48 protein-coding genes, 3 tRNA genes, 1 pseudogene and 1 CRISPR repeat array (1 of these 53 only partly in view) are annotated in these 57,671 nt (G+C 43.1%); of the genes and pseudogenes, 2 read left to right on the forward strand and 50 right to left on the reverse strand.

The annotated features are described in order from the left end of the window. Positions 1-130: 130 nt before the first annotated feature. From LC20001_RS12855 to LC20001_RS13020, 34 genes are all read right to left on the reverse strand, one after another. Positions 131-529, reverse strand: a complete 399-nt coding sequence (locus LC20001_RS12855) for a DUF956 family protein (RefSeq protein WP_003678513.1) — start codon at positions 527-529, stop codon at positions 131-133. A 101-nt stretch (positions 530-630) separates the two neighbouring features. Further along, positions 631-1,563: a PTS system mannose/fructose/sorbose family transporter subunit IID gene (locus LC20001_RS12860; protein WP_003678514.1), complete on the reverse strand. Its 933-nt coding sequence runs from the start codon at positions 1,561-1,563 to the stop codon at positions 631-633. 18 nt (positions 1,564-1,581) lie between these two features. After that, entirely contained in the window at positions 1,582-2,388 is an 807-nt protein-coding gene (locus LC20001_RS12865) for a PTS mannose/fructose/sorbose transporter subunit IIC (protein ID WP_003678515.1), read from the reverse strand. Positions 2,389-2,418: 30 nt separating this feature from the next. After that, positions 2,419-3,390 (reverse strand): mannose/fructose/sorbose PTS transporter subunit IIA, encoded by a 972-nt coding sequence (locus LC20001_RS12870; protein WP_003678516.1) that lies wholly within the window; start codon positions 3,388-3,390, stop codon positions 2,419-2,421. Positions 3,391-3,516: 126 nt separating this feature from the next. Continuing rightward, positions 3,517-4,020 (reverse strand): PTS sugar transporter subunit IIB, encoded by a 504-nt coding sequence (locus tag LC20001_RS12875; RefSeq protein WP_010009216.1) that lies wholly within the window; start codon positions 4,018-4,020, stop codon positions 3,517-3,519. Between the two features lie 14 nt (positions 4,021-4,034). Further along, complete coding sequence (locus LC20001_RS12880) at positions 4,035-4,433, reverse strand: PTS sugar transporter subunit IIA (RefSeq protein WP_010009217.1); 399 nt, start codon at positions 4,431-4,433, stop codon at positions 4,035-4,037. 154 nt (positions 4,434-4,587) lie between these two features. Continuing rightward, complete coding sequence (locus tag LC20001_RS12885) at positions 4,588-7,419, reverse strand: sigma-54-dependent transcriptional regulator (protein ID WP_010009218.1); 2,832 nt, start codon at positions 7,417-7,419, stop codon at positions 4,588-4,590. Between the two features lie 198 nt (positions 7,420-7,617). Next, the gene (locus LC20001_RS12890) at positions 7,618-7,848 is read right to left on the reverse strand and encodes a DUF454 family protein (protein WP_010009219.1); all 231 of its coding nucleotides are present in this window, start codon (positions 7,846-7,848) and stop codon (positions 7,618-7,620) included. A 340-nt stretch (positions 7,849-8,188) separates the two neighbouring features. Beyond that, positions 8,189-8,941: an NADPH-dependent oxidoreductase gene (locus tag LC20001_RS12895; RefSeq protein ID WP_010009221.1), complete on the reverse strand. Its 753-nt coding sequence runs from the start codon at positions 8,939-8,941 to the stop codon at positions 8,189-8,191. A 590-nt stretch (positions 8,942-9,531) separates the two neighbouring features. Further along, a tRNA-Leu gene (locus LC20001_RS12900) sits at positions 9,532-9,616 on the reverse strand. Positions 9,617-9,724: 108 nt separating this feature from the next. Further along, a complete protein-coding gene (gene thrB, locus LC20001_RS12905; protein ID WP_010009225.1) occupies positions 9,725-10,594 on the reverse strand; it encodes a homoserine kinase in 870 nt (289 codons plus the stop codon). A 127-nt stretch (positions 10,595-10,721) separates the two neighbouring features. Continuing rightward, the gene (locus LC20001_RS12910; RefSeq protein WP_010009226.1) at positions 10,722-11,999 is read right to left on the reverse strand and encodes a homoserine dehydrogenase; all 1,278 of its coding nucleotides are present in this window, start codon (positions 11,997-11,999) and stop codon (positions 10,722-10,724) included. Positions 12,000-12,014: 15 nt separating this feature from the next. After that, entirely contained in the window at positions 12,015-12,449 is a 435-nt protein-coding gene (locus tag LC20001_RS12915; RefSeq protein ID WP_010009228.1) for a SprT family protein, read from the reverse strand. After that, a complete protein-coding gene (locus tag LC20001_RS12920; RefSeq protein WP_010009230.1) occupies positions 12,442-14,604 on the reverse strand; it encodes a Tex family protein in 2,163 nt (720 codons plus the stop codon). The genes LC20001_RS12915 and LC20001_RS12920 overlap by 8 nt, the downstream gene beginning before the upstream one ends. A gap of 148 nt (positions 14,605-14,752) precedes the next feature. Next, positions 14,753-15,523 carry an ABC transporter ATP-binding protein gene (locus LC20001_RS12925; protein WP_010009231.1) on the reverse strand — a complete coding sequence of 257 codons (771 nt, stop codon included), beginning with the start codon at positions 15,521-15,523 and terminating at the stop codon, positions 14,753-14,755. Beyond that, entirely contained in the window at positions 15,516-16,415 is a 900-nt protein-coding gene (locus LC20001_RS12930) for an ABC transporter permease (protein ID WP_003678529.1), read from the reverse strand. The genes LC20001_RS12925 and LC20001_RS12930 overlap by 8 nt, the downstream gene beginning before the upstream one ends. Continuing rightward, a complete protein-coding gene (trpX, locus tag LC20001_RS12935; RefSeq protein ID WP_003678530.1) occupies positions 16,412-17,416 on the reverse strand; it encodes a tryptophan ABC transporter substrate-binding protein in 1,005 nt (334 codons plus the stop codon). The genes LC20001_RS12930 and trpX overlap by 4 nt, the downstream gene beginning before the upstream one ends. Before the next feature lie 522 nt (positions 17,417-17,938). Continuing rightward, positions 17,939-18,379 (reverse strand): hypothetical protein, encoded by a 441-nt coding sequence (locus LC20001_RS12940; protein ID WP_010009232.1) that lies wholly within the window; start codon positions 18,377-18,379, stop codon positions 17,939-17,941. Positions 18,380-18,403: 24 nt separating this feature from the next. After that, on the reverse strand, positions 18,404-21,073 hold the full coding sequence (locus LC20001_RS12945) for a cation-translocating P-type ATPase (protein WP_010009234.1): 2,670 nt from the start codon (positions 21,071-21,073) through the stop codon (positions 18,404-18,406). 221 nt (positions 21,074-21,294) lie between these two features. After that, positions 21,295-22,122, reverse strand: coding sequence for an NAD(+) synthase (gene nadE / locus LC20001_RS12950; RefSeq protein WP_010009236.1), 828 nt, complete (start codon positions 22,120-22,122; stop codon positions 21,295-21,297). Positions 22,123-22,262: 140 nt separating this feature from the next. Next, positions 22,263-23,729, reverse strand: a complete 1,467-nt coding sequence (locus LC20001_RS12955; protein ID WP_010009238.1) for a nicotinate phosphoribosyltransferase — start codon at positions 23,727-23,729, stop codon at positions 22,263-22,265. Positions 23,730-23,787: 58 nt separating this feature from the next. Next, the gene (locus LC20001_RS12960; RefSeq protein WP_010009239.1) at positions 23,788-24,504 is read right to left on the reverse strand and encodes a glycosyltransferase family 2 protein; all 717 of its coding nucleotides are present in this window, start codon (positions 24,502-24,504) and stop codon (positions 23,788-23,790) included. 85 nt (positions 24,505-24,589) lie between these two features. Beyond that, positions 24,590-25,369, reverse strand: a complete 780-nt coding sequence (locus LC20001_RS12965) for a glycosyltransferase family 2 protein (RefSeq protein ID WP_003680410.1) — start codon at positions 25,367-25,369, stop codon at positions 24,590-24,592. 171 nt (positions 25,370-25,540) lie between these two features. Next, positions 25,541-26,668: a UDP-galactopyranose mutase gene (gene glf, locus LC20001_RS12970; protein WP_003680411.1), complete on the reverse strand. Its 1,128-nt coding sequence runs from the start codon at positions 26,666-26,668 to the stop codon at positions 25,541-25,543. A gap of 369 nt (positions 26,669-27,037) precedes the next feature. Then, positions 27,038-28,114: an EpsG family protein gene (locus LC20001_RS12975; RefSeq protein ID WP_010009240.1), complete on the reverse strand. Its 1,077-nt coding sequence runs from the start codon at positions 28,112-28,114 to the stop codon at positions 27,038-27,040. A gap of 12 nt (positions 28,115-28,126) precedes the next feature. Further along, positions 28,127-28,750 (reverse strand): YveK family protein, encoded by a 624-nt coding sequence (locus LC20001_RS12980; RefSeq protein ID WP_010009242.1) that lies wholly within the window; start codon positions 28,748-28,750, stop codon positions 28,127-28,129. 9 nt (positions 28,751-28,759) lie between these two features. Then, positions 28,760-29,962, reverse strand: coding sequence for a YveK family protein (locus LC20001_RS12985; protein WP_010009244.1), 1,203 nt, complete (start codon positions 29,960-29,962; stop codon positions 28,760-28,762). A 33-nt stretch (positions 29,963-29,995) separates the two neighbouring features. Next, positions 29,996-30,841: a dTDP-4-dehydrorhamnose reductase gene (rfbD, locus tag LC20001_RS12990; RefSeq protein WP_010009246.1), complete on the reverse strand. Its 846-nt coding sequence runs from the start codon at positions 30,839-30,841 to the stop codon at positions 29,996-29,998. Positions 30,842-31,048: 207 nt separating this feature from the next. Next, positions 31,049-32,032, reverse strand: coding sequence for a dTDP-glucose 4,6-dehydratase (gene rfbB, locus LC20001_RS12995; RefSeq protein WP_010009248.1), 984 nt, complete (start codon positions 32,030-32,032; stop codon positions 31,049-31,051). After that, positions 32,032-32,601 carry a dTDP-4-dehydrorhamnose 3,5-epimerase gene (gene rfbC, locus LC20001_RS13000; RefSeq protein ID WP_010009249.1) on the reverse strand — a complete coding sequence of 190 codons (570 nt, stop codon included), beginning with the start codon at positions 32,599-32,601 and terminating at the stop codon, positions 32,032-32,034. Before rfbC ends, rfbB begins: the two co-directional genes overlap by 1 nt. Positions 32,602-32,640: 39 nt before the next feature. Further along, on the reverse strand, positions 32,641-33,525 hold the full coding sequence (gene rfbA / locus LC20001_RS13005; RefSeq protein WP_056943238.1) for a glucose-1-phosphate thymidylyltransferase RfbA: 885 nt from the start codon (positions 33,523-33,525) through the stop codon (positions 32,641-32,643). Positions 33,526-33,711: 186 nt separating this feature from the next. Then, the gene (locus LC20001_RS13010) at positions 33,712-34,599 is read right to left on the reverse strand and encodes a glycosyltransferase family 2 protein (protein ID WP_010009256.1); all 888 of its coding nucleotides are present in this window, start codon (positions 34,597-34,599) and stop codon (positions 33,712-33,714) included. Positions 34,600-34,619: 20 nt separating this feature from the next. Next, a complete protein-coding gene (locus tag LC20001_RS13015) occupies positions 34,620-35,558 on the reverse strand; it encodes a GT-D fold domain-containing glycosyltransferase (protein WP_050781687.1) in 939 nt (312 codons plus the stop codon). 14 nt (positions 35,559-35,572) lie between these two features. Next, positions 35,573-36,421, reverse strand: a complete 849-nt coding sequence (locus LC20001_RS13020; protein ID WP_010009258.1) for a glycosyltransferase family 2 protein — start codon at positions 36,419-36,421, stop codon at positions 35,573-35,575. Positions 36,422-36,991: 570 nt separating this feature from the next. On the opposite strand from LC20001_RS13020, the gene LC20001_RS13025 reads away from it, so the two are divergent. Further along, positions 36,992-37,189: a hypothetical protein gene (locus LC20001_RS13025; RefSeq protein ID WP_145955959.1), complete on the forward strand. Its 198-nt coding sequence runs from the start codon at positions 36,992-36,994 to the stop codon at positions 37,187-37,189. Positions 37,190-37,324: 135 nt separating this feature from the next. Next, complete coding sequence (locus LC20001_RS14445; RefSeq protein ID WP_010009260.1) at positions 37,325-37,471, forward strand: hypothetical protein; 147 nt, start codon at positions 37,325-37,327, stop codon at positions 37,469-37,471. A 362-nt stretch (positions 37,472-37,833) separates the two neighbouring features. On the opposite strand, the gene LC20001_RS13030 is transcribed toward LC20001_RS14445, so the two are convergent. The 16 genes and pseudogenes from LC20001_RS13030 to LC20001_RS13105 form a co-directional block, all read right to left on the reverse strand. Beyond that, entirely contained in the window at positions 37,834-38,535 is a 702-nt protein-coding gene (locus tag LC20001_RS13030; protein WP_010009261.1) for a GntR family transcriptional regulator, read from the reverse strand. A gap of 139 nt (positions 38,536-38,674) precedes the next feature. After that, entirely contained in the window at positions 38,675-39,823 is a 1,149-nt protein-coding gene (gene nagA / locus LC20001_RS13035; protein ID WP_003679539.1) for an N-acetylglucosamine-6-phosphate deacetylase, read from the reverse strand. Positions 39,824-39,976: 153 nt separating this feature from the next. Further along, on the reverse strand, positions 39,977-40,777 hold the full coding sequence (gene proC / locus LC20001_RS13040) for a pyrroline-5-carboxylate reductase (RefSeq protein WP_010009262.1): 801 nt from the start codon (positions 40,775-40,777) through the stop codon (positions 39,977-39,979). 298 nt (positions 40,778-41,075) lie between these two features. Further along, the gene (ltrA, locus tag LC20001_RS13045; protein ID WP_069700543.1) at positions 41,076-42,458 is read right to left on the reverse strand and encodes a group II intron reverse transcriptase/maturase; all 1,383 of its coding nucleotides are present in this window, start codon (positions 42,456-42,458) and stop codon (positions 41,076-41,078) included. A gap of 487 nt (positions 42,459-42,945) precedes the next feature. Further along, positions 42,946-43,017 (reverse strand) — tRNA-Gln (locus LC20001_RS13050). A 5-nt stretch (positions 43,018-43,022) separates the two neighbouring features. Next, positions 43,023-43,103, reverse strand: a tRNA-Tyr gene (locus LC20001_RS13055). Positions 43,104-43,184: 81 nt separating this feature from the next. Then, positions 43,185-44,012 carry a metallophosphoesterase gene (locus LC20001_RS13060; protein ID WP_010009263.1) on the reverse strand — a complete coding sequence of 276 codons (828 nt, stop codon included), beginning with the start codon at positions 44,010-44,012 and terminating at the stop codon, positions 43,185-43,187. A gap of 110 nt (positions 44,013-44,122) precedes the next feature. Beyond that, complete coding sequence (locus tag LC20001_RS13065) at positions 44,123-45,583, reverse strand: peptide MFS transporter (RefSeq protein WP_010009264.1); 1,461 nt, start codon at positions 45,581-45,583, stop codon at positions 44,123-44,125. A gap of 541 nt (positions 45,584-46,124) precedes the next feature. Continuing rightward, positions 46,125-46,766, reverse strand: a complete 642-nt coding sequence (locus LC20001_RS13070) for an SDR family oxidoreductase (RefSeq protein WP_010009265.1) — start codon at positions 46,764-46,766, stop codon at positions 46,125-46,127. Between the two features lie 88 nt (positions 46,767-46,854). Beyond that, positions 46,855-47,691 carry a peptide-methionine (S)-S-oxide reductase MsrA gene (gene msrA, locus LC20001_RS13075; protein ID WP_010009266.1) on the reverse strand — a complete coding sequence of 279 codons (837 nt, stop codon included), beginning with the start codon at positions 47,689-47,691 and terminating at the stop codon, positions 46,855-46,857. A 167-nt stretch (positions 47,692-47,858) separates the two neighbouring features. Beyond that, positions 47,859-49,808: direct repeats of the CRISPR family, unit length 36 nt; unit sequence GGTTCTAAACTCATTGATTTAACACTCTTCTAAAAC. A gap of 27 nt (positions 49,809-49,835) precedes the next feature. Further along, entirely contained in the window at positions 49,836-50,510 is a 675-nt protein-coding gene (gene csn2, locus LC20001_RS13080) for a type II-A CRISPR-associated protein Csn2 (RefSeq protein ID WP_010009267.1), read from the reverse strand. After that, positions 50,507-50,812 carry a CRISPR-associated endonuclease Cas2 gene (gene cas2 / locus LC20001_RS13085; protein WP_010009268.1) on the reverse strand — a complete coding sequence of 102 codons (306 nt, stop codon included), beginning with the start codon at positions 50,810-50,812 and terminating at the stop codon, positions 50,507-50,509. The genes csn2 and cas2 overlap by 4 nt, the downstream gene beginning before the upstream one ends. Beyond that, positions 50,790-51,695, reverse strand: coding sequence for a type II CRISPR-associated endonuclease Cas1 (cas1, locus tag LC20001_RS13090; RefSeq protein ID WP_010009269.1), 906 nt, complete (start codon positions 51,693-51,695; stop codon positions 50,790-50,792). Before cas1 ends, cas2 begins: the two co-directional genes overlap by 23 nt. 190 nt (positions 51,696-51,885) lie before the next feature. Next, on the reverse strand, positions 51,886-55,950 hold the full coding sequence (gene cas9 / locus LC20001_RS13095; protein WP_010009270.1) for a type II CRISPR RNA-guided endonuclease Cas9: 4,065 nt from the start codon (positions 55,948-55,950) through the stop codon (positions 51,886-51,888). A 104-nt stretch (positions 55,951-56,054) separates the two neighbouring features. Continuing rightward, positions 56,055-57,272 carry an ABC transporter permease gene (locus tag LC20001_RS13100; protein WP_010009271.1) on the reverse strand — a complete coding sequence of 406 codons (1,218 nt, stop codon included), beginning with the start codon at positions 57,270-57,272 and terminating at the stop codon, positions 56,055-56,057. Further along, positions 57,265-57,671, reverse strand: a pseudogene (locus LC20001_RS13105) (ABC transporter ATP-binding protein); its annotated part runs 337 nt beyond the window's last position; the annotation flags it as partial. The gene LC20001_RS13100 and the pseudogene LC20001_RS13105, both read right to left, overlap by 8 nt.

Raw genomic sequence — 57,671 nt, forward strand, 5'->3', positions numbered from 1 at the left:
TAAGCGCGCTTGAAATCGCGCTTAACTACAATTATTAATAAACCAGCAACTACTACGCCTCGGTTCACTTCACTAGCACCACAAAAATAGCATTACCTTCATCAATTGAAGGTAATGCTTATTTAACATCCTATAGTTCATTCCCGTGGCCAGTAATTCTCTTATACAGGCGGCCAAAGCTGCGTTTTATAACATCGAAGAAACTTAATGACCGAACCATATGACTAGGGTCAATATGTTCACGAATACCACGCAATAACGCCTTTGTTTTTTTAGCTGAAAAGGTGAAAGTCCCGTTATGCTTAGTACGCATCGCAAAACGTGGAATCCAGCGTCCCTTAAACATGACTGACGCCAACACATAATCTAGTTCTGACCATGGTATTTGAATAAAATCACGCTTATTACGGTCATTAAAAAATTCAAAACCTTTGTCACCGATCATAATTTTACCGTATTTAGCTGTCCCCATAAAAGAGGTCGCATCGACTACTAAATCGACTTTGGTGTTGATTGATTGTACTGCCATCAGCATAACTCCATTTCTTTTTCATATTCTAAAAAACGATCCACCTATAGTTTAACAAAAAAAGTCCGGGTACGAAGACCCAGACTTAATAAAGCAGTTAATTACATAACGTGTAAGAGATGTAAAACAACACCGACTACGAATAAACCAAGGATAACAATGATTGGTGATACTTTCTTCTTTAATAACCACATGCATAAGAAAGTCAATAGCAATCCTGCTAAACCAGGAATTAATTGATCTAAGTTATCTTGCAGTGTTGTTACTTTAACTTTGTCCAAGGATAAACCAGCAGCTTGTTGTGTTAAAGCTTCCTTGATCCCAGCTGAACCTTTTGGTAAGTTAGCCCAATCAATAAAAGCACCTTTAGCTTGTTTGATTGAAGAAACAACCGGCGTAAATTTAACAACAACCCAACGATTGATCAAAGAACCCAAGATGAACATACCTAAAATAGTTGCACCCTTAGTAACTTTTTGTAGTAAACCACCAGATAAATCATCAGAAATTGATGCACCGGCTTTGTAACCAAATTCCTGTGTATACCACATGAAAGCCATCCGGATTACATTCCATAAAACAAAATACAAGATTGGTCCCATAATATTGCCACTGATTGCCAATGAGGCAGCCAAGGCACCTAAGATTGGCTTAACGGTGAACCAGAATACTGGGTCACCAACGCCAGCCAAAGGACCCATCATACCAACTTTAACCCCTTGAATCGCAACGTCATCGATTGGAGCGCCATTAGCACGCTCTTCTTCAAGCGCCATAGTAACACCAATAATTGGTGAAGCCAAATATGGATGGGTATTAAAGAATTCCAAATGCCGTTTCAAAGCAGCGGCACGATCTTCTTTAGTTGTATATAGTTTCTTTAAAGCTGGAATCAAAGTATAAGCCCAGCCACCATTTTGCATACGTTCGTAGTTCCATGATCCTTGGATAAAGGTTGAACGCCACCAAACAGCAATACGGTCTTTTTTAGTTAATTCAACTTTTTTTGTTGGTTCAATTTTATTATCTGCCATTTTTATACGCTCCTTTCGCTAATAATTATCGATGATATCGCCAAGTGGGTCACCGGAGTTAGCGGGACCACCGTTACTTGAGCCACTCTTTTCAGAAAGGTTCAAGTAGATCAAGGCCATAGAAATACCGATAGCACCAAGGCCAATCAAAGTTAAGTCTTTAACAGTTGCTAAGACAAAACCAATAGCGAAGAATGGCCATACTTCAGCAGTAGCCATCATGTTGATAACCATTGCATAACCTACGGCAACGACCATGCCACCACCGATAGACAAACCATCAGTTAACCAAGTAGGCATAGCGTTCAATACTTCTCTTACAGGGCCAGCACCAACAGCTAAAATCAAAGCTGCTGGAAGGGCAATACGAACACCTTGCATGCAGATTGCGATAACATGCCAAGTTTCAATACCTCTGAAGCTACCTTGTTCAGCGTAACGGTCCATGATATGAACAATAGCGGTTGCAATTGTACGAGCAAGAATTGTTAATAACAATCCGGCTACGGCTAATGGTACGGCAATGGCAATGGCTGATGAAACGCCGCCTTTACCTTGACCACCTAATACTAAAATAATTGCGGATGCTACGGCTGCTAAAGCGGCATCAGGTGCAACTGCGGCACCGACGTTTGACCAGCCTAAGGCGATCATTTGTAAAGTACCACCTAAGATCATGCAAGGTACTAATTGTCCTGTTACTAAGCCGATTAACGTACATGCAATAACTGGCTGATGGAAATGGAATTCATCCAAAATACCTTCCATACCAGCAAAGAATGCTACGATAATGACTAATATCACTTGAATAAAGTTTAAATCCATGATGATTAATCCTCCGTTTCCTTCTTTTTATTAAGCTTGTTTATTTAATTCGTCTTGTGCCTTTTTAAGGATACTATCCATGTTTTCAGGAGAATCACCGGGCACTTTACGAACATCAAACTTGATGCCCTTTTCCTTCAAAGTAGCAAATGTATCAATATCTTTTTGGTCAAAAGCTAAGACTTTGTTAGGTTGAACTTTCCCAACTGAATGAGCCATTGAACCGATGTTTAGTGTATCGAATGGCACTCCACCTTCGACGGCACGCAATGCATCTTCTGGTGTTTCGAATAATAACAATGCACGTTGGCCACCAAAGTGTTGGTCATCCTTAGCTAATTTGATCATTTGATCAACCGGTACAACATGGGCTTTGACACCAGATGGTGCTGCCTGTTGGATCAAGTTCTTCCGTAAGTCATCTTTAGCAACTGAGTCAGAAACAACAATGATCCGTGTTGGATTCACTGATTTAGTCCAAGCAGTGGCAATTTGACCATGCAACAAACGAGAATCGACACGTACTAAGACGTACTTCATCTTACCTGGTGCACCAGCACTAGCACCTGATTTAGCAGCCGCTTTTGGCGCTTCTTTTGGTGCTAATTCTTCTGGCTTGACCTTGACCCCATCTTTAGCTGTTTCGATAATGTGTGCGGCAATTTCATGCGCGCTGTTCATTGAAAGCCGTGATGCATAAGCTTCAATCAACATTGGCAAGTTCAATCCGGCAACGATCGCCCACTTGTCTTTATGTTCTTCAAACAAGTTATTTGTTTGATTGAACGGTGTGCCGCCCCAGAGATCGACTAAGAATAAGACTTGGTCTTGGTCACTGAAAGACTTGATTGCTGCTTCTGCTTTTGCCTTAAAGTCATCTGGACCTTCGCTAGGCATCAATGTTACAGCTTTAACATCCTCTTGTTCTCCAAAAATCATGTTTCCGGATTGCAAGATACCTTCGGCGAATTGACCATGACTAGCAATAACAATTCCTACCATCTTTTTACCTCCTACTAAATTAAAATAATGAAATAAGTGCAAGAGCAGTAGTTTCACCCACTACCCTTGGCAGGAAAGCCCTGCCAATATTGTTTAAAATGAACCCAGATGCACATCTGAATTCAATTAGAAACCATTTCTTAGTAGCAGATCGCTTAAATTTTGCTTGCGATCTGCCGGCACCTTTTGCGCGTATACTTCTAGACCAACTTCATCATGCAGGTAATGAATTGCCTCTGCTTGTAGCGGCCCGATGGCAACTGAATTCGTTACCATTTTCATCCCCTCATGAAACGCTAAGCTACCAATATCAACGCCAACTTGCGATAAGTCGAGGCCACCTTTGACCAAACGCGCCATATCTTCCACAGTTTCTGTCAGCAACAATGGCTCAAAAACATCAAACCGTGGATCGTGATAAATTTGGATCATTTTATCTACTGTGATGACATTAGCGCGAATCCCAGGTGGTGCGGCCTGAGTGATCAAGGTTTTACGTAAAACATCGTGCGCCACTGTGTCCGAAACGACCAAGATTCGATTTGGCTTCACGCTTCTAGCCCATACTGTCGCAATTTGTCCATGGAGCAAGCGACTATCAACACGGGCTAAACAAATGGCCATCGTCATCCGCAGCTTACCTCCTAAAACGTGTTCAGTTCAAGATGTTTAACGCCTGCTCTAGCCGTCTCCTCGAGATGGGAAACGATTTCAGAAACAGACTTATCTCTAACTGTATACGATTCTAAAAGCATTGGCAAGTTTAACCCTGTAATCAGCGCGTACTTGTCTAAATTTTCAGCAACAATTCGACTTGCCACGTTAAAGGGAGACCCACCAAAGAGATCAATTAAAAACAAAACCTGATCATCTTCATCAAAAGTCGCCAACGCGTCCTTAAACTTTCTCGTCAAGTCATCGGGACCTTCATTAGGCATGAATGTTACTGCTTGAACTTTTTCCTGATCACCAAAAATCATTCGCGAAGATTGTAAAACACCTTCAGAGAATTTACCGTGGCTTGCAACAATGATTGCAATCACATTGTCACCTCCCACTTTGACCTACACTTATATATTAAGCAAATACCGTGCCAACTTTTGTGTATCGCTTGTAAACGTCTATACCACTTGCTTTTCGACAATAAAAAAAGCAGCGATACACTATTGATACAGTGTATCGCTGCTTAATTTTTCCTTAAGACACACTTTTTTGGGCTTGTGTATCGAAAAGCTGCTCGACATAGTAAATTTCATCGTCATTGAGGCTTAATTGTAGCTGTTCTTGTAAAATTGCATTACTAGCTTGAATGCCAGTGTAGTAAGGTGACTGTTTGATCGTTGCTCGCTCTACCGCCGTCGCTGTAACCGTTTGCCGTAATAAAGTTCGTTCCAGCGCGCCAGCAACGTGTAAAATTAAACCGATCCGAAAAGTTTCCGTAAAACTTAATTTTAGTGTATCACTTAGCGTGTCAGCATAACGCCATAAGATATCGATCAGCTTGTGCGGATTTAAATACAAGAAGTAATCCTTCATATAAGATTCGCATAATTCCTTAGTTAAATTAGGCGTCGTTGCCTGTAACTCTTCATGATCGATTACCGCCATCACTTGTTCAAAGAAATCACGGCCATCATCCTGAATCAGACGGTCCAGTGCCACAAACGGTACTTGTAGATCTGGCTTAACGATCCCAGTTGCGGCAATGATATGGTATTTTTGGCTCAGATCGTACAGCGTTTGCTTCATGTTGACCACCGAAATTGGGATCACCGTCACATCGTCGATCAACTGATCAACTAATTGCTGCTCGATCATTTTTTGAATCCGCACTGCTGTCCCTTCACCAGTTGAACAAATCGCTACCACTGCCCGTGGCAATTTTTGTTGCGCTGGTTCTGCAGTCAATGCTTTAACTGATGGTAGTGTATCGCCGTTAACCTTGGAGTAGCCGTGGAATTCTTTTAGCTCGCTGTAAATGATGTTCAGATCATTATCGATCAGTTCCGTTTTGCGAACCGCCTCCAACACCATTGCCGTGGTGACCATATCGATCGTCTGTACTTTGATGCCAGTTTCTTCGTAAATGCGCTCCGAAAAGGTTGACAGCGAGCCCATGTCGACGAGCAATATGACGCCATTGCCGTTATCGGCTTGGCGAACCTTTTCGACGATGCCCTGATAGGCGATCTGCGGGCTCATTTCGATCGGCATGTCGTAGGCCAATAAGTTATCAGCCGACAATAATTTATTGACGACTTGGACCATTGATGACGCAGTGCTACTACCATGGGCCGCCACAACGACACCAACTTTACCGGCGACTTGAACTGAGCGCAGCGACGCCAGCAAAATCGTTAAGTAATACACTTCCGACTTAGGAATCGGTACATTGTAATGGGTCTCCAACTCCTGTTTGATCAGGTAGGCCGCTTCCAATTCTTTCGGGTAATCAGCAACCATCCCTTTCAGATCTTCACTGATATTGCGGACTAATTTACCAGACTGGATTCGTTTGACGAAGGAACTAATGTGCAAACTGACCGCATAAACAAAGTTCCGTTTAAAGGTGTAACCCAGTAACTGCTGCACTTTGCCTTGGATCTCCTTGGTCAGATCGATGATATCGTGATCAACGATTTCGGCCAGCTTATTGTCCGCCTGCTCGTCGATCGCCGTTTCATGGTAAAAGGATTTCAAATGCAAATTAATATCGGTGGTGATGAAATTGTTGATATGCTCCTGATCTAAGCCTTCTGACTTGAGAATCGCCGCCTTATCGCCAATGATCTCATATAAATTATATGGTAGCTCATACGCATCCTGCTGCAGCGTCGCTGACGTCTGATCAGGACCGATCACCATCACCGGTTCCAACAATTTGGTCACTTCGCCTAACTCATCACGGTTAGAAGCCAAGGTGGCGATGCCTGCTTGGATCGTTGCCGGTAGGTCTTCAGCCGTGATCATGATTGAATCGTCGGACTGCATATGCCGCAAAAAGCCTTGGGCACAAACCAATTGAATATTCGATTTCAATTGGCCGACGTTCCCGTAAGTCACACTGCCGAGTAACGCCTTGACCACGTCTTCGCTGATCTGCACCTGCTTGTGGATCCGATTGGCTTCCAAAGAAAACAGTGACTGCAATAATTGCAACCGTTCCTTGGCTGGCCGCTGATTAAACGCTGGTAATTGGATCGTAATCGGGATCCGCCGCACAAACGTTTCTAATAAGCTACTTTCTGGATTTTCCGTGGTCGCACAAACCAAACGCACATTAGCATGATGGGTTTTAGCCGTTTCACCTAAGCGACTATAAGTACCGTGATCCATGAAGTAGAAAATCATTTCCTGACCTTCTGGCGGCAGCCGATGGACTTCATCTAAGAACAACATGCCGCCCTCAGCCTCCTGAATCAGCCCATCTTTGTCCTCATTAGCACCGGTAAAAGCGCCTTTGGTGTAGCCAAATAAATGCGACATCAGTAACTCCGGGTTGTGGGCGTAATCAGCACAGTTAAAGGTGATCAGTGGCTTTTCAGTATCAATGATTTTATGGACACTAGAAAATTGATACATTCCGTGGACGAAAAAAGTTTTCCCTGACCCAGTTGGCCCAATGATCAGCGTATTTAACCCTTTAGGCGGATAAAGCATTGCCGCCTTAGCCTGCTCGACTTGATTTTTCAAGCTACCTTGTGCGCCAATCATTTTATCGAAAAAGTCAGTCGTTACTTCCGCTGCTGGCGGTGTTTTGACCACTGTGGGCACGGGCGTCGCTGCACTTGCTGCCATTGGCTGCTGCACCAATTCAGGCGTGATATACCGCACTGGCCGACCAGCCAGCTTGATCAATTTACCGGTGCGCACCAAGTCATTTAACGCTTTGGAGACATTTGGCCGCACGATTCCTAGATCAGCCACTAACTGCTTCGTAGTCGCGCCAGCACCGTGATCGATCTTCTCTGGCGTCAGTTGTTGCGAAATTTTGACAACTTGGGAATAGATCCGCTCAATTCGTTTCAAAATAACTTACTCCTTAATTTTAGCGTATATTAATTCAGGTCGCGGTGACCATTTTTTAACACATTTCGGCTAACTGATTAGTGACGAGCAATTATATTTTTAGTGTATCACAAAGCGATACACAAGCAACCGAACAGTTGAAAAAAACTAGTTAAAAGGACTGGATACCTTCTAACTAGTTTCTAAGATCATAATATTCTATTTAATCAGCCAGCCAGCTAATTTCGGTTGCTTGTTCTGCAACCAAAGCATAGGCCGAGTTTGTAATAACCACTGCTTAAAGCGCGGTGATAACTTTTCAATACTGATCAAGGCTAAAATTAAAAATGGAATACCGGGAATGATCGGAAAAATCAACCCGGCTACCCCGAGCAACAAGGACGTTAAGGCACTAAAACTCCAAAAAACTTTTAACAGTAAGAATGTCATTCACATCAGCCTCCTTGGTCATTAATGATCGGTTACTCGTCAATCAAAGATTGAATTTCGCCACTTCAGCCACCAAATACAGCAGCGGTGATGTTAGCGTGCGTTTGAAAAAGCGCCTAGATTTTGAGCACTAGCATAGTAAGCCGATAAGCAACACGCAGTGATGTGTCCAGCTTGCGTAGTTAGGCGTAGAAATCTACTTTTTCAACCACGTTTACACTAAATCGTCGGTAAAAACTAACTTTTCCGTATTTTCTAAATCCAGCGCTGGTGATATTAAGTTAACATAAACCCATCTAAAAAAGTACTATTTAGCCTAGCATTAAGGAAAACATAATAACTATTCTAACAAAAATCCTTGCCGCTGTAGCACTTGCAACAACTCAGCCCGTTTTTCTGGTTGTAATGACAAACGTTGCTGCACCTGATTTGTAAAAGTATCAACGCGCCGATTTGCGTCGCGCAGATCATAGTATTCGTGCACCCGCGCGTCATAGTCGGCTAACTGCGGTTTTACCGGTGTTGGCAGCTGATAAGTATTTTCAAAATGGACAAAACGTTCCGGTAAGCGCGGCTTTAATTGCGGCGCCTGATCCGGCCAGCCGATCGCCAAACCCAACACTGGAAAAGTCAATTGTGGTAATTCTAAAATATCGATCAGCTGCTGGGCATCATTTAAAATACTACCCAAAATAACCGCGCCTAAACCAAGACTTTCAGCTGCCACCACGGTATTTTGTACTGCCAAGCTTGCATCCGACCACGCCTGTAAAAAACGATCGGCACCACCTAAATGATTCGCGGTCGTATCCATTTCCGCGCCAATCTGCTGGTTACGATGCTGATCAGCGATGAAAACGAACAAATGACCATTGTCTGCCACATAAGGTTGTTTTGAAATCGCCGCGATCTGTTGCTTCTTGGCCAGATCAGTCACACTGATCACACTGAATGCCTGCTGAAAATTAGAAGTCGCTGTATGTTGTGCCACCGCGATCAATTCGCTGATCATTTCCGGCGCCACTGGCTGATTCTTAAACGCCCGAATCGTGCGATGAGCCAATTGCCGTGCAACCGTTGAGTTCTCTATCATATTAAGACCTGCTTTCTGCTGAAGGATATAAGTTAATTATAACTCACACCAAATTCTGCAGACATGGTAACTTATTTTTCCCCGTCGCCATATCGCGGTGGGATTTTTTGTTTAATAGGCCAATTTTGTGATAATCGCCGTTGCTTGCAAGTATCTTAACTTCTGCTATTATGAGTATATAAAAAGCGGACACCATTGGCCGGTGCCCGCTAAGCGTGAGTATAGCACGTGCTAATAGGTTAGCTAATCCTTTTTGGGATTAGCTTTTTTTATCGCATAGGCTTTGGCAAAATTAATTGCCGCCCTTGAAATAATAACTGGCGCCACAGCGAAAGCCGTTTTGTATAGATTTGGTGGATAGTGTGACGTTCACGTGCCTGCTCACTAGGTTGGAAAGTCAGGGGATCAATCCTAACGTCAACCTAGAATCGATTATATCAAAGTCATTCACCCAAGAGCAGTATCCTTACACGATACTAATGACAATTTCATAATAAAGCTTTTTTGAAGCCAAATACAAAAAAACGTTGCAACTAAAAGACTAAGCAAAGCCTCTTGTAACAACGTTTTTACATACTGTAAGTATTTGATGCGGCTGACTGGACTTGAACCAGCATGGGAAAAATTTCCCACTAGATCCTTAATCTAGCGCGTCTGCCATTCCGCCACAGCCGCAAATAACCAACTGTTATATTCTAGCAAAAAATTCGTAGCGGCGCAACGGTTTTCATTAATTTCTAATTTTGTAAAAAACGCAGCTCACTTTCGTGGGCTGCGCCATCTTTACTTTTCAATCGCCAAACCGGCTGGCGCAATAGCTAAATTTAGCCAGCGCCCGTTCAACGGTAATTTTTCTAATTCTTCAAGGATCTCATCAGCTTCCACCGTTGGCACCATACTGATCACAGTTGGGCCGGCACCACTTAAATAAGTCCCACACGCACCGTGATCACGGGCGCAGTCACGGATCTGTTCTAGATGTGGCACTAATTTTTCCCGATAAGTTTCGTGGAATTGATCGCGCTCCATCATGCGGCCGGCTAATTCTAAATCACCGCGCAAGACTGCCGCCACCAACACATTAGCCGCCGAACTTGTTGCCACTGCCGCCCGCAGTGGCATTTGCTTCGGTAACACGGCGCGACTCGCACTGGTTAGCAATTCTGTGTCGGGAATAAAAGTTAATGCCCGCGCTGCTGGAAATGGTGCACTGATCGCATCAGCTTCAACATCATCATAGGTTGCCGTGACAAAGCCACCATAGATCGCTGGCGCCACATTATCAGGATGGCCTTCTAATTTGACCGCCATCTGCAGCATATCATACTGGGTCAGATCCAAGTCACCTAGCTGATCAGCCAGCGCAATACCGGCAATGATTGCCGACGAGCTGCTACCTAAACCACGAGCCAGCGGAATTTCTGAACGCATGATCAAATGATGTGGCTCCAAATCAGGGATCAGCGCCAACGCTGTTTTAATGATCAAATTATGCTCATCACTAGGCACTTCTGCCCCCATTTCATGTTCGATAAACCAATCTGACCGTGCCTCAGCGATTGTTACTGTCAAATACAGATCTAATGCTAAGCCGATCGAATCAAAACCAGGGCCAAGATTGGCGCTAGTGGCTGGTACTCGAATCGTTGTCATAACTGCTGCTCCCCCTATCTCACTTAAAAAAATCCGTAAATATGCGGCACTGATTATTATTTATTCAAATACAAACATAAGCTCTTGTAACTAATTTTCTGTGTCCTAGTAGCAACTGACGAAAGCGCTATAGAACTTTATATGTTGATAATAAACTAATATTGTCCAAATTGGCAACCGCCGTCGTGATTTTTTGTAGTTGGTCCAAATCGATTTCGTGAGTGATCATAACCACGTGTGCAAAATCACCATCACTGGAAGTTTGGATCAACTGTTTAAAGCTCGCTTGCGTTTCTGCCATCACTTTCGTCAAGGTTAGCATTTGGCCTGGAATATCACGCATTTTCAAAGCAAAGTAGTAAGCTGATTTAACCGCTATTGCTGGCGCTAACGCCGCACCTTGACGGTAATTATTGAACGTGTTACCGGTGATGCCGATACCGATATCTTTGGTCACGGAAATAATATCGCTTAAAACACTATTCGCCGTTGGTAATTCACCAGCACCAGGGCCATAAAACATGGTCTCGCCAACTGCCGCACCTTTGACGACCACCGCATTATTTTCATTTTGCACCGCAGCTAGTGGGTTAGCTGTTGGCACCAAAGCTGGCCCGACGGAAACATTGATTTTACCGTCGATCTGCTTGGCCGCCCCGATCAATTTGATCGTGTAACCTAAGTTTTGCGCCTGCTCAATATCTTCTAAGCTAATTTTATCGATTCCTTCAACTGCAATGTCATCTAAGGTCACATTCATCCCAAAGGCAAACTGTGTCAAAATGATCATTTTGTAAGCTGCATCGATTCCGGCAACGTCATTAGTCGGATCACTTTCCGCAAATCCCAGCTCTTGAGCCGACTTCAATGCCGCCGCATAGCTGACCTTTTTCTGATTCATCTGCGTTAAAATGTAGTTCGTTGTACCGTTGACGATTCCGCTGACTTCTAAGATCTGATCAGCCGCAAAGCTGTTAACGATTGTCCGTAAAATTGGAATCCCACCGGCAACACTTGCTTCATACATTAGATCACGCTGTTTTTGTTGGGCGATATCGACCAGCCGAGCCCCTTTTTGTGCGATCAAGTCCTTGTTCGCCGTTACCACGTGTTTGCCGGCCCGCAGCAATTGTTCAATATAGCTTTCTGCTGGGTCGATCGTGCCCATGACCTCGACTACGATCTGCACGGTAGAGTCTTGGACCATATCGGCGATATCAGCAGTCACCGGTACATCTGGTAACTCAACGTCCCGCTTTTTATCGGGATTATGGACGACCACACGTTTGATCACCAGCTCGCGCCCAGTGATCGCTGAGATCTTATCTTTATGATCCTGCAGCAAACGGACAACACCGCTGCCGACGGTTCCTAAACCAAGTAAACCAATACCTATTTGTCGCATTTTTGTATCCTCCTCTTACTGTAATAACTGCAGGCGGCCGCCGCATTTACCACAAACGTAGCGCTGTGTATTCAAATGGCGCTGCCGCGAATATTCTTGGCCACATTGCTGGCATTGATAGTGAATCGCGTGACTAACTGGTGCCGGTGCATAACGACTGCCACCGACTGCTGCTAACCACTGCTTAAAATCACGATCACGATGGCGGTAGCCCCCGCCGGCCAAGTGCAAGTGATAATGGCACAATTCATGCTTAACGATGCCGAGCAAAACTGACTTATCACTATCTTCCGCGAAACGCGGGTTAATGTCAATATGGTGATCATTTAAATGATAGCGTCCGCCAGTCGTTTTCAAACGGCGATTAAAATTAGCTTGATGTTGAAAAGGACGCTGGAAATATTTTAATGAAATCCGTTGAATATATTGGGTTAATTCTAGGTCAGTCATTTTCCCGCGGTGGCACCATCGTCAATTGTACGCGTTCACGCTGCTCATCTACAGACAAGACCCAAACGTGGACAATATCGCCAACCGCAACCACCTCGCTTGGATTCTTGACAAAACGATCAGCCAGCTGCGAAATATGGACCAAACCGTCATGTTTAACACCGATATCGACAAAGGCGCCAAAATCAATCACATTACGCACCGTGCCTTCAAGTGCCATTCCTGTTTTTAGATCGGCGATCGACAACACGTCCGTCCGCAATAACGGCTGGGCGTAATCATCCCGTAAATCGCGACCAGGCTTACGTAAGCCACTAATAATGTCCTGCAAAGTAACCAAACCAACGGATAATTCAGTCGCAAGCTCAGGTGTGGCCACGATTTTTTCCACTTTAGCAGTTCCAACTGCCGCCAAGGTCAAATCAAACTTTGCCAGCAGTTGTTTAGCAACCGCATAACTTTCTGGATGAATATCCGTGTTATCCAACACATTTTTACCATCGATGATCCGCAAAAAGCCAACCGATTGTTCAAAGGCTTTCGGACCTAAGCGTGGTACTTTTTTCAGTTCTTGGCGCTTCGTAAAGTTACCTTGTTCATTACGATAGGTCACAATATTGTGCGCTGTAGTCTTACTTAAACCAGAAATATGTTCCAACAATTCTGGACTAGCCGTATTCAAATTAACACCCACACTGTTGACCACATCTTCAATGACAATATCTAGTTGCGCACTTAACTTCTTTTGTGGCACATCATGCTGGTATTGACCAACGCCAACCGCTTTAGGATCGATCTTGATCAACTCAGCCAATGGATCTTGCAGGCGCCGAGCAATACTGACCGCACTCCGTTCTTCAACGTTGAACTCAGGAAATTCAGCTCGTGCCACATCACTGGCTGAATAGACACTAGCGCCAGCTTCATTAACGATCACGTAATAGACTTTGCGATCTAACGTTTTCAGTACGTCAGCCACAAATTGTTCCGACTCCCGACTGGCCGTCCCGTTGCCAATAGCGATCATTTCCACTTGATTCTTTTCAATAAATTGTTTAAACGTCCCAGCGGCAGCTTGCCGTTTTGCTTGCGGCGCTGGTTTATGTGGATAGATCACTAATTTATCAAGAAATTTACCAGTAGCATCAACAACCGCTAATTTACAACCTGTGCGGTAAGCAGGATCAAAGCCCATCACCACGCGCCCTTTTAGCGGTGCTTGTAACAATAAGTTACGCAAATTTTCGCCAAACACAGCAATCGCTTGGTCAGCTGCTTGATCGGTCAAATCAGTGCGGATCTCCCGTTCGATGGCTGGACCAATAAACCGTTTATAAGCATCTGCAATGGCGGCTTTAACATAATCAACCGCTGGGCCCTGGTGACCACGAATGATTGCCTGCTCTAAGTGCCACAAAATCGGACGTGTTTCAATTTCAAGGCCCGCCTTTAAAATACCTGCCTTTTCGCCGCGGTTAACTGCTAATACTCGATGAGAAACCATTTTAGCTAATGGTTCCGCAAAATCATAATAGATCGAGTAAACTTGCTTCTCATCTAAAGTTTTATCCTTGGCTTGAGCCGTGAACTTAGCGTGTTTCGTCGTATATTGCCGCACCCATTCGCGGAACGTCGCGTTATCGCTGAACTCCTCAGCTAAAATTTCGTGGGCACCAGCCAAAACATCATCTGCTGTGACTAACTTTTTGGCTGGATCAACAAAAGTCTGCGCCTTAGCTACGATGTCAACTTGCGGAAAAGCCAACAACCAGGCCGCAAACGGTGCTAAACCATTTTCCCGCGCAATCGTCGCTTTAGTCCGCCGTTTTTGTTTGTAAGGTAAATACAGATCCTCAACTTGCTGCAATTTAGTGGCTTTTTGAATCTTCTTTTGTAATTCCGGCGTTAACTTGCCTTGTTCTTGAATGTTTTTTAATACTTCATTTTGCCGCTCAACTAGTCCCATTTGGTAGTTATAAGTAGTTTCGATGGCCCGAATTTGGACTTCATCTAAGTTACCAGTAACTTCCTTACGGTAACGCGCCACAAACGGCACCGTGTTGCCATCGGTCAATAATTGAAGCGTACTTTTAATTTGTTTGCCATGATATTCAGGTAAGCGGTCAATTGTCCGCTGTAAAATTTCGTTATCCATGTCGACCTCATTCTATTAATTTACTTACCTACTATTATACGTAGCCGGTTCGGGAAATACCAGTATACAAAAAGAGTCAGCCTGAATGAACGGCTAACTCCATTTTATTTTCTACTAGCTCAATCTCAATATTTTTCAACACACGCGACTAGCTTAATGTTTCGTCAAAGAACTCATACAACTGCTCGCGACTTAATTTTTGTTTCTCGGTTGCGTTAAAATCAGCTTCGATCCGTCCATCATCAATGACGATCAGCCGATTACCGTATGCCAAGGCATCTTCCAAATGATGGGTGATCATCAGGCAAGTTTGGTTGCTTTGGGTGATGCGCTTTTGTGTGTAGTGCATCAATTGTTCACTGGTTTTTGGGTCCAGCGCTGCCGTGTGTTCATCTAACAGCAAAATATCTGGCGTTGTCATGGTGGCCATGAGCAAACTTAGTGCCTGCCGTTGACCACCGGATAAGTTGCCGGTTGGCGTATCTAGATGATTCTCTAGCCCATTACCAATCTCAGCAGCCATTTCACGAAATTTATCACGATTTTGGCGCAATTTACGTAGCTTCAAAGTCCGTCGTTGACCGCGCTGTTGGGCTAACAACAAGTTTTCCGCAACCGTCATCCGCGGTGCGGTCCCCATTTTCGGGTCCTGAAACACACGACTCAGATATTGTGCGCGCTTTTCTTCGTTGTCGCGACTAATATCGCGCTGACGCAAAATCACTTGACCAGCGGTAGGCTGTAAATTACCAGCGATCGTATTGAATAATGTGGTTTTGCCGGCCCCATTTGTCCCTAGCACCGTGACAAAATCACCGCGATTGATGGTTAAATTCAGTTGTTTTAAAATTTGCCGCTCCTCATTACCACTATTAACCGTAACGACAATATTCTTTAATTGTAAAATTGGCTCACTCATGCCGACTCACCCCATTCCGGATTAACTTTTGAACGTGAAAACGTTGTTGCAATGTTGGTAACATTAATGCCAGCGCCAAAACGATCGCTGAGATCAACTTTAGATCGTCTGTATTGAAACCTAATTGGAGAACGATCAACAAAACGAAACGATACAAAATACTGCCTAAGATCACAGCAACTAGGCGTTGATTCATGGTTAACTCGCCAAAAGCAACTTCACCGATAATGATCGAAGCCAGTCCGATAACGATAACGCCGATCCCCATACTGACGTCAGCGTAACCGTTACTCTGCGCCATCAATGCACCAGCAATACCGATAAAGCCGTTAGAAACCATCAAGCCCATGATCGTCATGCCATCCGTTTTGATGCCTAATGACCGCGCCATTGTGACGTTATCACCGGTAGCGATAAAGGCTTGGCCTAACTCAGTTTGCAAGAAATAGATCAGAATAAGCAAGGTGACCAATACGAACAAGAAGCCAACCACAACGCCATCAAAATATTGCGGTAAGCGGGTCAAAAATTTTGCCTTGAATAGTGTATTTTCATTTAACAAAGAAACATTCGCCTTACCCATCACCCGTAAGTTGATTGAATATAGCGCCGTCATCACTAAAATACCGGCTAATAAAATCGGAATTTTACCTTTGGTATAAAGCAACCCCGTAGCTAAACCGGCTAACATCCCGGCAACAAACGCCAACAACGTTGCCAATAATGGCGACATACCATGCGTGATTGCCGTAACTGCTACTGCCGCACCAAACGGAAAAGTGCCTTCAACTGTCATATCAGGAAAATTCAGCACCCGGAAAGTCAGAAACAAGCCGACACCGAGAATCCCCCACATTAGTCCTTGACCGATCGCTGATGTAATTAGACTCATTTATAAACCTCTCCTTTCTGTTGTGCTTCTTTTTGTAACTTAGCCGGAATCTTGATTCCCAGCAAATCTGCTTCTTTTTGATTCAAAATTAAATCACCTTTAGCCACGATTTTCACTGGCGTGGTGGCTGGATCAGATTTACCTTCCAGTACATCCGCCGCCATGTTCCCAGTTGCTACACCTAACTGATATTGATTGATCCCGTAAGTCGCTAAACCGCCATCTTCGACCATCGTCCCAGCTGGTGGGAAAACGGGGATCTTGGCTGCGTTGGTATTTTTGACCAGGGTCTGCATTGCACTGGCGATCGTGTTATCAGTTGGTACGTAAACCGCCTTGACTTGGCGCGCCATGGTTTGGGCCACTTGATCAACATCGTTAGAATTAGAGACGGTGAATTCTTTGATCGTAAAGCCGTACTTCGGTGCTAACTTGCGCACCACTTTGACTTCTGCTTGCGCCGATGGATCACTGGACGTATACATCACCCCGAGTACTTTAACATCAGGCAAAAGCTCACGAATCAATTTCAATTGGTCAGCAGTTGGTGTGCGGTTAGACACGCCGGTGATGTTATGGCCTGGGTGCGCATTATTTTCAACTAAGCCGGCTGACTTCGGATTAGAAATAGCACCTAAAATTAACGGTGTCGTTTTATCAGTATTAGCGATCGCCTGTGCCGCCGGTGTGGCGATACCAATGTTTAAATCAGTATTTTCATTTTGAAAACGTTCGGCGATCGATTTTAGATTACTTTGATCACCCTCAGCATTTTTAAAATCGATTTTAGCAGTTTTGCCATTAACAAAACCACGCTTACGCAACTGATCAATGGTGCCGCGACGGATATCATCTAGCGCCGGATGCGACATCGTTTGTAAAATACCGATCGTTGGCTTTTTTACCGCCTGTGGCTTGTCTTGTTTCACACCGCCTTCTTGGAAAAACGCAAAACCGAGAAAAACTAGCAACAAACCAATGAATGATAACATACGTTTCATGTAAAACCCTCCCACAACTATTTTTTCAAGAAAAAAAGCAACCACCAATTTAAGGGTGATTGCTTAAAAGTAAACAAAAACCCGCATAGATTGTCTATGCGGGCACAAAGAACAGCAAAGCCAACATAGATACGTTCCTCTGACAGAGCGTATCTACATTAGATAACGATCTGTCTACAGTTGGCTTTGCCACCAGGCATTGTTCAATTGTAACCGACGTCGTTGCATTGCGGTTCCCCTTTTCTCGATTTAAATTAGTTAGAGTATAGCTTAGTTCCTACTAGCTTGTCAAATCTATTTTTAATCTATTTCACATTTTCAGAAGAATACTTTCTGAGATCATTCGTACAGAACCAGAGCAAATTCCATTCCAGTACGCACAAACGGACTATCGGACTAGCACCTAACTAACCCCGTTTTGGTGTATTACCTCATGTTTTTTCCACACAAATAGTAGCCCAGTATTGAGCCTATTTTAAAATAAAAAAGTGCCAAACCTCTCGGCCGACACTTTTCATCTGCTTATTGTAACAACTGTGCGATCCGCGCAATTTGCTTGTTTAATGCCAACGAACTATCGTCTTGTTGCTTTTCCGCTGCAGCAAATGCCGCAGTGTCGATCGTATGTGCGGTGGCATCAACACTAGCCGCCATTTGGACACAACCGGCAACATAATCCGTGTAGGCACTCAGCAATAAATGGTGAATGCCTAACGCTTTAGCTGGTGGGCGCACTGCTTTGACCGTAGCCAAATTAGCTTGGTAATCAGCAACGCCGCGATCGAAGTTGGCTTTAATGCTCGTCCATTGATCATTGCTGATATCGCCGATCGTATCGGTGGCAATAGCTGACTTCAGCAGCTCATAATCACCATTGAGATCAGTCGTCAGGCTCTCTGTCGTCTGAATCATTTGATCAATGACCTGCGCATAATGCGCCATAACTTGTTTTACTTTTACCATATTTACTCCGACCTCACTATAAAATTATTTATTCATACCCATGCGTCGTTGCACGAACTTCACGATTTCGACAATGATCACGATCGAGAAGGAACCGCCCAACACGGTCAACCATTGATGCCAATCAAGCGGTGTGACGTGGAATAATTGGTTAAACCCTGGAATCAGGATCGTTGCTGCCATTAAAACCGTGGAAGCTAAGATCGCCCAGTTAAATGAATGATTAGCGAAAATCCCTTTATGGAAAATCGTCCCGTAAATTGATTTCACGTTAAAGGCATGGAACAACTGAATCAAGCCTAAGGTTGCAAAGGCCATTGTCAACGCATCAGCGTGGGCTAAACTATCACTGGCGTGCATTGGGTAAGTGATCCCGATCCAATAAACGATCAGCGTGATCGCACCTTCCAGCAAACCTTGATAAATAATCGATTGACTTAAACCGCCGGATAAGAAATTTGATTTACGACCGCGCGGTTTGCGTTTCATAATATCGCGTTCCATTGGTTCGATCCCTAAAGCGATTGCTGGGAATGTATCGGTAACTAAATTGATCCACAAAATCTGAACCGGCGCAAGAATTTGCCAGCCGAGAATTGTCATCATGAACAAGGTCAAGACTTCACCTAAGTTAGCTGATAACAAGTACTGAATCGCTTTTTGAATATTAGCAAAGACTTTCCGGCCTTCTTCCACCGCAACTACGATCGTGGAGAAATTATCATCGGCTAAGACCATATCGGAAGCGTTTTTCGATACTTCCGTCCCGGTGATCCCCATACCGATCCCGATATCAGCGGCTTTTAGCGCAGGGGCATCGTTGACCCCGTCACCAGTCATAGCCACGACTTTACCTCGTTTCTGCCAAGCATTGACGATCCGCACCTTATGTTCAGGCGCAACGCGGGCATAAACCGAGTAATCGCCAACTCGCTTAGCAAATTCATCGTCACTCATTTCATCCAATTCGTTACCGCTGATGATTGCTTTTTCATCATGATCCCCAATGATGCCTAAACGTTTGGCAATCGCTTCAGCAGTCTCACGATGGTCACCAGTGATCATCATTGGCCGAATGCCGGCTTCTTTGGCTTCACGAACAGCTTCTTCAACCTCCGGCCGCTCAGGATCGATCATCCCGATCAAGCCAGTAAAGATCATCTCCTGCTCTACCGTGTTCGTATCAACCGTTTCTGGGAGTTCGGTGACAATTTTATACGCCATTCCCAAAACACGCAAGGCTTGCCGTGCTAGCTGCGTATTGGTGTTTAATATCAAATCACGTTCTTTATCGTCCATTGGTTCAACGGTACCATCGACTTCATATTGTGTTGCTCGTTGTAACAACTGATCTGGTGCACCTTTGGTAGCCACTAAATAGCGCCCATCAGCCAACTCGTGAATCGTTGTCATCAACTTACGTTCTGAATCAAACGGTACTTCATTGACCCGTGGTAAACGTTCTAACAACGCTGGCACGTCCAACTTATGAGTCAAGCCAAATTGGACTAGTGCGGTCTCGGTTGGATCACCGAGCAGCTTGCCGTCCTTATCGATTTTGGTATCATTAGCCAACGTCATGATTTGTACCGTCATGTCATCCAAAGTTGCCTTACTTTCACTGGCAACTTCTAAGCGATTGTTGGTAAATAACCGTTCAACGGTCATTTTGTTTTGGGTCAACGTCCCGGTTTTATCGGAAGCAATAATATCGGTGCTGCCTAAAGTTTCTACTGCCGGTAACTTACGCACGATCGCATTCCGTTTCGCCATTCGTCGTGTGCCTAACGCTAAGGTAACCGTCACGATTGCTGGTAAACCTTCAGGAATCGCTGCGACTGCCAAGGAGATCGCCGTTAATAACATATTTAATACGGTTTCTCGTTGGTTAAGTAAACCAAGGGCAAAAATTAAAACGGATAAGAATAAGATCAACCATGTTAACGTTTTCCCTAAAGAATTAAGATTTTCCTGTAATGGCGTCTTCGTTTCGTCAGCTTGATTCAACATTCCAGCGATCCGCCCGACTTCCGTTTGCATCCCGGTAGCCACCACGACCCCAGTTCCACGACCATTGGTGATGTTACTGTTCATAAATGCCATATTCGTTTGGTCGCCTAGACTGACTTTTTCATCAGCTTTAACGTCGAGTACGCCGGTTTGCTTTTCAACCGGTACTGATTCCCCAGTCAAAGCTGCTTCCTCAACACGCAAAGTCTGCGCAGCAATCAAGCGTAGATCGGCCGGCACCACATCGCCAGCTTCAAGTAAAACGATATCACCGGGCACCACATCTTCACTTTTGATCGTGAGTAATTCGCCATCGCGCCGGACATGAGCCATCGGCGCTGACATTTCTTTCAGTGCGTCGATAGCAGCCTCGGCTTGGACTTCTTGGAAAACACCGAAAATAGCGTTTAAAACCACAACCAGCAAAATAATGACCGCGTCGGCAATTTCACCACTAAAAGCGGCCACGATCGCAGCGACTAATAACACCGCGATCATGAAATCCTTAAACTGATCAATAAACCGTTCAATGATTGTTTTGCGCCGCTTAGCGACTAGACTATTGGCGCCGCCTTCACGCAGACGCTTGTCCGCTTCCGCCTTAGTTAAACCTTGTTCAGCGGTGTGGAGTGAAGCCTGTACTTCTGCTGTACTTGTGCTGTAAAACTTCTTCTCTTGGGCCAAAAATAATTCCCCCTTTGATGGATTCGCAGCATACAAAAAGTGAGACCCATGTATGTTGCAGAAACACACATAAGTCTCACTCTTTAAGATAACACCAGAAAAGTCGGGTAGACTTCCTTGTTGACGACGTTATCACGGCCATGTGTGGTCGCAAGTTACTCCCCTATGATTTAAGCTTAGTATAACTGATTGATTATCTATTTTACAAGTAAAAAAATCGGTTACCGCCAGAAATTATCAAAAATAGTAATTGGCAAATGACGTTTATGCGCTGTTTTCAGATACCAGCCTTCAATTTTTTCTGCGGCAGCTGGCGCAACGTCCTTACCTTCCAAATAATTGTCGATCTCATCATAACGCACACCCAGTGCAACCTCATCCGGCAACGCTGGCCGATCTTCTTCCAAGTCTGCCGTTGGCACCTTTAAATAAAGATGTTCTGGTGCGCCTAGCGCTTTAAGCATTTGCTTGCCTTGCCGTTTATCCAAACGATATAGCGGCACCAAATCAGCCCCACCGTCACCGAATTTTGTGTAGAAACCAGTGATCGATTCAGCGGAATGATCTGTGCCTAAAACAACACCCTGCCGCGCCCCAGCGATCCCGTACTGCGCGATCATCCGCTGCCGTGCTTTGATATTACCTTTGTTAAAATCATTGATCGATAATTGATTAGCTTCTAATGCTGTCAAAGTCGCATCGACCGCTGGCTTGATATTGACACGCATCGTTTCATCGGCCTGAATAAAATCGATTGCTGCCATCGCATCACTTTCATCAGCTTGTTCGCCATAAGGTAAGCGCACTGCGATAAATCGATAAGTGGCATCGCCAGTTTCAGCACGCATCTCTTCTGCGGCCATTTGACCAAGCCTTCCCGCTAACGTAGAATCTTGCCCACCGGAGATCCCCAGCACCAGCGTTTTAACAAATGAGTACTTTTTCAGATAAGCTTTCATAAAATCAACACTTTTACGGATCTCAGCTTGCGGATCGATCTCCGGTTGTGTTTTCATTGCTGCAATAATTTCTTTTTGTAATGGACGCAATGGATTCAACTCCTTAAATCACCAATTTAGTATACTTCATTATACCACGCTCCCCGCAGCAAACAGTCTTTTAACCTGACATGCCGCGTCAGACTGAGATACAAAAAAAGCGGCGCATTGGTTTGCGTCGCTTTAGACTTCTAAGCTTTTTTACCGTTGACTTGGTCACGTACTTGCTGAATGATTTTCATCTTGTGATCATATAAAGTAGGGGCCAAATCGACTGGGTAATCTTGTGGGTTCAAATCACGCTTGTATTCATCCCATAAAGACTCCAGCATTGCGGCAGAATAACGGCGAATCTCCGACAACTCTGGCAGCTCATAAACCAACTGACCGTCATGATAGATCGTCCGCAATAATGGCCGCGCATTAAAATTCGTAACGGTTTTATTGATGTAAGTGTAATTAGGGTGGAACATGTATAGTGATTCTTCTGCTAATGGATTTTCATCCCAGAAAGTCACGTAATCGCCTTCGGACTTACCATCAGCCTTTTTCGTGATCCGCCAAACTTGTTTTTTACCAGGCGTGGAGACTTTAATGGCATTGCTGGATAACTTGACTGTGTCCTGCATGGTGCCATTTTCGTCCTCGATCGCGACTAATTTATAAACCGCACCTAAAGCTGGCTGATCATAAGCTGTGATCAAATGCGTCCCCACACCCCAAACATCGATCTTGGCGTGCTGCATTTTCAAGTTCTGGATCGTTTTTTCATCGAGATCATTGGACGCGTAAATCTTAGCCTCTGGATAACCAGCTTCATCCAGTTGCTGGCGCACACGTTTAGAGATATACGCCATATCACCAGAATCGATGCGCACGCCTAAGAAATTGATCTTGTCGCCCATTTCGTTGGCAACTTTGATCGCATTGGGCACACCACTTTTTAGTGTGTCATAGGTGTCGACAAGAAAAACACAATCCTTGTGTGTCTTCGCGTAAGCCTTGAAGCCGCGGTAATCGCTACGATAAGCTTGGATCAAGGAATGCGCGTGAGTCCCGCTGACGGGAATGCCAAAAATCTTGCCAGCACGCACATTACTCGTGGCATCGAATCCACCAATATAAGCCGCTCGTGTGCCCCAAAGCGCGGCATCCATTTCCTGTGCCCGCCGCGTCCCAAATTCCATGACACTATCGGTACCAACGACTGAACGAATTCGCGCCGCCTTAGTGGCGATCAACGTTTGATAATTAACAATATTCAACAAAGCCGTTTCCACCAACTGACAGTCCGCCAATGGCCCTTCAACTTGTAAGATCGGCTCGTTATTAAACACGAGGTCGCCTTCGACCGCAGAGCGAATCGTCCCCGTAAATTTAAAGTTTTTCAAATAAGTTAAAAATTCTTCTGGATAATCCTCGACTTCCCGCAAATAAGCAATATCGGAATCCGTGAATGAAAGCTGCTGGATAAAACGAACGACATGTTCCAAACCGGCGAAAATCGCGTACCCGTTGCCAAATGGCATCTCCCGGAAATAACATTCAAAAACCGCCTGTCGATTGTAGATTCCTTCTTGCCAATAGGTCAACATCATATTGATTTGGTATAAATCGGTATGCAGTGTATAACTGTCATCCGGATATAATTTAGTCATCATCATTCTCCACTTTTAGTTTTAAAGATATTCTAGCATTTTTACCTATTAGATGCGACTATTTATCTGATAATTGCCGGTAAGCCCGCCACATACGCCAGCGACCGCGTAGCATCGTCGCCAGTCCCCGCCGTTGCATACCTGTAACGTTATCGCCATGCCGTACATACTTCATCAACGGTTGCGGTAGCACCACCGTTTTTAAATGATACCGTTGCGCCACTAAAAATAACCACTGATCGTGCATTTCGATTTGCTCAGGAAACGGTAACGCGTACTGTAATAAATGTTGACTAACGGCCATCATCGCACCCGTATAGCCATTTTTCAATAAATTATTCGCCACCGATTGCGGCAGTTGATTGTGATTGTATTGATTCCACGAAGCGGCGATCTGCTGCTGTTTAGCATCGACCACCACCCCATCGTGAACGATCAAATCAGCGTGCTGGCGCTGAAAAGCAGCCACCACCTGTGCTACCTTATCTTCAAACCAAATATCATCTTGATCGGATAGGAAAATCAAGTCACCTTGGGCTTGTTGCAGTGCCCGAGCAAAGCTTTTGATTGGCCCTTGATTGACTTGATTAACTGACAAACGCACATGGACGTCACTAGTGGCAACGGTTTGCTTGATCACCGCTACTGTATCATCAGTGGAACGATCATCGACGATCACCACTTCATCCTGCGCACCTAGTTGCGGCAAAATCGAATTCAACTGCCGGGCCACTGTTTGGGCGCCATTATAGGTTGCCATACAAACTGAAAGCATCACAAGACTCCTTTTCTCTTTCTCGACTGGGTAGCGAAGTAGTAAGTTACACGCCGTAATCTAGGCACTCCTTCAGCCACTCTATCTAAAACCAGCGCCAGCCCCATTTATTAAAATAGCGGTACATCGATGTCAAAAACAACTTAAAGCCACGAGTACTTTTATGTGAATCCCGGGCGTAGTAGTGGATAACTGGCGCGTCAGGCAGATAAAAAATTTGTCCACCAGCCTGATTGATACGCATGCACAGATCGTTGTCTTCAAAATACATGAAAAAGCGCTCGTCGAAACCACCAATTTGCCGCATTATGCTGGCGCGTAGAAACATAAAGGCGCCGGAGCCAAATTTGATTTGTTGCCGTTCGTCACTTAAATCACGACACTCGTAACGCGCAATTCGTTTGGCAAACAAACGTTTCACAAAATCATACCGAATGAAACGCAACAGATAATCAAAAACATCTAATTTTGCGCGAATCAAGTACTGTACTTTACCATCGGGATCGGTAATTTTCGGTGTGATCATACTGACTTCGGGATGGGCGTCAATAAAGTCATACATGGCCACAAAACTAACGCGATTGATCAATATATCGGGATTGCAACAGACAAAATACGGATCGGTACTTTGAACCAGATTAACGTTATGGCCAAAACCAAAACCGTGGTTATCCTCAGCTGCCGTAATAATGATACGCTCATCTGCTAGTGCCTGTAACTTTTTGACATACGCAGGCACCGAATGATTATCAAAAATGCGTAGAGTCACCGGATAATGAGCCATAATCTCTGTTTTAAAGCGCGCGACCGCCTCAAAAACATGTTCACTATTATAGGTCACAATACTAACCGTTATTGGTGCCATTTGCTCCACCTCTACTTCACTATTAAAGAAGGGTATCCCGCCCTCTTACTACATTTTTTAACAATCTGGCTAAAACGTACTCCATAAAGCAACTTTTCATTTAGCCAGATTATATGTTAACTTCAAAATAAGGGTCAAAAAGCGATCAGCCGCTCTTCAACCCTTTATTAACTACTCTGCGTCGGCACCAAATTCTCGTGTGACGACTTTTTGCGCCGCTTCGATGACTTGGTCCATATTGTAATATTTGTATTGGCCTAAGCGTCCGCCAAAAATCACGTTTGGCTGGGTTGCGGCTAACTCGCGATATTGTTTGAATAAACTATTGTTACGCTTATCATTAACTGGATAGTAAGGTTCATCACCCTTTTGCCAAGTCTCTGGATATTCACGCGTAATGATCGTCTTATTTTTATCACCTTTACCGAACTCGAAGTGTTTGTGTTCGATGATCCGGGTATATGGTGTCTCAGCATCGGTATAATTAATAACCGCATTACCTTGATAATTGTCAATATCTAGCTCTTCTTCTTCAAAACGCAAGCCACGGTATTCGAGTTCACCTAATTGATAGTTAAAGAATTGATCGATCATCCCCGTAAAGACGACCCGTGGATAATCCGCCAAGTAACTGTCTTTGTTAGCGAAAAAGTCCTGATTTAATTCAACATCGATCAATGGATCAGCCAACATTTTTTCAACGATTTGCGTGTAACCGCCAATTGGAATACCTTGGTAAGTGTCGTTAAAATAGTTGTTATCGTAAATATAACGTACTGGTAAACGACGAATAATGAAAGCTGGTAATTCAGTAGCTTTCCGGCCCCATTGCTTTTCAGTATAGCCCTTGATCAACTTTTCGTAAATATCCGTTCCAATCAAAGAAATTGCCTGTTCTTCTAGATTTTCTGGACGTTTATCGCCAAGAACTTTGCGTTGTTCCTCGATTTTAGCCTTGGCTTCTGCTGGTGTGATCACGCCCCACATTTTATTGAACGTGTTCATATTAAATGGCAGATTGTATAATTCACCTTTGTAATTAGCTACTGGCTCGTTAGTGTACCGATTAAATTCAGCAAATTGTTGCACAAAATCCCAAGTTTTTTTGATACTAGTATGGAAAATATGCGCTCCAAATTTATGGACCTGGATACCTGATTTTTCTTCAGTATAAATATGGCCGGAAATATGATCGTCTTTTTCAATCACTTTGACCCGCTTACCCCGCTTAGCCGCCTCATAGGCAAAAGTTGCGCCGAACAAGCCAGCACCAACGACTAAATAATCATAATCTTTCATGTTTAAATTCCTTTCCACTACACAATAAATTTCTGATGGTTCAGACTTGCGACTTGGTCTTGCCGTTCTTCGGCTTAGTCCAATCGACATCGACAAGCACGTTCTGCTTGGCAGATGAGTTCAATGTCCGATACTTGCTAACCTGTGTTGCTTAGAACGAGCGACAGTGCGACTTGGTCTTGCCGCACTTCGGCTTAGTCCAATCGACAACGGCAAGCACGTTCTAATTGGCAGATGAGTTCAATGTCCGATACTTGTTAACCAGTGTTACTTAGAACGAGCGACAGTCACCGTTCTTGTGGCAAAAAGTGTGCCACACCTTACGTATATTCCGCAGACAACAAGTATTTTAGCATAAGCAGTATTACTTTAGCTACCTACGAGCCAGTTGTTGCTGAATGCCGGGATGATTGTGTCGTGGAGTAAGGGCACCATTTCAAAATAAACCACCGCCAACACATAAGCCAGAAAAATTCCGATGTACAACCAGCGCAAGTATTGTTTGCGTGGCAGTGCGTCTAATGTGATCAAAAAGGCAATGATCATAAATGGAATCACATCACGTAACGCACGAGCAAATGAAAATTCGTAAGTGTACATTGGCATTGTTAGCACACCGACCACCGTAAAAGTAAACATCAACCAAATGATTTGCCGTTGCCGCGGCGTCAATAACTGACGCTCAGTTAAATAATGATAACTGAAATAGGTAAAGACTAAATCAAAAATACTGAATAACCAAAACGGTAAGTAGCCTAAACGTACCTTCTGCACAAAGTACAGTGATAAGTGGCTCAGGTGTAATTGGCCTAATAATTCAAGTAATAATTGGCTAAAGGCCGGCACCATCACTATGACTGATGCCAAAAAGACGATACTGAGCAAGCCAATTTTCCATAGGTTCCGTGAATCAAAATAGTATAACGGAATCACTAATAAGTAGAGTACACCGAGAACTTGCAAACTAGCGCCGAGCAAAACAAAAAAAGTAAACAACGCTAAATTACGATACGTTTTTTCCAACAAGAAATGGCTGGCGTAGACTAACAACGCCATCATCATGAAGTTACGCAGTTGGATCAAGTCTAAGAAAAACGGATAACAAAAATAAAAAGCCAGAAACACTGCCGAATGGGTCGTTAATTTTTTTATACCTATATATAAAACAACTAAGAAAATTGCCGCTAAAACTAGCCGAAATTGACGATAATCCAAGCCTAGCATCGGGCCAATACGGGTCAATACGCGATACCCTGGCTCCCCATAGGGAATATGCGCTTGGTATAGCCATTGATAAGTGAAAAAGTCGGCATTCTGCGTATTACCGCCAAGTAGGATGATCAAGCATATTAAAAACAACCACTCAGCCCAGCGGTACTTGGGACGGCGTAATCCCGCCACTAAATTCGTCACATAAGTGATCGTTGTTGCTGCTAATAAATACACACTATCCCAACCTTACCTTGAAGTAACGTGGCGCTGCCACAGTTCACGGACAAACATCCAGAGAAAACCAAGCAAGATACCTGCAAACATAAATTTCATTATCAATTCACTCCTTGAGATCGTCGTTGCCCGGCGGTCTGCGCTGGTTGCACGCGCGAGTACCCGGCTATTTTTTAGTCGATACTGCTTTTCAAATTGCTTAACTGCTACGGTAGCGGCAAGGTTAGCGGCTTTGATTGCCGTCTTGCGTTTGTCATCCGTAACATTGATCTGGATCAAACCTGAATTATATGATGTGTGCACGGTGATTTTGCCTGGTTGCGCTAGTTCGGCCGCCAAGCCAGCTTTTTTCAGTTCACGGCGCAACGCTTTACTAGTCGTGGGTGCTTTGAACGTGTCACTAAACAATTGCGTCAATTCACTACCATTAGAATAACGAACATAGTTAACTTGGCCGACTTTTTGTCGGCGCACTTTAGTTAGACTGATCAGCGCCTGACCATGATATTCAGTTGTCACACGTGGATGCCAAACGATGCTGAACACAAGGCCCACGATGCCAAAGACCACCGCACTCACAATAACTACTTTCACTAAATTAAATAATCGCTTTAATGTTGCACTCGGCTCGGTCATTTACACACCTCAATTGCCTAAATATAACACAATATTAACCGGCGTCGTTTGTTGCGATTGTTGCTGTAAAGTATAAGCGGCCTTTTTAGTCGTTACACCCTGCTGCAATAAGGTTAACCGTGCATCCGCTACATGCAAAGCCAATTGTTGATTGCCTGCAGTCTGTGCGCCAGTCGCAACAAAAATAACCCGCTGGAAATCTTTTTTGAAACGCGCCAAACTCAATTCCAGTTCCTGCAACGTAAGCAAAGTATTAGTCGTTGTCGTTTGTGGTAAACGCGCCACATTGTTGCCCTGATAATCAGCTGGTGTCGCTGGCAAAGCTAATTGTTGTACTGCTGCCGCATCAGTTGCCAAATCGATCAATAAAACACGCTCGCCTGTAGCAGCATATTGCTGTGCTAAAGCCTGGACTGCCGCCTGCTGTTCCGAGCTAGTCACTGGTAATTGCGCCACTAAAGTTGTTGCTGGTGGTGTTGCCATATCCAAAGTATTGCGCACAGCAGCTAATTGTACCGCCGTTGGTTGCACGTCCAAAACAAGTGGTTGACTGCCTAACGTTGTTTCAGCAAAATACCGGCTACGAATCCGTCGATCTAGGATTTCCAGTCCACAGCCACTAGCTAAACCTAAAACCAAAGCTGCCACAATCAAAACGATGATCTGTTTGACCGGTAATTTTTGGATTGCTAGAACTTGGTTGACTCGTGGTTGAGCTAACACTTTCCCTCGACCAATGCCCATTAAAGAGCGCACGTTCTCACTAGCAACTTGTGCGTACACCTGTGCGGTTTGTTTCGCGGTTGTTCTTTGATCGGTTGTAACATTGATCTCGATCAACGAATTATTATTATTCGTATGCACATTAACCTGTTTTTCCAATTTGCGTAACGAAACTTTAATGCCCTTGGCTGCTAATTTTCTCTGCACTGGTCGGGCAATCGTATCTGTTTGAATCGCTGCCGCAAAAGTGTTGACATATTGTGGGTTAACCGTTTGATCCAACACCACTTGCTGCTTACTTTCCGGTAAAGTTAATAAAACTTGGCTATTAGCATCGTATTTAGCCGGTGCCGCTGGCGTCGCGCGTCGTAAATGTAACGCGAAAAAACCAGCCACCAAAATGATCAGTACCACGATAATTTCGATCAACGCACGCCGTTTCAAAACATTGCTGATTTCACGCCAATTAATTTTTTTGTTTTCTAACATGGACTCACCTTTTCCGAAGTGTCGATTATAATGTTAGGCATTAATTTCTTGCATAAATGCGGCTAACGCTTCTTGCCAAGTTGGGATTTTGAAACCAGTGGCTTTGGTCTTACTGAGATTCAAAATTGAGTGCCGTGGCCGCCAAGCTTTTTGTGGATATTCTGCCGAAGTTACTGGGCTGACGGTGACGTCCTTATCTTTCAGGATCGCTTGGGCAAACTCATACCAGTTACAACTATTGTCATTGGATAAATGATAGATGCCATAGTCCAATTGATGATCTAAAGCGTAGGTCATAAATTCAGCCAGCGTCCGCGTCCATGATGGCCGGCCAAATTGATCATTGACCACCGTTAAATGATCATGCGTCTGGGCTAATTTCAACATCGTGTAAACAAAGTTCTTACCATATTCGCCGTAGACCCACGAAGTTCGAATAATATAGTATTTATCAGCTAAACGTTGGACCGCTTGTTCACCTTCATATTTGGCACGCCCATATTCATTTCGTGGTGCTGGTTGCGCGTCAACGGTGTACTCCGCAGCTTGGTCGCCGTCAAATACATAATCGGTACTGATGTAAACCACGATCGCCCCAACTTTATTAGCTGCCGCGGCAATATTTGCCGTTCCGTCAACGTTAACTTTTTGATTGATTGCCTTGCCTGGTGCTTCTTCGGCAGCATCAACTGCCGTGTAAGCAGCACAGTGATAAACCACTTGGGGCTGAAAATCTTTGAAGTAAGCGTCAACTGCTGTTTTGTCGGTAATATCTAATTCATGGCTATCGGTTGCCCGATAGTCGGTTTCGCGCGCGTCTAATAAATGACGTAATTCAGTGCCTAATTGGCCATTAGCACCAGTAATTAAAATTCGCATAATTGAAAATCCCCTATTCCATATTTAAGGTAATTTATTAGCACAACACGCTAATAAAGCCTAATGTTCCAGTCAGTGACCATTCTTGTGGCAAAGTTCGTACCGCAAGAAACATGGCCCTTGTTATTATATTGATTCGTATGTATGAAAAAGCAGGGCAAACGTCTTCACATTTAGCTGTGCATTTGCCCTACCCCATTTATTCTGTTACTTCAAGCCAGCGCGGGCCTTCAACGGCTGCCACCAAGCTTCATTATCTTGATACCATTTGATGGTCTTGACGATCCCAGTATCAAACGTATATTCTGGTTCCCAACCCAGTTCAGTTTCGATCTTCTTGGGATCGATAGCGTAACGACGATCATGACCTAAGCGATCAGCCACATACTTGATCCGGGAATCTGGTAAGTCCAAGGCTTCAATAATCCGATGGACAATTTGGTTGTTGGTTCGTTCGTTATGACCACCCACATTGTAGACTTCACCTTTTTTGCCTTCGCGGAAAACTAAATCGATGGCACGGCAATGATCGGTAACGTATAACCAATCGCGGATGTTTTTACCATCACCATAAATCGGCAAGTCCTTGCCTTCCATGCCGTTGGAGACCATTAATGGAATCAACTTTTCGGGGAATTGGTAAGGACCGTAGTTGTTGGAACAACGCGTGATGTTCACGTTCAAACCGTACGTTTCGTAGTAAGCCCGCACGATCATATCAGCAGAAGCTTTACTAGCGGAGTACGGCGAGTTCGGCTGTAGGGGTGAGGTTTCTGCAAAGTAACCTTCTGCACCTAATGTCCCGTAAACTTCATCGGTGGAAACTTGAAGATACTTACCCACGTTTTCTTTTTTCGCCACATCTAATAGTGCCAATGTCCCTTGAACATTGGTTTCGATGAAGACTTCCGGATGCAAGATCGAACGATCCACATGGGATTCAGCCGCAAAGTTGATGATGCCGTCGATATTGAATTCATGGACCAAATGCGTGACTAATTCACGATTCGTGATATTGCCGTGAACAAAATGATGACGCGGTTCGTCTTTCAGATCGTCCAAATTATGGCTATTGCCGGCATAGGTCAATAAGTCCAAGTTAACGATCGTATCTTCTGGATGGGCGTCCAACATGTAGTGGACGAAATTAGCGCCGATAAAGCCGGCCCCACCGGTAACTAAAAGGTTCATTATGCTTTGGCCTCCCAAGTAAAGTTCAATTCAGCGTCTTTCAAACGAGGATGATGTTGATCCTTTTCCGACAAGACCAAATGATCCAATGGCATTGGCCAAACAATACCAATATCAGGATCATCATAGGCGATGCCACGATCAGCTTTGGGTTCGTAGTAGCCATCCACTTTATAGGCTACATTCACGTTCGGCGTCAAGGTCACAAAGCCGTGGGCAAAGCCTTTAGGGACCAATAATTGGCGATGGTTGTATTCGCTTAAAATATAACCTTCCCACTGGCCGTATGTCGGTGAACCTTTACGGACATCAACTAAAACGTCATAGATCACCCCTGTAATAGCGCGCAATAACTTAGTTTGCGCATAAGGCGCTAATTGATAATGCATCCCGCGCAACACCCCGGGTTCAACCGATAAGGATTGATTGTCTTGAGTGAAGTCGTTGTCGATACCAGCTGCAACGAATTTGTTCTTAGTGTAAGTTTCCGTGAAAAAGCCACGGTGATCGCCGAACACATCAGTTTCCACGATACGGACATCTTGTAAGTTTGTTTTTAAAACGTTCATGAGTCTCTCCTTATATGTTTCTGAGTTTGCCTAAACGTGCTAGCCTAAATACTCCAACTGATCAGTCGCTAAGCGGATCATGTACTGCCCGTATTCAGTTTTCTTCAGTGGCTGCGCTAACTCTAATAACTTATCTTTGCCAATGTAGCCCATCCGGTAAGCAATTTCTTCTAAGCAAGCGACTTCCAAATTTTGCCGCGTTTGGATAGTTTCGATGAAGCTGGATGCCTGTTGCAATGAAGCGTGGGTACCGGTATCTAACCAAGCAAAGCCACGACCCATTAATTGCACATCCAGCTGGCCCCGACGCAAATATTCTTGATTGACGTCAGTGATCTCTAACTCGCCCCGTGGCGATGGTTTGATCTTTTTAGCAATATCCACTACTTGATTATCGTAGAAATACAAGCCAGTGACCGCGTAGTTACTGGTTGGGTGTTCTGGCTTTTCGACGATCGAAATGGCGTGATGGTTTTCATCAAAATCCACCACCCCAAAACGTTCTGGATCATTGACATGATAACCAAAGACGGTGGCGCCGACGGTTTTAGCCGCCGCTTCCTGTAACATTTTGGACAAGCCACCGCCATAGAAAATATTATCGCCGAGGATCAAACAAACCGAATCACCGGCAATAAAATCTTCCGCTAACAGAAAAGCTTCCGCCAATCCGTTGGGCTTTTCTTGGACCTTGTACGAAATATTCAACCCTAATTCATGCCCGTCCTGAAATAATTCTTCAAACCGTGGCGTGTCCTTAGGCGTGGAAATGATGCAAATATCTTGAATTCCCGCTAACATTAAGCTGGACAGCGGATAATAGATCATTGGTTTATCGTAAACCGGGATCAATTGTTTCGAAATTGCCCGGGTAACCGGGTACAGGCGGGTTCCCGAGCCGCCGGCAAGAATGATACCTTTCATTTGAATGTTCCTCCTACTCAAAATTAAAGCTTGATTTCTGTCCCAGAAATTTACCAATCAGCAGTGACATAATATGGCATGCCAGACACTGCTGATCATTATTTATTGACAGTCAAAAATGACGTAAACTAACCTTCAATAGTTTACCACAAAATGGATTACTGCAAATATATGACTTTATTTAAGTCACTTTTTAGGATACTCAACTTTAGGATTAAAAAATAGGCCAGCTATCATCCCACTGACTAATGCTCTAATTCGAACTGATTTATGATCACGAGCGCTGGCCAAGATACGAAAAATATAGAACAGATCAGAAAGATAAGTGCGCACAGTATTGGCTTTAGAAGCATAACGCCGACTAATATAAATTAAATTACGATATAAATAAGTGTAGCGCTGAATTCTATTCGGTTCATCGTTGATCAACGTCGCATCTGCTAAATTTAGTTTGGTTTTATGTACCACGATACTTTCACTGACAAAATAACTGGGATACTTTTGTGAAATCCTAGTTGTATATTCAGTATCATCGCCCCAGATAAACATTTCTTTTACTGGTAACCCTAGTTCGGCGACAGTTTTTCTTTGCACTAACACGGACACAAAAGTTGCCGTTTTAACCTGAATTAAATTATCGCTGATCCGTTGCGACCAATTCACGACTGGTGCAGGAATATTTGAGCTTTCACCATTTGTCCAGCGTACGTTACTACATAAAAAGCCAAAGTGTTGTTGTAAATTAGCTGCGCCCTTTAGAAGTTGTGCGAGACAATCAGAGTCAGGAATGGTGTCATCATCCATGATCCAGAAGTAATCATCATTAGTTTGTTGATAAGCGATCTTCATCCCCAAGCTAAATCCAGCTGCACCACCAATATTTTGTGCGACGTTGTGAACAATGTATTGATCACCTTCAAGATCAGCAAGATATTCAGTTGTTCCATCACTACTATTATTATTAACGATCACAATATGTGCTAACGCTTCAGTTTGCTTTTGTAGTGCTTGCAAGCACTCCTTCAATAAATCTAGCCGATTGTAAGTAACTAAAACACAACTAACTTGTACCATTACGCCACACTCTTTCTTTTTTATGTCTGAGCAATATGTGCAACAATTTCCTGTAAGTATTGCTTGTCATTTGTATTATCAACCGTATGCCCCGCAGCAAGTTCATTGACATATTTATTTTTAAGCGGTGTTCTGACCGTTGCCTTAGCTTGAAACCAATCATACTCCACATCAGCATGGCCGATATCTAGCGCCCAAAAACCTACTTGAGCCAAATCGTAAGCCAACACTGTTGCAGTAGGTCCAAGCGCAATTAAAATTACATCATCTGGTCGCGCGATTGCTTTAGTTTGCGCTAAAATAGCCGCATACTGTTTAAAAGCATTAGTACTTGGACAAATAATTCGCCGAACAGAACGTGCTGTAGCTAAAAAATCATTGCTCAGTCCAAAGCGAGTCGCCGCACCTTCAACGATCAACACATTACGATCAGCCCATAAATGCTTGATCTGTGCAAAAAACTGCTCACTCTGCACTTTATCACGGCGATCGATATAAGGCCGAGTAAAATTTGCATCATAATAGCGTTTATTTGGCTGCAGATACTTAACGATTTTAAAACCGTAATGACTTAGAATATGACGCCAAGCACCAGCATTAGTCCGTGTATACTGCTGTAAACCATCAAAAACATCTGGTAAACAAATCATGATGTTAGCTTGATTGGATTTAATGATTTCCTGCAATCGTCGAGCTAATTCTGGAGTTGTGTCCTGAAAGGAATCATTTTTAATATTCATCATCCAACGAAATTCACCATCACCATAGCGCGCTACCGAAAGATGATGTTGATTTAAGTACGCTAAAGTTTGCTTAGTATTGGCTACCTGCGGCCGCGGAGCTCGCCACATGAACCAGAGGTAACGTAACGACATGATCGGATGTGCAGCATGCTGTAGTAAACTATAAAGCGTATCATTACTTATCATTTGCTTAATCTGAGCTAATTTTGAAGTCATCTTTTTCACTACTTTCAAACAGAGGGTTTACGCCGGATCATCCATTTCAGTAATAACTTCACTTTTGCAAAGTCACGTTTTAAAATAAGCTGACTGAATAATCGAAGCCATACATGTCGCCAATACTGCCATGAACTAATTTTCTGGAACCGATGATAATATAGCCATTCTGCCCGTATAATGCCTTGATAACGCGCAGTTGAGATCGATTGCGTGTGCATCACTGATAACTCATGCATCAACTGACTTTGTAAAACCAATACTGGCTGATGCGTTTGTCTGACTTGATAAAAGAGCCAATAGTCTAAAAAGTCCAGCGGAAACTGTAGCTCAAAACCACCACATTGTTGCAAAAAGTCAACCCGAAAACAAGCTGCTGAATTAATAGCCGTTACCTCATTTTGATAACCGCTGGTAACAGGGATTACTTTAAACGGTTGTGCAGCGCGTATCGGTGATATCAATTGCCCAGCTGCCTGAATTTTAGGAACGATCGCGATTGGCTGTACTTTGGCAGTCACTGCTGTAAATAATTCCGCTAAATAGCTCGGTGTTAATTTAGTGTCCTGATCTAGCAGCAAGAGATAGTCACTATTTTGCTGCACAGCGATAGCCAACGCTTGATTATAGGCAGCTGCTAAACCAACGTTTCGCTGACTATGATAATACTCAAAGTTAGGTAAAAGCTGGGTTGGTACTAGTTGTGCCTGCTTCGAGTTATCAAATATGACAAAATGGATCTGCCGAATCATCGCCCAAGCAGCCGTCTTTTTCATAGCTTGCAACGAGCGAATCGTTTGTGCTGTATCCGCAGATATTTCATAAAGTACAATAATCGCAGTTAATCGCATTGTTTTCTCCATTTCCGTAAATACCTACTCCTTATTGTATGAAAAATCGTATCGCTTTGATAGTCATCAGCAAGAATTTAAGAAATTATTCATTGTAGTGCTCTGTTATCTATACAACTACTAACTAAAAATCCGCATAATCAAATATCACTTCATACCAAAACACCTTACCTAAAACCGCTCACATTTTCAGTATACTTAATTCAGGAGTTTATTTTAACAAAAAAGAATTGGGGCGTTATTGAAATATTAACTATTATTCTGCTGAGTTTGATCGCATCGGTACTTATTTGGCTGCTAGCATTACTGCAACCCAAATAAGTGTACCAAAACATCTGCAACTAAATTAGCTCTAGGCTTATTAGTTGCATTTGAACGCCAATTCAAATTACATCAGAAAATTAGTCTTGGTATTTTAGTCGTTCTAGCCGTGATTGTGGCTTATGGCAGAGGTAAAACGATTTTCGCTGTAAACCCGTTGCTAATAGCATTCAAACCGAAACTGTCGATAGTAAAAACACACCTACCTTCAAAAAAGGCGTTACATCAGTAGCTTTGTCTCCGAAAAGAATTAAGAATAGGATGAACAAAAACATGAACGATGTGCCTAATTTACAATATTATCGGCTCGGCGATATCCAAACGCAATACTATCACAATAAGCCCGTCTACATTGCCCCAGTCAAGTTCGATGGCTTTTTTAAATATTACACGGCTAAACAAAAAGTACCCGGCTATTTTATTATTGATGCGACATCTACGCTTAGTCTAAATTCGTGAAGGCACCGATGATATATACTGATTTTAGCTATTTGAGCCGCAACGCTTGGCGGCGAAGCTACGACTTGGTTAGCAGCAAACGGCAGCAATTCGCAATTAGAAGTCAACGAAGCTGATCAAACCAAGCGATACGCCTTGCAACATTTACTACAGTGGATTGATGAAGACATCACCGCCGACGTGGCTAATTCTTCAATGAATCAGGCCAACGGTAGTTACCAATACAGTTGGCTCAATATGCATTTTGGTAAAAACTGGCATTCAGTTGCCGACGAACAATAGTGTTATTTCAACTTTTGATAAACAAGGTAAAGTACTGTACGTTACCGACTTTACTAATCCGCGTTCAGACGCTGATAGTGCCTTAGGTTACTCAATGATCAACACACACACCGGTAAGTTGATGTACTAGAAAACACATGGGATCATGGACTCAGATGATGCTAAGAAAAATACCGATAACAACTACAAAGCACAGCAGTAGTAAGCTTCTATGCCCGCTATTTACAACATCAATGGTCGGTCAACCTGGGTGCTCTCAATTTTAGACGCCACTAGCGCTTTTGTGGTTACTATTTAGACGCTGCCGATCAATCAATCCACGCCAAAAAGCGTCCATTGACAACTTAGCCAATGGACGTTTTTTAACGTTCCAAATAAAATTCAAAGCGACTACCGACGTATTGAGTACGCACGTATTCAAACGGTTCGCCGCTCTTCAAGAATGAAATTTGGCGTAACCGCAGAATTGGATCGCCGCGTTTAATGTCAAGTAGTTCAGCGATGCGTTCGGAAGCAACTTGGGCCGTGACCGTTTGTTGTGCACCGCCCAGCGTCAAACCAGCTTTGTGTTCCAAAGTACGATACAACGAACTGGTAATCTCCGGCTTACTAAACTCACGCACCAATTCTTCGGGCACAGTAGCAACTTCGAAACTGATCGGCACGTCATCAGCGTAACGAATTCGTTCCATTCGCAGCACCTGGGCATCTTCAGTTAACTGAAGTTTTTCTTTTTCTGATAGCGAAGGGCTGGCAACATGATAAGAAACTGTTTTGCTAGATGGCTTCTTGCCTTGTGCTAACATGATGTCGGTAAAACTGGTGACACCGGACATTTTTTCCTGAACTTTTTGGTTGGCAACATAGGTACCGGCACCAACGCGGCGTTCTAAAATACCTTCATCGACTAAGGTTTGAATGGCTTGGCGTAATGTCATCCGACTAACGCCGAACGTTACTGATAATTCGCGTTCGGAGGGAATGCGGTCGCCAACTGCCCATTTGCCGGCTTCAATGTCACGTTTGATCGAATTATGGATCTGGATATAGACTGGTGATTCCATATTGGACCTCCTTCCAAATAAATAGCTTAATCAAGAATAATATAGTCTAAAGTAGCGTTAAAAAGCAACTATCGACGAAAGTTTATTAAAACAGAGTTCGGACGTTAATCGCGAACTCTGTCTCGTTACGTTTAAAATTTTAGTCAGCGTTGCGAACAAAATGACGGCCGTAGCTGTATGTTTCTAACAAGTTAGCAGCGTTATCAATAATGTTCATATCAGCGTCTTTACCGACAGCAATGCCGCCTTTGCTATCTAGACCGAATTCGCGGGCCTGGTTAACTGAACTCATCAAAACAGCGTCGTAAAGGTCAGCTTCGGTGAACTTCAAAGCGTTCTTGAATGCATCAGGGTATTCCAAAACGGAACCAGCCAATGTGCCATCAGCTAAACGAGCTTGCTTGTCTTTAACAAAAACTTTTTGACCGCCAAGTTCACTTTCGCCCTCTGGCATCCCTTTTGAGCGCATCGAGTCAGTGACTAATTCAATGCGTTCTGGGCCCTTTTGGTCGAAAGCAAGTTCTAGCATATCTGGTACGATGTGGAAACCATCCATGATCAATTCAGCGTACATGTTGTTTTCCAACATAACGTGGCCAGTAACACCAGGTTCACGATGTTTGAATTCGCGTTGTGCGTTGTACAAATGGGTAGCGTGGCTCGCCTTGCTGGTCAATAATTGTTCACGAGTAGCGTTACTGTGACCAACAGCTGGCACAATATTATGCGCTAAACAATAATCTTCGAACTCTTTGGCGTGATCATCTTCTGGCGCGTAAGTGATCAATTTAACCAAACCGCCAGCTAATTCATTCCAATGGTCAAGTAATTCAGGATCAGGATCTTTGATGTACTCTTCTGGTTGTGCACCTTTAAATTTAGCGGAAATGAATGGCCCTTCCAAATGAACGCCTTTGATCACTGGATTACGGTCAGCCGCTTCCTTAACCCCACGCATTGCTTTTTCAATGTTGGCGTTGGATTGTGTCATTGTTGTAGCAAAGTAAGTCGTGATACCTTCGTTTTGCGTCATTTTTTTGACCATAGCGTCGATCTCGTCCGCATTACCATCCATGGCGTCGAAACCATAACCACCGTGACTGTGTACATCGATAAATCCAGGAATGATCGTCTTACCAGTTGCCAAAATCACTTCATCGCCAGGGTAATTTTTGAAATCTTCCATTGATCCAACCGCTAAAATTTTGTCATCAAAACGAACAAAACCATCATCGATGATATCGTCACCAGTATAAATCGTGGCGTGCTTCAACACTTTTGTACTCATTGATTTATTCCACCTTTTCCTAATTGAGGTAACCTTTACCGCAGTAAAAATCCCGTGACCTAAAACCGGCGCGTATCAAAAAATACCCACCTGCTTTAAATGAATAACTTTATTATAATCGGTATAGACCAAAACTTCAAGCGTTGGTCAACGCTATTCGGCATTTTCTTTAGCAATCGTGGCGTCGATTCCTTTGACTACCGCCGTCATTAGGCCAGCTTCTTCCATCGCTAATAAACCAGCCACCGTTGTGCCACCAGGTGAAGAAACTTGATCGATCAAGCCCCACGGATTGGTACTGCTTTCCGCAACGTTAGCTGCACTACCTAGTACTGTCTGCGCCGCGATCTTAGTTGCAATTTCTTTGTCTAAACCATACTTAACGCCTGCTCGCGCTAACGAATCAATAAATAAATAGGCGTACGCCGGAGCGCTACCAGCCACAGCGCTAAAAGTTGCAAAGTCCTTCTCTGCCAACGGAGTGGTATCACCTAAGGCTTGGAAAAGTTGTTCCACTTGAGCAAAATCAGCAGTAGGCGTAATTGGACTAGTAACCAAAGCAGTCATTCCTTGCCTAATCGCCACGTTGACGTTTGGCATCGCCCGGACAATACTTAAGCCAGTGCTGTCTGAGTTTTCCTGTAACTGTGCCAAAGAGATTCCACCTGCAACTGAAACCAAAATTGGCTCATGACTGGCCAATTCATCTTGTAGCGAAGCCACGATATCTAACGTTTGCGCCGCTGGTACCGCCAGAATCACAATATCTGCTTGTGTTACGATCGCAGCGTTGCTAGTTACGGCCGTCAAGCCATGCTCAGCGGCAAACGGCTGATAGCTCGTTTCATGCGCACTATGCACTAAAATATCCGCCGTTGCCACGTATTTTTGCTTGCATAAACCGATCATGATCGCTTGGGCCATATGTCCGGCGCCGATAAAGCCAATTTTCATTGTAAAACCTACTTTCGTTTAAATGCTAGATTTCAGCAGTTGCAGCCAACTCGCTTTAGTTTGAGCCTAGCGAAATTCCGCAGCGCTGTCAATGGTATTAACTATATAAAAAGGAAGCCCAACAAAAAGCTGCCTTTGTTACGGCTTCCCTACAATATTAAACAAGTGTGCCGCTGTATTGCTAGTCAATATTCACACCATTACTGATAGTAATTAGGTAATCGAGTAGGAGGTAATTGTAAGTTACCGTCCTCTCACACCACCGTACGTACGGTTCCGTATACGGCGGTTCAATAATTTAAGCACTCTGAATTTGCTGGAGCGTCTGACTCAAGTTAATGAGTCCACGACGTTCCAGCTCTTTGTTAGTTAGGGTACGGCACAGCGTTTTACTATGCGCTGTCCGCCAGTACCCTTTACGCGTGTTAGCGGATAGCTTAGCTTCATCTTTCGTAAATCCTAATCCGCTCAAGTTGTTCTCTCTAGTTTTGGCTTTCTTCCATTGTTTCCAAATGTACTGGCGAATACGTGACCGCAGCCACGCATCTAATTCCGTGATGAACCGCTTCATTCTACCCAAGCTGTAATACTGCAACCAACCGCGCATCTTTTGACGAATCTCTGCCATTATTTGGTCTTCGGATACACCACGATTACGCTTAGTCAGCCGCCTCAATGCTTGTTTAACTCGCTGCTTCGCTGACCACACCGGATAGGGAAAAGCCCTGCCTTTAGTGTGGCCCAACGTAAAACCTAAGAACTTCATTCTGTTGGTGGCGACCACTTGTGTCTTTTCCTGATTGAGCGTGAGTTTTAACTCATGCTCGAGAAAACGAGTCACACTAGCGAGGACTCGTTGGCCCGCGCGTGGACTTTTAACAAAGATATTGCAGTCATCGGCGTAACGGACAAATTCATGACCGCGCCTAGCTAGTTCTTGGTCGAATTCGTTGAGATAAATATTCGCTAACAGTGGCGAGATCGGCCCGCCTTGCGGTGTGCCTTTCTCACTGCGTTCAAACAATTGCCCATTCATGGTGCCACTAGTCAGAAAACGGCGAATGAGCCGTAGTATCCAGCGGTCACTAATTCGCTGCTTGAGAAACTTCATAAGCATGTCATGATTAACCGTATCGAAGTAGGCCTTCAAATCCAGATCAACCACATAGTGATAACCCGCATTATCTAGCTGAACGACCTGTTGAACTGCGTCATGTGCACTGCGTTGGGGTCGAAAACCAAAACTATTGTTGGCGAAGATCTGTTCATATATCGGCGAAAGGACCTGGGCCACGGCCTGCTGGACTAGCCGGTCGATCACGGTCGGAATGCCAAGCTTACGCGTTCCACCGTTGGGCTTTGGAATTGAGACTTGCTTGACTGGTGCCGGTTTATAAGTCCCATTGGCCAATTCTGCGAGTAATTCTTCGCGATGTACTTTCAGGTACGGTTTCAATTCATCAACGGTCATACCGTCAACTCCGGCCGCCCCTTTGTTCCTGACCACACGTTGATAAGCCAAATTCAGGTTGTTGCGGGCCAAAACTAATGCTTGAAACTGAGTGCCACTCATCTTTTCTCCTTCACCGGAGGCGATACTACGCGCCCCAGTTTGTCTTTGGTCTTCCAGACCTATCATCCGCTGGCGGTCAGCTTGTTCTGTTTTCTGCGATTTTCGCATCGTCTTCACTTCCAGTCGCAATATGAGTTATTATTGTTTGGTCCTTCATGGTTACCCACTACTATGACCTCGGCTGACTCCTGTACACTTAACCAGCCATTTCTGACTTGCTTTGAACTCATATTTCCTTGTCATTTGGGTATTCCCTAAGAAAATCAGGATTGTGTGTACAGGTCTCCCCGGGTAAGAACGTCAACTTTCGTACCATGTCACCGTCAGCTTTACTGTCGTAACTTCGGGTAGTATCGGACTTCAGTGTGTTTGGCCACCTTATCCAGTTACTTCCGGCCTTATAGCTGCTTCTTGTTCATCGGTGCAGTACTTTGCTCATCAGGCTTCCTTCAGTCTTCACCTCACGATAAAGGCCTTGCCTTTGGCTAGCGGTTCCGACTACTACGGCCCGCAGTGGACTTTCACCACCTAGTTGACGCCCATGCCGGGCGCACCAAAAAAAGCAACGACCTAATCAGTCGTTGCTTCCTAATTACTGGGATAGCTGGATTCGAACCAGCGCATGACAGAGTCAAAGTCTGTTGCCTTACCGCTTGGCTATATCCCAATCAATGGAGGAGAGTGGATTCGAACCACCGAACCCGAAGGAGCGGATTTACAGTCCGCCGCGTTTAGCCACTTCGCTACTCCTCCATGTGTTTTTCAACATTAAATATTTTATCTGAAATCGGCGGACATTGCAAGTCTTTTTTATAGGTTTAGCTGCAACGCCAATTATTCCAGTACTAATGTCTGTAAGCACGCCTGCCATTCACTGATAAAATCCGTTCCAAATTTCCATTCGTAGTGACGTTTGGTGCCATAGCCCACTGGCCGACAAAAATAAGTGGTCCCAGCAATTTGCCGCGGTGGATATTTAAAATGCGTATGCCCAAATAACGCATAAGCAACATGATAACGACTTAACAAAGCACCTAAACGTGGTGAGCCCATTAAAGCGTTAGCCATCTCCCAGTGCGGCTGGCGCGGGACATGACTGATATATGCGTCTTGCGGCACAAAATGCGTCATATACAGTACTTGCTTGTGTTGCGCGGCGGCTTGTGCCAATTTAGCTGCTGTATCGCTTAAAACCAGCTCCATACGTTGCCGATCACTCAGCGGTTGTTCGATCACACCATCGATCCAGTAAGCCCGCTTCCACTGGGCAAAATCAGCCGCTGTTTTATCTGGTACTTGAGCAAATTGGTAATCATACCAGCCATTATTCCCGATCAAAACATAGTTGGTACCAGGAAAATCGATCATTTTTTGATGTACATAGTGCCCGTTGACCCCACTTTGTAAGGTAGCAAAATCAGCACCACGCACCATATCGTGATTACCGGCAATAAAAAACACACGACATTGTGGTGCCAAGCGCTTGGCCAATGCTTCGACGTAAGCGACACTTGCGGTAAAATCATTGAACAAATCGCCAGCAATCAAATAATCGGTGTAATGCTGCGCTAACAAATAAGCAGCCTGCTGGGTCAACAATTCGTTTGCATCAAGCTGGTTCACATCAAAATGATTATCACTGGTCATCGCAATTTTACGCATCGCGCTCACCCCATAATTATAGAAAATAAAAAAATGTGTCAGGCTAAGCCTAACACATTTTTATGATTTTGTTCTCTAGAGTGTCTTAGAATTGATTTTACGGAAACGTGTTAATTAATACCTTCCATCAATCCCTTAATCTTCGGTACCATGAAGCCCAGTAAAATACCAAAGACCACGGTAATGATCCCAATGACTGCGAAATACATCATTTGGTTAGCTGGTGTATACAAGCGCACGATTTGGGCGTTGATCGCCTGGGCAGCAGCGTCACCTAAGAACCACATACTCATCATCTGCGACTGGAACGCTTTTGGCGCTAACTTAGTCGTTGCTGACAAGCCAACTGGTGAGATCAACATTTCACCAATTTCGACGATCGCCCAGCTGAGAACCAGCCATAAAGCGCTGACCCGTTGCTGACCGAACAAGGAAACAGGGATCAGCATAACCAAGAAGGAAGCACCGGCAAACAATAAGCCATAAGCAAACTTAGCGGGTGTTGATGGTTGATGTTTACCTAACTTGACCCAGAACCAAGCAAAGATTGGACCATACAAGATAATAAATAACGGATTTAATGACTGGAACCAAGATGGTAACAAGTTGATAAAGCCAAGATTCAAGATCGTTTGATTTTTAGCAAATAAGGCTAATACAACAGAGCCTTGTTCTTCAATTGACCAGAATAAAACACTGGCAATGAACAATGGTACATAAGCCCAAACCCGTGAGCGTTCAACTTTAGTCGTTTTACGACTAGAAAGCATCATTACGAAGTAACCAATTGGCAACAATACCCCCAAGATACTAAAGACCAAGATCACATTAGTAACATTAAGTTTGCCGGCAAAAGCCATCAAGCCAAAGACCACGATTGCAGCAACCACGATCGCGACAATTTTACGGATCAAGCCTGCTTTTTCATCTTCAGAAACAGGATCGCCGGGACGATTACTAGATTCATTCAGGTTTTTACCGCCACGCCAGTATTGGATCAAACCGAAGAACATCCCGATAGCGGCTAAGGAGAAGCCGAGATGATAATTGACTTGCTGACCGATCGAACCAACGACGTATGGTGCTAAAAGCGAACCAGCGTTGATCCCCATAACGAAGATCGTAAAGCCAGAATCACGGCGCACATCGTCTTCGGTGTACAATGTACCAACCATTTCGGAAACGTTTGGCTTCAGTAAGCCTGTCCCTAAAACGATCAATGCAATGGAGCCGTACAACGCACCTTGACCAAATGGTAACGATAAGACAATATGTCCAATCATGATCAGTACGCCACCCCAGAAAACAGTCCGCCGACTGCCCAGTAGCCGATCGGCAATAAAGCCGCCAATCACACTAGACATATAAACTAGCGAACCGTAGATCGACATGATCGAAGCACCAGTTGCTTCGTCAAAGCCTAAGCCACCGCGCTTAACTGTGTCGATCAAGTAGAAGACCAATAATGCCCGCATGCCGTAGTAACTGAAGCGTTCCCAGAACTCGGTAAAGAACAGCGTCATTAACCCACGCGGTTGGCCCAAGAAGGTTTTTTCCTCTTTGTTATTCAATTTTAACTTCCTTTCACCATTTACTTATTCTCACTAATTTCTAACAGCAAATACATAAAACTATAGTCACCCAACTAAATTGCTATATGTAACCTGTTGTCACATTAAAACCGCTGATAATTAAGTGCGAACTTCACATCCCTTTTAGAGCATAGAATTTTCACATAATGAATATTATAATGCAAAGTGACTAGCAGCGTCAATTAGTAACCGCTTTCCTCAGTATATCCACAGCAATTTATTGTATAAAAAATAGGAGTTGTGACATAAGTCGCTTATGCCCAACTCCTTCTTTGCACTTCCGAACACTATCGTTAAAACGTATGCCATAAGGCAACTTTTTCCGCTTGCCCTGTTTCAACTTGGCGGTTTTCGCCTTAATTGAATGGACAACGTTCAGCACATTTAAGATTTTCGGTACGAAAATCAACCACTACGGTGGCGTAGTAGCTATGCTCGGCAAATAATTCACGTAGTGGATTATTGCCGATCTAGGCTAATGCTTAAAAGCTGGGCGCCTTATGTCACATTCTCCTAACTTTTAATACCATTCAGGCTTATCACCATCGGTGTTTGGTTTATTTAAACCAACCGAATGCCGAATTTCTTGACTAGGATCTTGTACTAATTTAGTGACAAACGCCGCGACACTTTTACGTGCGACTTCGGTACCTTTAAAGGACTCGCCTTTTTGGGTTGTTTCATAGTCGATCTCATCCTTGTTGGACAACCAAGCTGGCCGAATAATTGTGTAATCTAGATCAGAAGCTTCGATCACTTTAGCCGCTGCACTATACGTTTGCAAATAACCGCCATCTAACATCTGATGATTCCATTTGCCAAATTCACCGGGAACTTCATCATAAATACCCAATGTAGAAATCCAGATCAGTCGCTTAACGCCAGTCTGTTGCATCGCCGCCACAACTTTAGTCGCCTGCTCTTCAATATTAGCACCAGCTAAATTAGCATAGACAATATCTTGTCCGTGCATCGCCGCCACTAATTGTTCCGGCTTCGTCGTGTCACCATCGATCACCTTTTCGCGATTGCCAGCAACATTGCCGAGCCGTTCAGGACGCCGTAAATACAGTGTTAATTGCGCATCCGTTTCTGCTAAAAGCTGTTGTTCCGCTAAACGAGCGATTTTACCAGCGGCCCCAAGAATCAATACATTACTCATGATATCCTTCCTTCCATTCGTTTGCTCAAACTACATTTTAACTGTAATACTAATAATTACATTTCGCAACTGAAGCGAATGAAAAGCTTTATTTACGTTTAAATCGTTGCCAGCCCAACTGCAGTTTACTACGTAAATGTTGTACCGCTAAATACTGTTGCCGTGTACGTTCCAACCGTTTATAGCGCTGCTGATTCTTTTTATAGAATTCCTGATGAAAGTTTTCCGCTGGCCAAAACTTTTGCGCCTGCTCGATGGCCGTAACAATTGGCTTTTTATATTTGCCTGACGCCGCTAGCGCTTGCTTCGAGGCCATGGCAATTGCTTGCTGCTGTTGATCACGCACGAAAATCACCGGCCGATAATGACTGCCGCGATCATTCATTTGTCCCTGATCATCAGTGGGGTCGATCAGCTGCCAAAATAAATTGACTAGATCGGCGTACTTTACAATGCGCTGATCAAAAATAATTTCCACCGCCTCAACATGGCCGGTATATTGACCAATCACCTGATCGTAGCTGGGATTTTCGGTGTGACCGCCAGTATAGCCCGAAATCACCGCGATGATCCCTGGTCGCGCATCAAACGGCTCAACCATACACCAAAAACAACCACCGGCGAAAATTGCCCGCGCTTCATACGGCTGGTCGGCCGCATAGTGGCGGGAAAGATCAAATTTGGCGGCCAATTCAGGCTCACCGGTAATTTTGTGATAAAAATCAGTCATATCGGGAGTCAGATTATCGCGTACCGCCAAAGGTCGTAAGCTAGCTTCCAACCGTGCCAACTCCGTATTAAAAGTAGCACCTGCAGCAACGGCTTTTTTCAGCTTAACTAGTTGCGCTCGCTCCCAGTCACGAGTTGCTGGGTTGAGGATCAAATTGTAAATGTCATTAAGTTGTGCTTCCTGCACCGGTGTCATGACGCCACCACCTTGTCCGCAGATTTACCTGTATTATCGGTGATGTTGCGCGGAAATGCACTAAATTTGATTGTAAAAAATAGCGCCATCAATTAGGCGCTATTTTACAAACGATTGATTTAAGACTCTTCTAAAACAGGTCGCCGACGATTTTTCGAAGGGTGCCTGGTTCTAAACTCATTGATTTAACACTCTTCTAAAACGGAAACAGTCGTTGATAGCCATGATATTCTGGTTCTAAACTCATTGATTTAACACTCTTCTAAAACAAAAATCAACAGCTACTAATCGCTTATTGAGGTTCTAAACTCATTGATTTAACACTCTTCTAAAACGTACGCTCAATTCTTGGCCGAATATAACCGGGTTCTAAACTCATTGATTTAACACTCTTCTAAAACAGGACTTTTACGATTACGACACGCAAAGTGGGTTCTAAACTCATTGATTTAACACTCTTCTAAAACTATATACTAGGCTCATAAGATAAGGAAAGGGGTTCTAAACTCATTGATTTAACACTCTTCTAAAACTATATAATAAGTCTTGTAAGGTAAAGGAAAGGTTCTAAACTCATTGATTTAACACTCTTCTAAAACACGCCAGGTTGACTAACGCCATAATTTGCCGGTTCTAAACTCATTGATTTAACACTCTTCTAAAACGGACAATTATTTATTGCAACAGCAATCCGGGGTTCTAAACTCATTGATTTAACACTCTTCTAAAACTAGACAAGCCTTAAGCACGCTTAAGCAGCCGGTTCTAAACTCATTGATTTAACACTCTTCTAAAACACGACTGATATGGGTGGTTATGATACTCCCGGTTCTAAACTCATTGATTTAACACTCTTCTAAAACTGATGACGATACCGCTATTATTAATCTGCCGGTTCTAAACTCATTGATTTAACACTCTTCTAAAACAGGAAGGTGAAACTTATGTGGGTACGACAAGGTTCTAAACTCATTGATTTAACACTCTTCTAAAACTACCCTTGGGGTGTTTTTGTGACCGCGTATGGTTCTAAACTCATTGATTTAACACTCTTCTAAAACAGCGTCTCCAGGACTGACGGATCTACCGGAGGTTCTAAACTCATTGATTTAACACTCTTCTAAAACACTGGTAATGTAATCGTGCTTTCATACGTAGGTTCTAAACTCATTGATTTAACACTCTTCTAAAACCAGTCAGGGCGCCTTCAAGCGGCCGTTTACGGTTCTAAACTCATTGATTTAACACTCTTCTAAAACAGTTGCTAAGTCCGATGGGATCAATCCATTGGTTCTAAACTCATTGATTTAACACTCTTCTAAAACAGCTACTGTTTCAGGCGGCTTAGTGACGGTGGTTCTAAACTCATTGATTTAACACTCTTCTAAAACGCCAAGTTATAGATTCCCATTTTGAAATAAGGTTCTAAACTCATTGATTTAACACTCTTCTAAAACACGATTGCCAGAAAATTTTAGAAAATTATGGGTTCTAAACTCATTGATTTAACACTCTTCTAAAACATGGCTTTCCAAAACCAGAATTGATTTTTAGGTTCTAAACTCATTGATTTAACACTCTTCTAAAACAACAGTTCAAAGCTAAAAACCCTAACGTAAGGTTCTAAACTCATTGATTTAACACTCTTCTAAAACTGGCACTCATACTTAATTGTCATTTCTTTTGGTTCTAAACTCATTGATTTAACACTCTTCTAAAACTAGAGGGTGGCGGTTACGATCACGTTCGGTGGTTCTAAACTCATTGATTTAACACTCTTCTAAAACACAAAGATCATGAGCATCGGCTTAATGATCGGTTCTAAACTCATTGATTTAACACTCTTCTAAAACATTAAACATCGATCAACAGCATTTCAAAAAGGTTCTAAACTCATTGATTTAACACTCTTCTAAAACAAATACGATTTAAGAATTTCTGACGAATCAGGTTCTAAACTCATTGATTTAACACTCTTCTAAAACTGACCGATAGGAGCAATTTCCAGCGCTTCGGGTTCTAAACTCATTGATTTAACACTCTTCTAAAACTTGCTGGCAGCCACTGGAATTTTAACCGACGGTTCTAAACTCATTGATTTAACACTCTTCTAAAACCGTTATTTCCACATTATCTTCTCAGAATCACTCATAACGCCAATCGACGTAATCCTGATCAATATAGTAGTACCGGCAATTATTAAATTCTACAGACCTCTGATTTTCTGAGAATTTAATAATAAGAACGGTTAAATCCAATGTTCTGATCAACTCAAATAAATCTTGTAACTCTTGTAATGTAAGATAATCAGAAATGTTCATAAAACCTAAAATACGCTGTTCATTTAATTCTTTAGCTGTTTTTAGAATTGTCTCTATTATACCATAACAGTTAGTTGATAAAGAAGTATCAAAGTGTAGATCGCAAAATTTTAAAACTTTTTCAGTTGCAATTTGGTCGCCGATATTTAGCGGTAGATCCAGCGAGTAAGTCGCTTCAAGTACTACATTTTTTAGCGTACGGCTTTGATCCGTAATAATTCGATTTTGTTCAGCAGTTAAATTTAATTTAATTTGCTTGTACAATTGTGGCAGAAACAATTTATTTAAGTCAGTGCAGATGCTAGCATCACCAAACCACTTCAGTGCTTTGGTCGTACTGATGAGTTCTAAAGTATCATCACTAAAATTAAGATTGTCAGCCATATCCGTAAAATTAATCAACAAATTCCGATAGACCTCATGATTATCAGTCTCAAGAATAGTTGGTACTCCAGCATCAATCGTAAAAGATTTAAATGGGTAATAAATTAATTTCATAGTACAATCGTCCTGTCAGCTGTATTACGCACATCCCGTTTAAACTCACCAGCTAGAAAATGCATTGCGTTATATTGTTTTTCAGTCACCATCATACTTTGGACTAATCCATCTGCCGGCGTAATATCGGTAATTCGTCGCTCCATAAAAGTTGCCGATTGTTTACTGACGCAAACGCGTACATAAATTGAATACTGGATCATTAAAAAGCCTTCATTGATCAATGCTTTACGAAATTTCCGGTAATTTTTACGTTGTTCACTAGTCTCCATTGGTAAATCAAACATGATCATTAATCGCATGACTCGATACCTCATTTAATAACGCCACCTTTATTTCAATCGAATGACTTTGTTCACTTAAATAATTCAAACTGGCTGCAATATACTTAGTTAACGCGTGCCGCAAAATCGTTCTTTCACCGTTGTACATTAATTCGAGGTTAAGTAGATCAACTAAACCAAATTTTATGTCTGGCGTGAAGTCATTGAATCGCTGTTGTGCAACCCAACAATCGATAATTGGCCGGAATGGTTCCATTAAATCAGACCCTAAATTGAACTCATTACCTTCATTGTGGTGATGAATTCCAAATTGGGTCAAATAGCCATTAGCGACGATTTCACGATCAATCGTTGAAAGTAAAATGGAATAACCATAATTTAACGCCGCATTGATCGGACTAAAATCACGTCGTGAGAAGTCATTATCAAACATTAAATTAAAATATTTTCGCGCGACCACGGCTTCACGATTGGTTACATCGCCTAATTCGAGCCTTAATAATTCCACATCCAGGGCAGCTGTTTCCAACTGTAATAACTGACAAACTTGAATTTGCATTGCAATTTTCTCGTGAACTATTCTAGTCCATAGCTGTTCCTTAACATTAGCTTGCCAATTTAGTTGCTGCGTAATCAAGCTCGCATCCCGATTACTAGGATAATAGCCTAATATTTCACAAACCGGTTGGCCATCGCGACCAGTAAAAATAATTTTAGCTTCTGCCTGGATCAACGCATTGATCGCAGCCGTGGTAATAACTGCACTCATTGTGCCAACTAGCAACACTTGGATATCACTAATTGGAATTTGACTCGTACCGTCAATCGTTTGTACGATCAGTTGATGGCTTCCATATGAAACTTTAGCATGTTGCGTGATCATGACTGTACGCCAGCCCATAGAAAATCCCTCCTTGTCTTTAACACAATTGCTTGATATAATCTAGTTGTTTAGAAGACTATCTAAACTTATTGATTTAACACTCTGAGTTAAAATCAAACAAGGCGTAAGCCAAGTTTCATCTTGTGAGTCCCTATGGACCATAAAGGCGCTATTGATCTTCGTGATCAATAGCGCCTTTTAAATTTGCTTAGCGCAGACCCTTAAGATCACGTAAAGCTACCTTTCTTTCGAATAAACCCGATGGAGATTGATGAACTAATATTGCTTTTTCAGTTAATCTAATCCCCGCTTGTTGAGTCATGAATCCTAAATCTGTTCCCAATCCTAGTATTTTTAAGTTTGTTCTAGCTGCATTGGCATGAAATCCAATTAAAATCCGATTTAAAACATCTATCTGTGTGTCGCTCTTCTCTTCAAAACTATCATTTAATTTCATAAATCGATCTCTACCATGACTTAATTTCTCTCTGAAACCATTAGTATCATAAAGTGGAAACCAGCGATTAACTTGTACTAAAATTTCATCAAATACCTGTACTAAATCTACATGCGTAGATAGCTGCTTATTAAGCGCTTTGACAGCTTCTTTAGAAATGAATAGTTCACGAGCATTATATTGATAAGTTGCCGACCCCAACATAAACGGTTGCCCGCCATCAATAACTAACTGATTGAAACCAACCTTAGGCACAACCAATTCGAAACGTTCCACTGTTGTTTTATAGTCACCAGTTTTCTTAACCAGTTTGCGTGTGGTAAATTTCTTAGTCAAATAATCAAGCAACTGTGCTTGGTTAGCTAATTTGGCTGCCATCCTAGTTGGAATACCAACGACTTTATAGTAAGGTTTATCCTTTTTCCACAAACGAACAATACTCATAAACGCACTAGTTGAGCCGGTATAGCCGCCATAAAGTTCAGTCGGCATGTTATCTTTTTTCCGGATCAACTGTTTAGTACCACGTCCGCTAGCTTTATCTTCACTGGCTTTGTAAAGTGTCTGGTTATATAGTGCCCCGGATTTAGTTAAGACTTCATGCACTACCGTTACTTTTTTGAAGTTATAGATTTTATTCATGTAAGCCAGATCACGCTGCTTATCCCAGATAATTTCACCGGTATTAGAATCTATACTTCTGTCCTTATTTTTTAGCTCGTACAAGAAATTAAAATTCTTGAGGTCAGGTAGTTTATTTCCTTTTTGAAAATCACCGTAAGTAAAATACGGTTTCAACTTAGGATAACGTTTAGACAAGAAGATGCCGACAAACGCAGTTAGATAGGCATCAAAAGCATGATGATAGTTGTTCACGTTACGATTTTTCGGAAAATCAAGCTCTTTACGTACCTGATGGGTCATATTCGCTTTGATGGTTACGACTTTCGTTTCTTCACTTGCCAACAAATTAGCCGCCAGCTTAATCACTTGGCGCGTTTCAACTAGCTGACGGTTAACAAAGCCCAGCGGTGCAAATTTACTTAATTTGGTTGGATCAAGCGTCAAATTATCATACTTACGCTTGCTAAGTAACCCGGCTTCCTTTAACTGCAGCCATTTAGCTTGCATGGCTGGTCCAAATTTATAATTTGCAAATTCTGATAGCGGCACTGAATCAGATTTACTGCGATTTAGCTTTTGCGAGACCAGTACGCGATTATCTAGTGAATCATCCTTAATGAAAGATTGCGGTAAGATATGGTCAATGTCGTAATGGGATAATTGATCAATGTTAATTCGCTTACCGGAGTACAAATCAACCCCTCCTTGTAAGAAATACAAGAATAAACGATCTTTAAAATTGACTTTTTGGTCGACTGCTTCTTTTAATTCCTGGCGAACTTCACTATTGATCAAGAATTCGTTACTAATCGTTTGATATAATTTTTCCAGCTGGCGTGAACGTTCAACCGAACGGCGTGGGTTTTTCTCATCTTCGCGGGCAAATTCAATAAAGATCCGCTGCGGTGGTACGCCACCCATTGCCTTCTGAACATCTGCTACAATTGCTAAAACCTGACGTAAAGCCTTTTTATTTTGGGGTGAAGTATATAAATCTGTAATCACATCTTGCGCACCGCGCCGATCAATCAGCTTTTCATTTTCCTTAGTAATTGCTTCACTAAATGCTGCCTGACTAACAATAACCATAAAATTATTTGGTGTATCCCATAACAAATCAATGATCTGCTGACCATTCTGATCACGGAGCCCCGCTAATAATTTACGCGAAAAACGTCCCCAGCCACGATAACGAATACCAGCCAGTTTTTCAATTTGTTCTGTTGTTAACCAAGTAATCTCTGCTAATTTAGTACGGAGGATCTTCGCATCTTCAAACAAAGTCGCCCATTCGATTATTTGTTCAAAATCCACTTGATAGCGTGCTTCATCTAATTGAGCACCAAAAATTTTCCGTAACTCATTTTCAGTCGTCAAACCACTATTAAAGCTAGTTTCGTTAGCTAACCCTTCAATTTTAGATGACTCAGCAAATTCACCAGTCTGAACTAAATAAGATTTAAATTGTTTCTTCGTCACATGCGGTTGCCGTTTAAATAAATCTTGATAAACAGCTTGTTTTTGTTTTTTAGTTAATTTTTGACCATTGACCCGTACATTATTCAATTCATTCAATACGATAAAACGTTGATATAACAAGCTGTGTAATGGTAATACATCTTCAGCCAATAAATAGGTATCTTTAGTTGTCATCCTTTTGATGAAGCGCTCAGCTGAAACGTTGCGGTCGACTTTTTGATCAAAGTTCCATGGTGTGATCGGTCCAGCTTCTTTGCGCGCCATCCAGGCAAAATGCGCATTAGATGTTGCTTGTTGAACTTCAGGTTCGATCAGTGGTCCAACATAATAAGGTACCCGAAAAGCAACTAATTCAGATAGTTTATATTTAGCTACCTTTTGCCGTGCTTGATTAGGATTTAACTCAGCCAACCATGGATAGTAGTCTTTTTGATTATCAATAATCCGTTCCAGCTCTAGTTGATGTAATTGATGCGGAATCGCCCCATTTTCTTTAGTCCGCTGCTTCGGCAAGAATTTTTCTTGATCGATCAACGCCAACATATCTGCCACCTGTGGATCACTGCTCTTTTTAACCGCATTGGTCAACCGCTTATAAAAATCTTCCTGTTTAAGTGGCTTGCTGGCAATACCATTAATGTACTCATTATAAGCTGTTTGTAACACTGTCGCAGTCTTTTTATCACTATGCTGAGCAATCGCCTTTAGTAATTTTAAATCTTGCTTATGCTTCTGGTAGCTATCTACCTTAGATGCTGATAATGTTTTACCTTCAGGAACAATACCATTTAGGGTAATTGCCGCAAAAATCCGTTGTAAAATATCCATAACTTGCTGCTGATTTTCAGTCATCAACGGTTCCAGCTTAGCTAGCTTATCATCAATATCCTCCGCATCAAAAGAGAATTCCCACTCAGTCGTTTCCAATAAATCTAAATTAAATAGTTTATGAAATTTTGCTTTCAAACCGAGGATTGCTTTCAATAATTCAGTCGCAACACTTTTTTGTTGCTTAGCCAATTGCTTATCATCCGAACCGTTATAAAATGACTTAACTAAATCACGCTGCCGCCCCGAACGTGAGATTGTCGTATTCAATAAGGTTGTTTGGAACATTGTACTATGATCCAAGTCGATTTGAAATTTCAATTCAGGGATCACATTAAGTAAAAGCGCATTCAATTCTTCAAAATCACTGTGTAAGTCGATTTTATTATTCGTAAAATTATTGACCGTTCCATTTAGTAGAAAATGACCACGATATTTAATAATATGGTGCATCGCCAGATAAATCTCACGTACATCAAATTGTCGCTTCTCAGTCATTAATGCTTGGCGTAAATGGTAAATCGTTGGATATGCTTGATAAAAATCCCGATCGCTTCGATCATTAAATAAAGAAGCTGTATCTTCATCCCGGTCATTTAAAACTAAATTTGATTCTTTACGACGAATAAAGAATCCGTCATCTTGCGGTAGAATATACGGCTCAAAAAAATCCTGTAATAGGCGTAATCGCCATTTACGACGCTTTAAACGTCGATGGGTTGTTCGAAAAATTCGTCGTTCTGCGGCAGTTGCGCCTTCTTTAAAGACACGAACGCCATAACCGTTTTTTCCTTTGACCTGTAAAATCTTACCATTGTCATCAACAATCGTATATCCAACTGAATTGGTCCCAATATCAAGTCCAACATTATAGTGTAGCGTCATTAGCACTCACTCCTTTTTTCATAAGTATATCAAAATTTACAATTACATTTAACCTAAATTTTTAGTCATAAAAATAGCGGCTCATCACCGCTATTCTCATGAACTCATTGATATTTTACCCCGCGTCGGAATCGTTGCCAGAAGCTGGTGTCGTCCGTTTGTAGCATCAAGCCTTCGTAAATTCCACCGACATACCGCAGCAGCAATAAGATGCTGGCTAGCAAAAGTAGCAACGAGCCACCGATCACCCAGACATTAGCGTTATCATCGATGATGCGTAGTGGCATGAAGTATGAAGAGAAGAATGGAACGTACGACAGGATTTTAACTGTCAGCGCGTCGGCGTTATTTTGGAACGGAATTGTCGCGAAAAAGGCGATCATGCTGAGATAGATCGCTGGTTGTGCGGCTTTTGAAGCGTCCTCGGCTTTGGCAACCAGCGCACCGCTGAAAGCCGACAATATCGTGTATAAGATCACACCTAGGAAAAGGAATAATAAATTAATACTCAACAGATTATGTAGCACTTTACCGATCAACACCTGATTATCTGCTACGATTGCTTTAGTGATCGATAATCGGCTAGCAATCAAGAAACTAGCCCAACCGCCGACCATATAGATCAGTAAATGAGTCAAGATCACCAGCAACACACCAAAAATTTTACCCAGAAAATATTTGCTGGCCGTGGTACTGGAAAAGATAATTTCCATGATCTTGGTGCCTTTTTCGGAGGCAATTTCTGATGCCGTGATTGAAGAATAGGTGATCAGGATCATATAAACCATAAAGACCATGATCCAAAATGAGATCAGACGCACTAGCTTGGCACTGCCAGTTTTTTTATGCACGATTTGTTTTAATCGCGGTTCTTGTTGTAGTGCCTGTAGTTGTGCGGTACTTAAGTTGGCATTGCTTAAATTCAGCCGTTGCTGCTGTTGCATTAAGAATGTGTCCACTTTATTCTTTAAGTCAGTGGCTAATGACTGACCACCGTGATAAGTAGCGGTCACCTGTTGCGGTCCACTTTTTAAAATTAAATAGCCAGTAATCGTTTCGGCGCGCACAGCTTTTTTAGCTGCCGCAACCGTAGTCACACTGGTTTTGACGTCCGCTTTATGTTGATGAATAAATTGTTGGCGCACTGGTTGGTCAGCGATCACGGCGATCCGGTCACTATCTTCGCCGGCAGTGCTACTGAAATAGCCGATGCCTAAGGAGAGGCCAAGCATGACAAATGGCGCCAGCACCAAAGCGACAAAGCTCCACGACTTAATTTGGCGCAGATAAGTTTCAGTGGTAATGATCCATAATTTACGCATTGGCTTCACCTACTTTCATCCGAAAAATCTCATCTAATGTTGGGGCCTGCTGACTGAATTCTTCAATATATTGTCCCTGCGTCAATTGCTGGAAGATTGCCGGACCCGCTGCCGGATCAGCTAAACGCAATAAATAGCGCTGCGCAGTTAGTTGCGTGACTTCGGTAACTTGCGATAACTGTGCCAAGCGGTCCGCAGTCCAATCCGTGGTCACGAATAAATGGTTTTTACCAAACTGATTGCGCACGTCGTCAATGCGACCGTTCAACACCACATGGCCGGTTTTCAACATGATCAAGCGGTCACACAACGCCGTGACATTGCCCATATCATGACTGGAAAAAATAATTGCGGTCCCTTGCTGTTTAGCCATCATAATGGCTTGCTCCAGCAGATCAA

The sequence above is a fragment of the Loigolactobacillus coryniformis subsp. coryniformis KCTC 3167 = DSM 20001 genome (assembly GCF_002706425.1).
Lineage (GTDB): Bacteria > Bacillota > Bacilli > Lactobacillales > Lactobacillaceae > Loigolactobacillus > Loigolactobacillus coryniformis.

Coding starts and splice junctions, on each gene's coding strand:
- LC20001_RS12855 (WP_003678513.1), bottom strand. CDS start 529: ATGGCAGTACAATCAATCAACACCAAAGTCGATTTAGTAGTCGATGCG.
- LC20001_RS12860 (WP_003678514.1), bottom strand. CDS start 1,563: ATGGCAGATAATAAAATTGAACCAACAAAAAAAGTTGAATTAACTAAA.
- LC20001_RS12865 (WP_003678515.1), bottom strand. CDS start 2,388: ATGGATTTAAACTTTATTCAAGTGATATTAGTCATTATCGTAGCATTC.
- LC20001_RS12870 (WP_003678516.1), bottom strand. CDS start 3,390: ATGGTAGGAATTGTTATTGCTAGTCATGGTCAATTCGCCGAAGGTATC.
- LC20001_RS12875 (WP_010009216.1), bottom strand. CDS start 4,020: ATGACGATGGCCATTTGTTTAGCCCGTGTTGATAGTCGCTTGCTCCAT.
- LC20001_RS12890 (WP_010009219.1), bottom strand. CDS start 7,848: ATGACATTCTTACTGTTAAAAGTTTTTTGGAGTTTTAGTGCCTTAACG.
- LC20001_RS12895 (WP_010009221.1), bottom strand. CDS start 8,941: ATGATAGAGAACTCAACGGTTGCACGGCAATTGGCTCATCGCACGATT.
- thrB (WP_010009225.1), bottom strand. CDS start 10,594: ATGACAACGATTCGAGTACCAGCCACTAGCGCCAATCTTGGCCCTGGT.
- LC20001_RS12910 (WP_010009226.1), bottom strand. CDS start 11,999: ATGCGACAAATAGGTATTGGTTTACTTGGTTTAGGAACCGTCGGCAGC.
- LC20001_RS12915 (WP_010009228.1), bottom strand. CDS start 12,449: ATGACTGACCTAGAATTAACCCAATATATTCAACGGATTTCATTAAAA.
- LC20001_RS12920 (WP_010009230.1), bottom strand. CDS start 14,604: ATGGATAACGAAATTTTACAGCGGACAATTGACCGCTTACCTGAATAT.
- LC20001_RS12925 (WP_010009231.1), bottom strand. CDS start 15,523: ATGAGTGAGCCAATTTTACAATTAAAGAATATTGTCGTTACGGTTAAT.
- LC20001_RS12930 (WP_003678529.1), bottom strand. CDS start 16,415: ATGAGTCTAATTACATCAGCGATCGGTCAAGGACTAATGTGGGGGATT.
- trpX (WP_003678530.1), bottom strand. CDS start 17,416: ATGAAACGTATGTTATCATTCATTGGTTTGTTGCTAGTTTTTCTCGGT.
- LC20001_RS12940 (WP_010009232.1), bottom strand. CDS start 18,379: ATGGTAAAAGTAAAACAAGTTATGGCGCATTATGCGCAGGTCATTGAT.
- LC20001_RS12955 (WP_010009238.1), bottom strand. CDS start 23,729: ATGACTAAATTATATCCGGATGACAGTTATACACTGCATACCGATTTA.
- LC20001_RS12960 (WP_010009239.1), bottom strand. CDS start 24,504: ATGCTTTCAGTTTGTATGGCAACCTATAATGGCGCCCAAACAGTGGCC.
- LC20001_RS12965 (WP_003680410.1), bottom strand. CDS start 25,369: ATGGCACCAATAACGGTTAGTATTGTGACCTATAATAGTGAACATGTT.
- glf (WP_003680411.1), bottom strand. CDS start 26,668: ATGAAAGATTATGATTATTTAGTCGTTGGTGCTGGCTTGTTCGGCGCA.
- LC20001_RS12980 (WP_010009242.1), bottom strand. CDS start 28,750: ATGACCGAGCCGAGTGCAACATTAAAGCGATTATTTAATTTAGTGAAA.
- LC20001_RS12985 (WP_010009244.1), bottom strand. CDS start 29,962: ATGTTAGAAAACAAAAAAATTAATTGGCGTGAAATCAGCAATGTTTTG.
- rfbD (WP_010009246.1), bottom strand. CDS start 30,841: ATGCGAATTTTAATTACTGGTGCTAATGGCCAATTAGGCACTGAATTA.
- rfbB (WP_010009248.1), bottom strand. CDS start 32,032: ATGAACCTTTTAGTTACCGGTGGGGCCGGCTTTATCGGCGCTAATTTC.
- rfbC (WP_010009249.1), bottom strand. CDS start 32,601: ATGAACGTTTTAAAAACAAACTTACAAGATGTCCGTATCGTGGAAACT.
- rfbA (WP_056943238.1), bottom strand. CDS start 33,525: ATGAAAGGTATCATTCTTGCCGGCGGCTCGGGAACCCGCCTGTACCCG.
- LC20001_RS13010 (WP_010009256.1), bottom strand. CDS start 34,599: ATGGTACAAGTTAGTTGTGTTTTAGTTACTTACAATCGGCTAGATTTA.
- LC20001_RS13015 (WP_050781687.1), bottom strand. CDS start 35,558: ATGACTTCAAAATTAGCTCAGATTAAGCAAATGATAAGTAATGATACG.
- LC20001_RS13020 (WP_010009258.1), bottom strand. CDS start 36,421: ATGGAGAAAACAATGCGATTAACTGCGATTATTGTACTTTATGAAATA.
- LC20001_RS13025 (WP_145955959.1), top strand. CDS start 36,992: ATGAACAAAAACATGAACGATGTGCCTAATTTACAATATTATCGGCTC.
- LC20001_RS13030 (WP_010009261.1), bottom strand. CDS start 38,535: ATGGAATCACCAGTCTATATCCAGATCCATAATTCGATCAAACGTGAC.
- nagA (WP_003679539.1), bottom strand. CDS start 39,823: ATGAGTACAAAAGTGTTGAAGCACGCCACGATTTATACTGGTGACGAT.
- proC (WP_010009262.1), bottom strand. CDS start 40,777: ATGAAAATTGGCTTTATCGGCGCCGGACATATGGCCCAAGCGATCATG.
- ltrA (WP_069700543.1), bottom strand. CDS start 42,458: ATGCGAAAATCGCAGAAAACAGAACAAGCTGACCGCCAGCGGATGATA.
- LC20001_RS13060 (WP_010009263.1), bottom strand. CDS start 44,012: ATGCGTAAAATTGCGATGACCAGTGATAATCATTTTGATGTGAACCAG.
- LC20001_RS13070 (WP_010009265.1), bottom strand. CDS start 46,766: ATGAGTAATGTATTGATTCTTGGGGCCGCTGGTAAAATCGCTCGTTTA.
- msrA (WP_010009266.1), bottom strand. CDS start 47,691: ATGACACCGGTGCAGGAAGCACAACTTAATGACATTTACAATTTGATC.
- csn2 (WP_010009267.1), bottom strand. CDS start 50,510: ATGAAATTAATTTATTACCCATTTAAATCTTTTACGATTGATGCTGGA.
- cas2 (WP_010009268.1), bottom strand. CDS start 50,812: ATGCGATTAATGATCATGTTTGATTTACCAATGGAGACTAGTGAACAA.
- cas1 (WP_010009269.1), bottom strand. CDS start 51,695: ATGGGCTGGCGTACAGTCATGATCACGCAACATGCTAAAGTTTCATAT.
- cas9 (WP_010009270.1), bottom strand. CDS start 55,950: ATGACGCTACACTATAATGTTGGACTTGATATTGGGACCAATTCAGTT.
- LC20001_RS13100 (WP_010009271.1), bottom strand. CDS start 57,272: ATGCGTAAATTATGGATCATTACCACTGAAACTTATCTGCGCCAAATT.